This is a genomic window from Salegentibacter maritimus (genome assembly GCF_016236975.1).
In the GTDB taxonomy this organism is placed as follows: domain Bacteria; phylum Bacteroidota; class Bacteroidia; order Flavobacteriales; family Flavobacteriaceae; genus Salegentibacter; species Salegentibacter maritimus.
In genome coordinates this window covers 157,368-212,185 of the sequence record NZ_JAEHNY010000007.1, presented here as the reverse complement: position 1 = coordinate 212,185, position 54,818 = coordinate 157,368, and the positions used below count along the sequence as shown (strand labels likewise).

Annotated in this window: 47 protein-coding genes, 2 tRNA genes and 2 rRNA genes (1 of these 51 only partly in view); 31 read left to right on the top strand and 20 right to left on the bottom strand. The window is 36.8% G+C overall.

Annotated features, from left to right (window positions below; genetic code table 11):
- The first annotated feature begins 4 nt into the window (after positions 1–4).
- From I6U50_RS09670 to rrf, 4 genes are all read left to right on the top strand, one after another.
- Positions 5–78, top strand: a tRNA-Ile gene (locus I6U50_RS09670).
- Positions 79–261: 183 nt separating this feature from the next.
- Positions 262–335: transfer RNA gene (locus I6U50_RS09665), tRNA-Ala, on the top strand.
- A gap of 218 nt (positions 336–553) precedes the next feature.
- Positions 554–3,388, top strand: a 23S ribosomal RNA gene (locus I6U50_RS09660).
- A 167-nt stretch (positions 3,389–3,555) separates the two neighbouring features.
- A 5S ribosomal RNA gene (gene rrf, locus I6U50_RS09655) occupies positions 3,556–3,664 on the top strand.
- Between the two features lie 74 nt (positions 3,665–3,738).
- On the opposite strand, the gene I6U50_RS09650 is transcribed toward rrf, so the two are convergent.
- Positions 3,739–3,915, bottom strand: coding sequence for a hypothetical protein (locus tag I6U50_RS09650; RefSeq protein ID WP_198638689.1), 177 nt, complete (start codon positions 3,913–3,915; stop codon positions 3,739–3,741).
- A 359-nt stretch (positions 3,916–4,274) separates the two neighbouring features.
- Here I6U50_RS09650 and I6U50_RS09645 point away from each other — a divergent pair, with 359 nt between their 5' ends.
- Genes I6U50_RS09645 through I6U50_RS09630 form a run of 4 tightly spaced genes read left to right on the top strand, consistent with a single transcriptional unit; the run spans position 4,275 to position 10,678 of the window.
- Positions 4,275–4,958 (top strand): hypothetical protein, encoded by a 684-nt coding sequence (locus I6U50_RS09645; protein ID WP_198628071.1) that lies wholly within the window; start codon positions 4,275–4,277, stop codon positions 4,956–4,958.
- Positions 4,959–4,963: 5 nt separating this feature from the next.
- Positions 4,964–7,750 (top strand): TonB-dependent receptor, encoded by a 2,787-nt coding sequence (locus I6U50_RS09640; RefSeq protein ID WP_198638688.1) that lies wholly within the window; start codon positions 4,964–4,966, stop codon positions 7,748–7,750.
- A gap of 3 nt (positions 7,751–7,753) precedes the next feature.
- Entirely contained in the window at positions 7,754–8,935 is a 1,182-nt protein-coding gene (locus tag I6U50_RS09635) for a DUF4249 domain-containing protein (RefSeq protein WP_198638687.1), read from the top strand.
- A 3-nt stretch (positions 8,936–8,938) separates the two neighbouring features.
- Entirely contained in the window at positions 8,939–10,678 is a 1,740-nt protein-coding gene (locus tag I6U50_RS09630) for a hypothetical protein (protein WP_198638686.1), read from the top strand.
- Between the two features lie 185 nt (positions 10,679–10,863).
- Here the strand turns inward: I6U50_RS09630 and I6U50_RS09625 are convergent, their stop codons facing one another.
- From I6U50_RS09625 to I6U50_RS09580, 10 genes are all read right to left on the bottom strand, one after another.
- On the bottom strand, positions 10,864–11,085 hold the full coding sequence (locus I6U50_RS09625) for a DUF6095 family protein (RefSeq protein ID WP_193711888.1): 222 nt from the start codon (positions 11,083–11,085) through the stop codon (positions 10,864–10,866).
- Positions 11,085–11,999: a DUF4249 family protein gene (locus I6U50_RS09620; RefSeq protein WP_232805914.1), complete on the bottom strand. Its 915-nt coding sequence runs from the start codon at positions 11,997–11,999 to the stop codon at positions 11,085–11,087. The genes I6U50_RS09625 and I6U50_RS09620 overlap by 1 nt, the downstream gene beginning before the upstream one ends.
- Before the next feature lies 1 nt (position 12,000).
- A complete protein-coding gene (locus I6U50_RS09615) occupies positions 12,001–14,379 on the bottom strand; it encodes a TonB-dependent receptor (protein ID WP_198638685.1) in 2,379 nt (792 codons plus the stop codon).
- Between the two features lie 230 nt (positions 14,380–14,609).
- Positions 14,610–16,829 carry an NADP-dependent isocitrate dehydrogenase gene (locus I6U50_RS09610; RefSeq protein ID WP_198638684.1) on the bottom strand — a complete coding sequence of 740 codons (2,220 nt, stop codon included), beginning with the start codon at positions 16,827–16,829 and terminating at the stop codon, positions 14,610–14,612.
- A gap of 657 nt (positions 16,830–17,486) precedes the next feature.
- Positions 17,487–18,902, bottom strand: a complete 1,416-nt coding sequence (locus I6U50_RS09605; RefSeq protein ID WP_198638683.1) for a S8 family peptidase — start codon at positions 18,900–18,902, stop codon at positions 17,487–17,489.
- Positions 18,903–19,138: 236 nt separating this feature from the next.
- Positions 19,139–19,489, bottom strand: coding sequence for a 50S ribosomal protein L19 (gene rplS, locus I6U50_RS09600; protein WP_193711867.1), 351 nt, complete (start codon positions 19,487–19,489; stop codon positions 19,139–19,141).
- A gap of 115 nt (positions 19,490–19,604) precedes the next feature.
- Entirely contained in the window at positions 19,605–20,291 is a 687-nt protein-coding gene (gene trmD / locus I6U50_RS09595; protein WP_198638682.1) for a tRNA (guanosine(37)-N1)-methyltransferase TrmD, read from the bottom strand.
- Between the two features lie 51 nt (positions 20,292–20,342).
- Complete coding sequence (locus I6U50_RS09590; protein ID WP_227740399.1) at positions 20,343–20,927, bottom strand: hypothetical protein; 585 nt, start codon at positions 20,925–20,927, stop codon at positions 20,343–20,345.
- Positions 20,928–21,209: 282 nt separating this feature from the next.
- A complete protein-coding gene (locus tag I6U50_RS09585) occupies positions 21,210–22,658 on the bottom strand; it encodes a glyceraldehyde-3-phosphate dehydrogenase (RefSeq protein WP_198638681.1) in 1,449 nt (482 codons plus the stop codon).
- A 217-nt stretch (positions 22,659–22,875) separates the two neighbouring features.
- The gene (locus I6U50_RS09580; RefSeq protein WP_198638680.1) at positions 22,876–24,273 is read right to left on the bottom strand and encodes a S1C family serine protease; all 1,398 of its coding nucleotides are present in this window, start codon (positions 24,271–24,273) and stop codon (positions 22,876–22,878) included.
- A gap of 137 nt (positions 24,274–24,410) precedes the next feature.
- Between I6U50_RS09580 and dapF the strand changes: the two genes are divergently transcribed.
- From dapF to I6U50_RS09560, 4 genes are all read left to right on the top strand, one after another.
- Positions 24,411–25,199, top strand: a complete 789-nt coding sequence (dapF, locus tag I6U50_RS09575) for a diaminopimelate epimerase (protein ID WP_198638679.1) — start codon at positions 24,411–24,413, stop codon at positions 25,197–25,199.
- Positions 25,193–25,717 (top strand): GNAT family N-acetyltransferase, encoded by a 525-nt coding sequence (locus I6U50_RS09570; protein ID WP_198638678.1) that lies wholly within the window; start codon positions 25,193–25,195, stop codon positions 25,715–25,717. The genes dapF and I6U50_RS09570 overlap by 7 nt, the downstream gene beginning before the upstream one ends.
- Entirely contained in the window at positions 25,717–26,757 is a 1,041-nt protein-coding gene (mltG, locus tag I6U50_RS09565; RefSeq protein WP_198638677.1) for an endolytic transglycosylase MltG, read from the top strand. Before I6U50_RS09570 ends, mltG begins: the two co-directional genes overlap by 1 nt.
- A 212-nt stretch (positions 26,758–26,969) precedes the next feature.
- Positions 26,970–27,641 (top strand): peptidoglycan-binding protein LysM, encoded by a 672-nt coding sequence (locus tag I6U50_RS09560; RefSeq protein ID WP_198638676.1) that lies wholly within the window; start codon positions 26,970–26,972, stop codon positions 27,639–27,641.
- On the opposite strand, the gene I6U50_RS09555 is transcribed toward I6U50_RS09560, so the two are convergent.
- From I6U50_RS09555 to dnaA, 3 genes are read right to left on the bottom strand one after another with little or no spacing between them, the layout of a single operon-like run.
- Positions 27,638–28,363 carry an SAM-dependent methyltransferase gene (locus I6U50_RS09555; protein WP_193711859.1) on the bottom strand — a complete coding sequence of 242 codons (726 nt, stop codon included), beginning with the start codon at positions 28,361–28,363 and terminating at the stop codon, positions 27,638–27,640. The genes I6U50_RS09560 and I6U50_RS09555 overlap by 4 nt on opposite strands.
- The gene (locus tag I6U50_RS09550) at positions 28,363–28,833 is read right to left on the bottom strand and encodes a low molecular weight protein-tyrosine-phosphatase (RefSeq protein ID WP_198638675.1); all 471 of its coding nucleotides are present in this window, start codon (positions 28,831–28,833) and stop codon (positions 28,363–28,365) included. Before I6U50_RS09550 ends, I6U50_RS09555 begins: the two co-directional genes overlap by 1 nt.
- Before the next feature lie 9 nt (positions 28,834–28,842).
- Positions 28,843–30,270 carry a chromosomal replication initiator protein DnaA gene (gene dnaA, locus I6U50_RS09545; protein ID WP_193711857.1) on the bottom strand — a complete coding sequence of 476 codons (1,428 nt, stop codon included), beginning with the start codon at positions 30,268–30,270 and terminating at the stop codon, positions 28,843–28,845.
- Between the two features lie 206 nt (positions 30,271–30,476).
- Here dnaA and I6U50_RS09540 point away from each other — a divergent pair, with 206 nt between their 5' ends.
- A complete protein-coding gene (locus I6U50_RS09540; protein WP_193711856.1) occupies positions 30,477–30,872 on the top strand; it encodes an acyl-CoA thioesterase in 396 nt (131 codons plus the stop codon).
- 92 nt (positions 30,873–30,964) lie between these two features.
- Here the strand turns inward: I6U50_RS09540 and I6U50_RS09535 are convergent, their stop codons facing one another.
- The 4 genes from I6U50_RS09535 to ribD all read right to left on the bottom strand — a co-directional run bounded on the left by I6U50_RS09535 (position 30,965) and on the right by ribD (position 34,187).
- Complete coding sequence (locus I6U50_RS09535) at positions 30,965–31,573, bottom strand: IMPACT family protein (RefSeq protein WP_198638674.1); 609 nt, start codon at positions 31,571–31,573, stop codon at positions 30,965–30,967.
- A gap of 106 nt (positions 31,574–31,679) precedes the next feature.
- Positions 31,680–32,552 (bottom strand): EamA family transporter, encoded by an 873-nt coding sequence (locus I6U50_RS09530; RefSeq protein WP_198638673.1) that lies wholly within the window; start codon positions 32,550–32,552, stop codon positions 31,680–31,682.
- The gene (locus I6U50_RS09525) at positions 32,549–33,157 is read right to left on the bottom strand and encodes an HAD family hydrolase (protein WP_198638672.1); all 609 of its coding nucleotides are present in this window, start codon (positions 33,155–33,157) and stop codon (positions 32,549–32,551) included. The genes I6U50_RS09530 and I6U50_RS09525 overlap by 4 nt, the downstream gene beginning before the upstream one ends.
- A complete protein-coding gene (gene ribD, locus I6U50_RS09520) occupies positions 33,150–34,187 on the bottom strand; it encodes a bifunctional diaminohydroxyphosphoribosylaminopyrimidine deaminase/5-amino-6-(5-phosphoribosylamino)uracil reductase RibD (protein WP_198638671.1) in 1,038 nt (345 codons plus the stop codon). Before ribD ends, I6U50_RS09525 begins: the two co-directional genes overlap by 8 nt.
- Positions 34,188–34,215: 28 nt before the next feature.
- On the opposite strand from ribD, the gene I6U50_RS09515 reads away from it, so the two are divergent.
- The 6 genes from I6U50_RS09515 (at position 34,216) to ligA (ending at position 40,760) form a co-directional block, all read left to right on the top strand.
- Positions 34,216–34,701: a GNAT family N-acetyltransferase gene (locus I6U50_RS09515; protein ID WP_198638670.1), complete on the top strand. Its 486-nt coding sequence runs from the start codon at positions 34,216–34,218 to the stop codon at positions 34,699–34,701.
- A 91-nt stretch (positions 34,702–34,792) separates the two neighbouring features.
- On the top strand, positions 34,793–35,647 hold the full coding sequence (gene prmC / locus I6U50_RS09510) for a peptide chain release factor N(5)-glutamine methyltransferase (RefSeq protein ID WP_198638669.1): 855 nt from the start codon (positions 34,793–34,795) through the stop codon (positions 35,645–35,647).
- A 6-nt stretch (positions 35,648–35,653) separates the two neighbouring features.
- The gene (locus I6U50_RS09505; protein ID WP_198638668.1) at positions 35,654–36,025 is read left to right on the top strand and encodes a hypothetical protein; all 372 of its coding nucleotides are present in this window, start codon (positions 35,654–35,656) and stop codon (positions 36,023–36,025) included.
- Positions 36,026–36,132: 107 nt separating this feature from the next.
- Positions 36,133–36,741: an LOG family protein gene (locus I6U50_RS09500; RefSeq protein WP_193711885.1), complete on the top strand. Its 609-nt coding sequence runs from the start codon at positions 36,133–36,135 to the stop codon at positions 36,739–36,741.
- A 243-nt stretch (positions 36,742–36,984) separates the two neighbouring features.
- A complete protein-coding gene (locus I6U50_RS09495; protein ID WP_198638667.1) occupies positions 36,985–38,277 on the top strand; it encodes a gliding motility protein GldB-related protein in 1,293 nt (430 codons plus the stop codon).
- 488 nt (positions 38,278–38,765) lie between these two features.
- Positions 38,766–40,760 carry an NAD-dependent DNA ligase LigA gene (gene ligA, locus I6U50_RS09490; protein WP_198638666.1) on the top strand — a complete coding sequence of 665 codons (1,995 nt, stop codon included), beginning with the start codon at positions 38,766–38,768 and terminating at the stop codon, positions 40,758–40,760.
- Positions 40,761–40,916: 156 nt separating this feature from the next.
- On the opposite strand, the gene I6U50_RS09485 is transcribed toward ligA, so the two are convergent.
- Positions 40,917–41,825 carry a bifunctional metallophosphatase/5'-nucleotidase gene (locus I6U50_RS09485; protein ID WP_198638665.1) on the bottom strand — a complete coding sequence of 303 codons (909 nt, stop codon included), beginning with the start codon at positions 41,823–41,825 and terminating at the stop codon, positions 40,917–40,919.
- Positions 41,826–41,951: 126 nt separating this feature from the next.
- Positions 41,952–42,710, bottom strand: coding sequence for a 5'-nucleotidase C-terminal domain-containing protein (locus I6U50_RS09480; RefSeq protein ID WP_198638664.1), 759 nt, complete (start codon positions 42,708–42,710; stop codon positions 41,952–41,954).
- A 531-nt stretch (positions 42,711–43,241) separates the two neighbouring features.
- Between I6U50_RS09480 and I6U50_RS15935 the strand changes: the two genes are divergently transcribed.
- The 12 genes from I6U50_RS15935 to I6U50_RS09420 form a co-directional block, all read left to right on the top strand.
- Positions 43,242–43,613 (top strand): hypothetical protein, encoded by a 372-nt coding sequence (locus I6U50_RS15935; RefSeq protein WP_232805913.1) that lies wholly within the window; start codon positions 43,242–43,244, stop codon positions 43,611–43,613.
- A gap of 198 nt (positions 43,614–43,811) precedes the next feature.
- The gene (dapA, locus tag I6U50_RS09470; protein WP_198638662.1) at positions 43,812–44,690 is read left to right on the top strand and encodes a 4-hydroxy-tetrahydrodipicolinate synthase; all 879 of its coding nucleotides are present in this window, start codon (positions 43,812–43,814) and stop codon (positions 44,688–44,690) included.
- 342 nt (positions 44,691–45,032) lie between these two features.
- The gene (locus I6U50_RS09465; protein WP_232805912.1) at positions 45,033–45,860 is read left to right on the top strand and encodes an outer membrane protein assembly factor BamD; all 828 of its coding nucleotides are present in this window, start codon (positions 45,033–45,035) and stop codon (positions 45,858–45,860) included.
- 13 nt (positions 45,861–45,873) lie between these two features.
- Positions 45,874–46,206, top strand: coding sequence for a DNA-directed RNA polymerase subunit omega (locus I6U50_RS09460; protein ID WP_193711841.1), 333 nt, complete (start codon positions 45,874–45,876; stop codon positions 46,204–46,206).
- Between the two features lie 5 nt (positions 46,207–46,211).
- Entirely contained in the window at positions 46,212–47,417 is a 1,206-nt protein-coding gene (coaBC, locus tag I6U50_RS09455; protein ID WP_193711840.1) for a bifunctional phosphopantothenoylcysteine decarboxylase/phosphopantothenate--cysteine ligase CoaBC, read from the top strand.
- Positions 47,410–48,297 (top strand): type IX secretion system protein PorD, encoded by an 888-nt coding sequence (gene porD / locus I6U50_RS09450; RefSeq protein WP_198638660.1) that lies wholly within the window; start codon positions 47,410–47,412, stop codon positions 48,295–48,297. Before coaBC ends, porD begins: the two co-directional genes overlap by 8 nt.
- 158 nt (positions 48,298–48,455) lie before the next feature.
- Complete coding sequence (gene recN, locus I6U50_RS09445) at positions 48,456–50,108, top strand: DNA repair protein RecN (RefSeq protein ID WP_198638659.1); 1,653 nt, start codon at positions 48,456–48,458, stop codon at positions 50,106–50,108.
- A 156-nt stretch (positions 50,109–50,264) separates the two neighbouring features.
- Complete coding sequence (locus I6U50_RS09440; RefSeq protein WP_193711837.1) at positions 50,265–51,092, top strand: enoyl-ACP reductase FabI; 828 nt, start codon at positions 50,265–50,267, stop codon at positions 51,090–51,092.
- Between the two features lie 501 nt (positions 51,093–51,593).
- Entirely contained in the window at positions 51,594–52,601 is a 1,008-nt protein-coding gene (locus I6U50_RS09435) for a glycosyltransferase (protein ID WP_198638658.1), read from the top strand.
- Positions 52,594–53,550 (top strand): YbbR-like domain-containing protein, encoded by a 957-nt coding sequence (locus tag I6U50_RS09430; RefSeq protein WP_193711835.1) that lies wholly within the window; start codon positions 52,594–52,596, stop codon positions 53,548–53,550. Before I6U50_RS09435 ends, I6U50_RS09430 begins: the two co-directional genes overlap by 8 nt.
- Entirely contained in the window at positions 53,547–54,137 is a 591-nt protein-coding gene (gene coaE / locus I6U50_RS09425; RefSeq protein WP_193711834.1) for a dephospho-CoA kinase, read from the top strand. The genes I6U50_RS09430 and coaE overlap by 4 nt, the downstream gene beginning before the upstream one ends.
- Positions 54,138–54,204: 67 nt before the next feature.
- Positions 54,205–54,818: the beginning of a sensor histidine kinase gene (locus I6U50_RS09420; RefSeq protein WP_193711833.1), read on the top strand. Its footprint extends 958 nt past the window's final position; the window shows 614 of its 1,572 coding nt (coding positions 1–614); its start codon is at positions 54,205–54,207; its stop codon lies off the right edge, out of view.

Sequence of the window (54,818 nt, the reverse complement as noted above, 5' to 3'; positions counted from 1 at the left end):
GGACAGTCTCATAGCTCAGCTGGTTAGAGCGCTACACTGATAATGTAGAGGTCGGCAGTTCGAGTCTGCCTGAGACTACAGCGCGCTAAAGCGCAGTTAAAGGTTAAGAGTTCAAAGTAATTTGAATTTGGGACAACAACGTTCATTACAAATTGAAAGGAAATTTTAGAAGTTGGGCAACCAGTTTACAGTACGCAGTGAGCAGTACGCAGTACAGTTACGACTGAATACTGAATACTAATTAACTGCCAACTGAAAAATGGGGGATTAGCTCAGCTGGCTAGAGCGCCTGCCTTGCACGCAGGAGGTCATCGGTTCGACTCCGATATTCTCCACAAAAGGCTTTAAGCATTATGCTATAAGCCGTAAGCAAAAATGCCTAAGGCTTATAGCCTAAAGCATATAGCTTATAAAGTTCATTGACATATTGAGAAACAAAGAATACGAGAAAACTACAGTTATAGGATGTAAATTTTATAACGAGGTAAATTAATTATATTAATAGAATACATTGTGATTTAAGGTCACGAGAAATTCGAGCATAAGCAAGAAGCATACAAGCTAGATAAGGGCGTATGGGGAATGCCTAGGCTCTCAGAGGCGAAGAAGGACGTGATAAGCTGCGAAAAGCTGCGGGGATTGGCACATACAAGTTGATCCGCAGATATCCGAATGGGGCAACCCACTATACTGAAGGTATAGTATCCGCAAGGAGGCAAACCCGGAGAACTGAAACATCTAAGTACCCGGAGGAAGAGAAAACAATAGTGATTGCGCTAGTAGCGGCGAGCGAACGTGCATTAGCCCAAACCATAAGGTTTACGGACCTTATGGGGTTGTAGGACCACAATATTTGTTGCAAACAGAATTAGAACAAGTTGGAAAGCTTGGCCATAGACGGTGACAGCCCGGTATAGGTAATGGATGTAATGATAGTGGTATCCTGAGTAGTGCGGGGCACGTGAAACCCTGTATGAATCCGGCGGGACCATCCGCCAAGGCTAAATACTCCTGAGAGACCGATAGTGAACCAGTACCGTGAGGGAAAGGTGAAAAGAACCCTGAACAAGGGAGTGAAATAGATCCTGAAACCATACGCTTACAAGCGGTCGGAGCCTTTAGGGGTGACGGCGTGCCTTTTGCATAATGAGCCTACGAGTTACCGTTTCCAGCAAGGTTAAGCAGTTCAGCTGTGGAGCCGTAGCGAAAGCGAGTCTTAATAGGGCGATTTAAGTTGGTAATGGTAGACGCGAAACCGTGTGATCTACCCTTGGGCAGGTTGAAGCTGTGGTAACACATAGTGGAGGACCGAACCCGTTGACGTTGAAAAGTCTTGGGATGACCTGAGGGTAGGGGTGAAAGGCCAATCAAACTCGGAAATAGCTCGTACTCCCCGAAATGCATTTAGGTGCAGCGGTATAATAGTTTTATAGAGGTAGAGCTACTGATTGGATGCGGGGGCTTCACCGCCTACCAATTCCTGACAAACTCCGAATGCTATAAAATGTTTTATATCAGTGAGGGCATGGGTGCTAAGGTCCGTGTCCGAGAGGGAAAGAACCCAGACCATCAGCTAAGGTCCCCAAATGTATGTTAAGTTGAATAAACGCGGTTGGACTGCCCAGACAGCTAGGATGTTGGCTTGGAAGCAGCCATTCATTTAAAGAGTGCGTAACAGCTCACTAGTCGAGCGGTCCGGCATGGATAATAATCGGGCATAAACATACTACCGAAGCTATGGATTTCATATTTAGATATGGAGTGGTAGGGGAGCATTGTAACAGAGATGAAGGTGAGTCGTGAGGCTTTCTGGATTGGTTACAAAAGAAAATGTAGGCATAAGTAACGATAATGCAGGCGAGAAACCTGCACACCGAAAGACTAAGGTTTCCCCAGCTATGCTAATCAGCTGGGGGTTAGTCGGGACCTAAGGCGAACCCGAAGGGGGTAGTCGATGGACAACAGATTAATATTTCTGTACTTGCCCCACGTTAAAGCGGACGGAGGCGAAAAGTTGGTGCGTGCTGACGGAATAGCACGTTGAAGGGAGTGGTAACACCCCGATAGTACACAAAAGCTTCGGCCGGCGTGATAATCCAGCGGATCGACTTCCAAGAAAAGCGAGTGGATGCAACCCGTACCGTAAACCGACACAGGTAGTTGGGATGAGAATTCTAAGGTGCTCGAGAGATTCATGGCTAAGGAACTAGGCAAAATAGGCCCGTAACTTCGGGAGAAGGGTCGCCCCGCTTTTAGCGGGGCCGCAGTGAAGAGGTCCAGGCGACTGTTTATCAAAAACACAGGGCTCTGCTAAATCGAAAGATGATGTATAGGGCCTGACACCTGCCCGGTGCTGGAAGGTTAAGAGGAGATGTTAGCTTCGGCGAAGCATTGAATTGAAGCCCCAGTAAACGGCGGCCGTAACTATAACGGTCCTAAGGTAGCGAAATTCCTTGTCGGGTAAGTTCCGACCTGCACGAATGGTGCAACGATCTGGACACTGTCTCAGCCATGAGCTCGGTGAAATTGTAGTATCGGTGAAGATGCCGATTACCCGCTACGGGACGAAAAGACCCCGTGCACCTTTACTATAGCTTAGTATTGACTTTGGACAAGTGATGTGTAGGATAGGTGGGAGACTTTGAAGCGCCGTCGCCAGGCGGTGTGGAGTCATTGTTGAAATACCACCCTTTACTTGTTCGGAGCCTAACCTCATTATGTGAGGGACAGTGCTTGGTGGGTAGTTTGACTGGGGTGGTCGCCTCCAAAAGAGTAACGGAGGCTTCTAAAGGTTCCCTCAGCACGCTTGGTAACCGTGCGTAGAGTGCAATGGCAAAAGGGAGCTTGACTGAGAGACATACAGGTCGATCAGGTACGAAAGTAGAGCATAGTGATCCGGTGACACCGCGTGGAAGGGTCATCGCTCAAAGGATAAAAGGTACGCCGGGGATAACAGGCTGATCTCCCCCAAGAGCTCACATCGACGGGGGGGTTTGGCACCTCGATGTCGGCTCGTCACATCCTGGGGCTGGAGAAGGTCCCAAGGGTTGGGCTGTTCGCCCATTAAAGTGGCACGCGAGCTGGGTTCAGAACGTCGTGAGACAGTTCGGTCTCTATCTGTAGTGGGCGTTAGAAATTTGAGTGGACCTGACTCTAGTACGAGAGGACCGAGTTGGACCAACCTCTGGTGCACCAGTTGTTCCGCCAGGAGCACTGCTGGGTAGCTACGTTGGGAAGGGATAAGCGCTGAAAGCATATAAGCGCGAAACCCACCACAAGATGAGATTTCTTTAAAGGACCGTGGGAGACGACCACGTTGATAGGCCATAGGTGTAAAGGCAGCAATGTCATAGCCGAGTGGTACTAATAATCCGTAAAGCTTGATGCGATTCCTGTTATCCTGCAAGGGATAACAGGAGCTTGAATGCTTGCCGCAGTTTTATTTTATTTTTTGTTTCTTTTAATATGTCAACTTATTAGAGTAGGCAGTTGTAAGTAAAAGGGTAAGCAGGAAAACCTGCAAATTTATAGACTGTAAACTGCATACTAAAGACTTAAGGTGGTTATGGCAACGGGGCTCACCTCTTTCCATTCCGAACAGAGAAGTTAAGCCCGTTAGCGCAGATGGTACTGCTATTTGTGGGAGAGTATGTCACCGCCTTTTTTTTAAAAGACCTTTACAGCAATGTAAAGGTCTTTTTTTTTGATCTAGTTTTTTTGGAAAGGAGGAGTGGGCTACTATAAGTCTTTAAGTGGTTTTACAGGTGGGACTACATTTGCTACCGGTGGCAGGCTTTTAAAATAGAAGTACATGGCCTTTAAATCTTCTTCCTTTATATCTTTAAAGTTTTGCCAGGGCATGGGCGGCAATAACATGCGGGTATTTTCCTGGCTTTTGTATTTTCCTTCCACCATAGCCTTTTAAACTGTTGAAACGTCCAGGTGCCCATACCCGTGTCGTTTGGTGTTAAGTTTGCCGCATATGAAACTCCCTAGGGACCCACAAAAGCAGTTAAATCCTGGTTCATTAGTATCTCACTTTATCACCTGATTTTACAATCAATCTTTCATATTCTCTATTCGGTTATAAGCTACCTTAGTTTAGGATAAGTAGCTTTTAACTTTTTGATGTTTTTTAATATGGCGAGAATATCCAGTTTATGATATCAATAGAGCCAATTTTTTGTGTATATTCGAAGAAATGATGCTATTCATATGTATTTTTATTGAAAACGATTAAAAACATTATTTGTCTGCTAATTTTATTCAGTTTTGTGCTCTTAGAGGACTTAGCTGCTCAGGATATTACGAGAAAGGATATATATATTCAATTTGATAAGCTTATTGGGATCGAAAACTCTGATCTATATAATGGTATTGCATATAATGAATTACATCAAATAGATCCTGAGGAAAATAAGTTTCTTTTTCCCTATGAAATGCATCCGGGTGATATAGTATATGATGGTAAAACCTACTATAACATATTACTAAATTACAATATATATAATGACGTTGTATTGGTGAAATTAAAAAATGACCTAGCTACTCATGTCTTTCAACTAATAACCGATAAGATTGAAGCTTTTGAAGTAAACAACTCAAAATATAAGCGAATTTCAGGAAATCAATTAAAGAAGATTCCTTCAGGAATTTACAAAATCTTGTATACTGATGAGAATCGAGATATCGTATTGATGGAAAAACATAGGTTAAAGGAAAGGAAGAATCTGAATGATAAGGTTACTGTTTATATGTATAAGAAACAAAAAAGCCACTTTGTTTTAAGAAAATATGGCGAACTTTTCTTTTTACAGGATAAAATAGATTTTCAGAAGGTATTTCCAGGTTCTAAAAAAGAGATTGTTAACTTTTATAAGGAGTATAATTCTTTGCGGAAATCCAATCAAAGTGAGTTTATGACTAAATTGATCGAACTTTTAATTTTAAAAAAATAATCGGGTTGAAGCAACAACTATTATTTCTTTCTTTTATGATTATGCCTTTTGTTTCGTTCTCTCAGGAAGAAACATTTTCTATTAATGCGGAAGGTATTACACTAAAAGAAGTTCTTTTAGAGATTGAATCTCAAAGCAATTATACTTTTTTCTTTGTAGATAGCTGGTTGGATGCCGATCCTATTTCAGTAAACTTTCAGAATAAACCTCTAAATACAATTCTCACAGAAGTTTTTAAGGATACTTATTTGAATTATTATGTTTACAAAAATCAAATTATTCTAACTCCTAACAATTTGGTTTATGATGCGTTGCCCGAAGGATTTTTCGGGAGTGAAAATGATACTATGGGTAATAGTTTAACGTCTGGAGACAAAGCCGGGAAAAGGAATATGGAAAATATTAGCCCTATTTTTTATAAAGGAATACAAAATAGGAACTTAAATAAACCCATAAAAACCCTAAGTATCGGAAAAGAAACTACCGCGAAAAGTAACAAGAAATATTCTCTAAGTGGAGTGGTTACAGATAAGGTAAGTGGGAAGCCCATTTCTAATTTAGCCATTTTGGTTAAATCTAAGAATATTGGTGCTATAACCGATAGTCTTGGGTACTATGAAATTAAATTGCCTCAAGGTGCAAATCTTCTCGAAACCCAGTCATTAGGTTCTGAAAACCTCAGAACTAGGGTGGTAATGTATAATAATGGAAAGCTTGATATTAGTTTAAATGAAACCTATGAAGAGTTAGGCGAAGTTTTTTTAGAAACAACTAATAATAACAATGTTTCTGATGCTATTGTAGGGTCTGAAACAATTAATGTAGAACAAATAAAGAATATTCCATTGGTATTAGGAGAACGTGATATTTTGAAAGTGGCCACTACTTTACCGGGAATTACAAAGGCAGGAGAGGGTGCGGCAGGTTATAATGTTAGAGGAGGGAGGGCAGATCAAAACCTTATTTTACTTGACGACGCGGTGCTTTATAATCCTTCACATTTTTTCGGGATATTTTCTGCTATCAATCCTTTCACTTCAGGAGATGTAAATATTTATAAGGGAAGTATTCCGGCTAAGTATGGAGGCCGGCTATCATCGGTTTTTGACATACATACCAAAAATGCCAATACACAGAAATTTAGTGGAGAAGCAGCAATTGGACCGGTTACTAGTAATTTATCTTTAGAAGTTCCGGTAGTAAATAATAAATCTGGGCTTATAATTGGTGGGCGTGCAACCTATTCAAACTGGATATTGAAAAATCTTGATGAAGAATCCCTTAATAATAGTGAGGCTTCTTTCTATGATATTATTGGCAAATACCACCATAGTTTTGATGATAAAAATAAAATTCAGGCTACAGGATATTTTAGTAAAGATAAGTTTAGTCTTACTTCTGATTCTTTATTCAGTTATCAAAACAGGTTAATGTCCATAAATTATGAACACAAATTCACCGAAGCCCATAAGGCAAATATCATTTTCTCTAACAGTGATTATAAATTCGATATAAATTACGAAAACGACATTAGAGATAATTTTCAATCAGGATATAATATTAACGAGAGTGAATTAAAAATGATACTTGATTATGAGTTAAGTGAAAATCATAACTTTATTTATGGATTATCCAGTAAACTCTATGTGGTAGACCCCGGGGAAATAAAACCTATAGGAGGGGAATCAGAAATAACTAAATTAAAAATACCCCGGGAAAGGGGACTGGAATCTTCAGTGTTTATTTCAGACGAGTTTAAAATAAGTGAGAAATTGCTCTTAAATGCTGGGGTGCGATATTCTATATATGCTGCATTGGGAGAAAGAAGTCAGAGAATTTATGAAACCGGGCTCCCAAAAAGCACAGCTACAGTGCTAGATACTTTAAATTATAAGAATAATGAGGTGATTGAAACCTATGGAGGGGCAGAGGCCCGCCTATCGGCTCGTTACTTTCTAAAGCCAAATTTATCAGTAAAAGCTTCCTATAATAATACTTATCAATACATTCACACATTAACAAACAATACTACCATCTCTCCTACAGATATTTATAAATTATCAGATTTAAATATAGCCCCTCAAAAAGCAAATCAATACTCTTTAGGTCTTTATAAAAATATAGATAATAATTTGTATGAATTAAGCGCGGAAGCTTACTATAAAAGGTCTAAGAATTTATTGGATTTTAAAACCGGCGCAAAATTATTTTTGAATGAAAATGTAGAAACCGAAGCACTTCAGGGAGTTGGTAAATCTTACGGTATCGAGTTTCTTGTTAAGAAAACAAGAGGTAAATTAAATGGATGGCTGGGGTATACTTACTCCAGGTCCCTAATTAAATTAGATAGTGAATTTAACGAGCAGATTGTAAATGCAGGAAGATATTTCCCTTCAAATTTCGACAAGCCACACGATGTAAGTTTGGTAGCCAATTACAAGATCACTAAAAGGTTTAGTTTTTCGGCTAATTTTGCTTATCAAACCGGTCGCCCGGTCACTTACCCTATTGGTCAATATGATTTTAATGGCGCAGAATACGTTTTTTATAGTGACCGAAATAAATATAGAATCCCAGATTATTATAGACTGGACTTAAGCTTTAATATAGAGGGGAATCATAAAATTGATAAGCTGGCACATAGCTTTTGGAATATCTCTATTTACAATGTATTAGGAAGAAATAACCCATATTCTGTATTTTTTGTAACTAAAGATGGAAAAGTCGAAGCTTTACAAAGTTCTATTTTTTCTGTGCCTATTCCCACAATCACTTATAATTTTAAATTTTAAGTAATGAGAAGTTATGCTATAAAATACATAGTGGTTTTTAGTCTTCTCATAAGCGTTTTTGGCTGTGTAGAGCCGTTTGATATAGAAACTGAAAACCTGGAAAGTGCCCTGGTAATTGAGGCAACCATTACTAATGAATATAAGAAACAGGAAATTAAACTTTCCCGAACTTATGCGCTTGGTGATGAAGGTCCAAATCCTGAATCTGGGGCTCAGGTGAAAGTTGTAAACCTATCTGGAGATTTGTATCAATTTCAGGAAGAAGAACCTGGAGTTTATAGATCATCTCAAGAATTTTCTGCTGAGAATAATAGTTCATCTTATCAATTAGAAGTTATTACCAGTGACGGAAAAACCTATGCCTCAGAACCTGTAAAACTCGATGCCTCTAGTGAAATTATGGAAATGGATATTGTGAAATCAATACAACCTATTAACGGTGTGGAAAAAGAAGGTTTGGCACTAACCGTAAACTCTGGAGAAAACGATTCGAAATTTTATCGTTATACTTATCAGGAAACCTATGAGTTTCGTTCACTTTATAGAATACCATTTAAGTTTATTCTTGAGAACGGGGTTATAGATACAGCTCCCAAAACAGAAGAAGAATATCTTTGTTATGTTACAAGAGATTCAGAAAGTATCATAATTTCCAGTTCCTCAAATATAGTTAATGAAGCTGTAAGTGATTTTCCTGTACGATTTCTAAGTAAGGAAAATCCGGCTATTTCCTACAGATATAGTTTACTTGTTAAACAATATAGTCTATCCAGGGAAGCTTATACTTTTTACGAAGTTCTAAATGAATTATCTGGTTCTGAAAGTCTTTTTTCACAAAATCAGCCGGGTTTTGTGAATGGAAATGTCTTTTCGGTAGATAATCCTAACGAAAAGGTGCTTGGTTATTTTAGTGTTTCTGCCGTAGATTCACATAGAGTTTTCTTCAATTTTACAGACTTTTATGATAGGACAGAAAGACCTCCGTACCCTTATAATTGTACGATTACCAGGCCAGAATATCCTGTTCTTTTAAATGCTGTTGAAAATGATGCAGTAAGCCTTATAAGCCAGGCTAATGGCGGTGCCGATAGTGAAGGAATGGGGCCCTATAGAGTGGTGCCGAAGCCTTGTGTGGATTGTAGGGTTTTTGGAGTTAATGTTAAACCCGATTTTTGGGAAGATTAAACTATGGGATTGAAAACAATTTATTTCTCACTTTTATTTTTATTCTTTGCCTCTTCTGCTTTTGGTCAGAAACCTGAGGCTAAGTTTAAAGAACAGCAGTTTAAACCAGAAGAGAAAGTTTTTGTGGACTACAATTCTTCTCTTGTTTTTCCTGGTGAATATCTTTATTACAAAGTTTACGTGCTTAACGATAAAACCAATAGACTAAGTTCTTTAAGTCAAATAGCTTATGTGAAAATGGTGAGCGAAAATGGAGAAACAATTTTTACTCATAAAATAAATACAGCTTCAGGCACAGGCAATGGTGATTTTTTTGTGCCCACAAATATTGCCTCTGGGACTTATAAATTAATTGCATTTACAGAATGGATGTATAACAAAAGTGACACCAACTTCTTTAGTGGGACTGTATTTGTTATTAATCCTTATACCACCAAAGGCGAAAAAAGTTTAAAACGTGTTGCTTCGGCTCAAGTAGATGATATAAATACAATTTCAGAAAAAGAAAATTCAGCAACAGGAATTATTAAGTTATCAAATAAAGCAATATTCAATAAAAGAGAAGAAGTAAAGCTTCTTTTAGATTCATTAAAACTTAAAGAGGGGAACTATTCCCTGTCTGTTTATAAAAAGAATAAATTAAAACTTCCCGATAAACTGAATATTTCTAATCTTCAGAAGATATATACAAAGGAAGATAACAATTCAAATTCTACTTCAAGTCAACCTTATCTTCCAGAACTTCGGGGGGACTTATTTAGGGGAACGATATCAACAACTAATAAAAATCTTTCTGTTTCAAACCAAAGTTTGGCGGTCTCAGTGCCCGGAGATAATTTTCAGCTTAAAATAAGTAATACTAATGAAGAAGGGGTGTTTTATTTTAACCTGGATGCCAGCCAGAGTGTAGATAATTTAGTAGTTCAGATGATGGGAGAAAATGCGCACGACTTTGAAATTGAATTAGATTCGCTTCCAAAATTTAACTATTCTTCACTTTATTTTCCACCATTGGAGATAAGTCCTGATATGGAATCGGAAATTGTAAAGCGTAGTGTATTTAATCAAATAGAGAATAGCTATTATAGTATTAAGCCCGATACATTAAAGACTCAGGGAAAAAAGGAACCATTTTTTGGCTCTAAAAACATAGCAGTTTATCCTTTAGATGACTATACCAGGTTTCCTACTGTTAAAGAGACTTTTATAGAAGTAATTAGTGCTGCTAAGATTAGAGAAAATAAAAAGGGCGAGAGTGTATTTGGAGTATACTCCAGAAATAGTGATTTAGAATTTATTAGTAGTGCACTTCTTCTTGTAGACGGGCTTTATATAGAGAATACTGAAGCTTTAATGAATTATAGCGCAAATAAAATAGATGTAATTAAAGTGGTGAGGAATGAATATTATTATGGTTCTAAAATTTTTGGTGGAATAATCTCTATCGAAACCAAAGAGAATGATTTTGTAGGTAGCTACCAATCAGGTTCCTTGAAAAAATTTGATATAATACCAGTAAGAGCTGCCAAAAATTATTATGTGGTTAATTATAAGAAACAGGAGCTTGATAGGATTCCCGATTTTAGAAGGCAATTATTATGGAAACCTAGGCTTACTAATAATTTTCAAAATATAAGTTTCTTTACCTCAGATGTTGAGGGTGATTATATTATCACGCTTCAGGGTATTAGTAACGATGGACGTATAATTTTTGATCAAATATGCTTTGAGGTGGTAGATTAAAACTGTATTTATTGGCACCGCCAAAGGCTGTAATACCCTGAGGTAGTTTACTAGTAAGTTAAAATCTTAATTAGGAGTATGTTAGAAATTGTATTTATAAATTATAAAGCTAATATTTTAGCGCTTAAGGCAATCTTTTGTTTGCTTATCTTATTACTTAATTAACTGAACAAAATATATTTCTTCTAGTCAAAAACAGCCTTTACTATTGTCATTATTCCTTTAAATAATAAAAGCATAGCCGCGATTAAGGCTATGATTCCCAGAATTAAAACCGGGATATAATAGGGGTGATCCTGGTTGTTAAAGGCCGTGAAAAGCACAGAAGGGCCTATTAATATTAATGGAAGTGCAAAAGCCAGGTATTTAATTCCTTTACCAAGTATTTTCTTATCGGTGTGTTTCATCATTGCACAATATAAGTAGTAGAATCTGCTTCTGAAAGTCTAAAATAACCAAAAGGATAATTTTCTGGATTGGATTGGTTAATAATATTTCCTTTTACCGTTGCGGGTTGAGACTGGAAAGGCCCCCCGCCGTTATCTCCACCTTGAGAGCGTAATATAAATAAATAGTTATAAAATGCTTTAGATATCCCTTCCATAGTGATAAATACTTCATCACCAGGCACCAAATCTTCGTCGGAATAGGAAGCTGAAAACTGATTACCGTCTGTAAATTTATCTTCGTAAATTTCCAGGGAAAGTTTAGAAATTGAGAAATCTTTAAAAGTAAAAAGATAAAAATTTTCTTCACCTTTTGGATCAGTAAAAAAAGGTTCAATCTCTAGATCTTCGCGGGTAAAGCCACCTTCGTTATTCTGTTCAATAAAGTCTATTCCAGAAACAGGTACAAAATTGGAACTGGCGGTATATATTTCTTCTTTATACTTTATTTCTAAAGTATACTCTTCTTCAAATTTAGGCTTGAAACTAGTATGGGTGTAAATGCCCTGTTCCTGATGTTTAAAAATAAATTCTTCTCCATTTTTGGATCTAATATTAATTTCGGCATCACTCACGGTTGCTATTTCGTCTTCATAGTAACCAGTAGTTTCTGTTAATATAATTTTCTGTTCATTGCCAGGGGTATCCATATACCAAAGCAAGGATGCATCTACTACAAGCCTGGGAGAGCTTTCTTCTAAATTCAACTCTATAACTTCCTCGCAAGAAATTAAAACTGAAGTAAGGAATAAGAGGCTTAAATACTTTATTGGCAGCACCAAAGCATATAACACCCCAAGGCCTGCCTCTAAATTAAAAATTTGTTTCAAACGAATGCCTCTTAGGCTTGCCCCTAGGTAGTTTACTTTTTTCATCTTAAAATTTAAAATTATAGGTCACAGATGGTATGATTCCGAATAGGCTTAATTTTGCTGCTTCATTACGTCCGGTTTCGTCATTCTCTCTAAAACTTATAGAATTGGCGTTTTTTCTATTGTATACGTTGTAAATTCCAAAATTCCAGGACGATTGCAAGCCATCTTTTTTATTTGGTTTGGGTACGTAGGTTGCAGAAAGGTCTAACCTATGGTAGGCAGGTAATCTATTGCTGTTTCTATCACCGTAAACCGGTACATTTATTCCGTTAAAGTTATATTGCCCGGTAGGATAGGTAACCGGTAAACCTGTTTGAAACGCAAAATTTAGGCTAAAATCCCATTTAGAATTGTAATCGTAGGTGGCGGTTAGGTTTATATCGTGGGTTTTATCATAACTGGTAGCATACCATTTTCCATTATTTATGCCGCTTTCAATGGGGGTTCTACCGGGAGTTTGTTGTTCAGATTTAGATAAAGTATAGGCTAACCAACCGGTTAGGCGGCCTTTGTTCTTTTTAGCTAAGACTTCTAAACCATAGGCCCTGGAGCGTCCGTTTAAAATAATAGTTTCAATATTATTGTTCGCAATAAGATTTGCGCCATTTACATAATCTATTCTATTTTGAATGTCTTTATAAAAAACTTCAGATTCCAGGGTATAAGTTCCCTGTTGAAATTTACGAAAATAGCCTAGTGCATATTGATCTAAAATTTGAGGTTGAATAAAAGGACCACTTGGAGCCCATACATCAAGGGGAGTAGGGGAACTGGTGTTGGAGATTAAATGCAGGTATTGAGCCATTCTATTATAACTGGCTTTTATCGATTGCGTATCGTTGAAATTATAGGCTAAGGCAAGTCGGGGTTCTAAATTAGAATAAGTTTTTATTACTTCAGATCGGGAATATGTTTTTTCATTTATAGGTTCTGCTTCCTCATATATATCTAAACTTTCATTATAAATTATAGGGTTGTCGTCCCGGTATTCGTTGAAGCTGTCCTGCCCCAATCTAAAGAAGTTGCTAAACCTTAAACCATATTCTGCCGAAAAACTATTAGATATTTTGTGCTCTACAGAAAAGTAAGTGGCATTTTCAAAAGCATATTTATTGGTGAGTTTAAAATAATTAATTCCTGATTTTTCATCTATAGGTTCAATCTCACCGGGATTAAATTCGTGGTAAGTATTATGAATGCCATATTCCAGTTGGAAAGTATCGTTTAAATAGTGATTGAAATCATATTTGATATTGAGATTTTTAATGCCACTATCCCAATTGAATCCTACAAAATCAAGGGTAAGTCCGTAGTAGTAGTCACTATAAATTAACGACAAATTGGTAAAGATATCATCTGAAACCAAGTGATTCCATCTAAGGTTAAAAACCGAATTTCCGTAGGTATTTATAAAATTCTGATTTATATCAAACACATCACGACCAAAATAACCTGAAAATAATAATTTATTATCGTCATTTATGGAGTAAGTAAGTTTTGCATTTAAATCGTAGAAGTAAGCTATGTTTGGATTGTCGGCTAATTTTAGAAATAAATGGGCATACGAACTACGGCCACCAACCAGGAAAGAGCCTTTATCTTTTACAATGGGTCCTTCGGCCAGTAATCTGCTTGAAATAACGCCAATTCCCCCCTGGGCCTCAAAAGTTCGGCTATTGCCATCGCGTTGATATATGTCTAGTACAGAGGAAACCCGGCCGCCATATTTTGCGGGAATTCCTCCTTTATATAATTTAAGGTCTTTAATGGCATCAGGATTAAACACCGAAAAGAAACCAAAAAGATGAGAGGAATTAAAAATAGTGGCTTCATCAAGCAAAATAAGGTTTTGATCTACCGCCCCACCGCGAACATTAAAGCCTGAAGCTCCTTCTCCTGCATTAGAGACACCCGGTAGTAATAAAAGCGATTTTATAACATCTACTTCCCCAAAAACTACCGGTAACTTTTGAATACTGTTTATAGAAAGCTTGTTAACACTCATCTCCGGATTTTTTAGATTAAAGCCTTCGTTGGTAGAAGTTATTACTACTTCATTTAAATTTTCTGAACTCGCAGTAAGTGCGGTGTTAAATGTGGTATCGCCCTCTATACTAATCGTCTTTTGAATACTTTGAAAACCCAAATATGAAATCTCTATAGTATAGGTTCCTTTAGGTAATTTTATGGAATAGAAACCATATTCGTTGGTAATTACGCCTTTTTTCTCTTCAGGGATAAGAATGTTAACCCCAATTAAAGTCTCATTGTTGGATGCATTGCTAATTGTTCCTTTTAGAGTGTACTTTTCCTGAGCATTTAAACCCAGGCTGATAAAAAAGAAAACTAATATTAAAGAGGAGAGAAGTGAGAGTTTCAATTTTTTAAGTAAATATAGTGTAGAAGCTTATTATTTAAAAGCTTAATTACATTATTAAGAATTGTTGAAGGATTGCGGTTATAAAAATAAAGCCGGAAAACACTTTCCGGCTTTAAATTCAATTTGTTCAATGTTAAAGAGGTTGAAATTTCAAGGCCTGAAGCCGAAATTCCCTTTTCCTTTTTTAATAGCTCGTGGATATACCGCGAGCATATAAAATTAGAAAAGAACTACCCTAAAATATCGTTCAAAAGCTTACTTGGTCTCATAGCTTTAGAAGTAAGTTCTTCTTCGGGTTTGTAATAACCTCCAATATTTACCGGAGATCCCTGTGCATCTATAAGCTCTTTATTAATTTGCTCTTCATTTTCTTCTAACTTCGAAGCAATAGTTTTGAAATGTTCTTTTAGGTCGGTGTCTTTATCCTGAGCGGCTAAAGCTTGTGCCCAATATAAAGCCAGGTAAAAATGACTTCCGCGGTTATCAAGTTCATTTACTTTTCTGGATGGAGATTTACTATTCTCCAAAAATTTGTTAGTTGCTTCATCTAAAGCCTCAGAAAGAACAAGGGCTTTTTTGTTTTTATACTTTTCACCTAAATGCTCTAAAGAAGCCGCCAGGGCAAGAAATTCACCTAGCGAATCCCAACGTAAGTGGCCTTCTTCTAAAAACTGTTGTACGTGTTTAGGGGCAGATCCACCAGCACCGGTTTCAAACAAACCTCCGCCATTCATTAATGGAACTATAGAAAGCATTTTGGCACTGGTTCCTACCTCTAGAATCGGGAAAAGATCGGTTAAATAATCTCTTAAAACGTTTCCAGTAACCGATATGGTATCTTTTCCGGCTTTTACACGTTCTAAAGTATATTTAGTAGCTTCAGCAACCGACATTATTTTAATCTCCAAACCTTCGGTATCGTGGTTTGGTAAGTACTGATTTACTTTTTTGATAAGTTCTGCATCGTGAGCACGGTTTTCGTCTAACCAGAAAATAGCCGGCCATCCGGTTGCTTTTGCTCTGTTAACTGCTAATTTAATCCAATCCTGTACGGGTGCATCCTTAACCTGGCACATTCTCCAAATATCACCTTCTTCAACCTCATGTTCTGTTAGTACTTTTCCACTTTCATCTACTACACGAACAGTTCCGGCAGCCGGAATCTCAAAGGTTTTGTCGTGAGAACCATACTCTTCAGCTTTTTGAGCCATTAGCCCTACGTTTGGAACAGTTCCCATAGTGGTAGGATCAAAAGCACCATGTTTTTGGCAAAATTCAATGGTTTCCTGGTAAAGAGGAGCATAACTACTATCTGGAATTACTGCTTTGGTATCCTGGGTCTCGTTATTTTTATTCCACATTTGGCCAGAGGTTCTAATCATTGCCGGCATAGAGGCATCAATAATAACATCACTTGGTACGTGAAGATTGGTAATTCCTTTGTCAGAATTTACCATCGCTATATCAGGCCCTTGTTCCAGGTTAGATTCAATTTTAGACTCTATAGCGGCTTTTTTATCGGCAGGAAGTTTTTCAATAGCGTTTAAAATATCTCCCAATCCGCTGTTTGGATCACCACCTGCATTTTTAATTTCTTCGCCATATTCATTAAAAACGTCTTCAAAAAATACTTTTACCGCATGGCCAAAAATAATGGGGTCAGAAACTTTCATCATAGTAGCCTTCATATGCAATGAAAAAAGGATTCCTTTTTCTTTGGCGTCTTTTACCTGTTCCCTAAGAAACTTTAAAAGAGCGTTTTTACTCATTAGGCTGGCATCAATAACTTCACCCTTAAGTAGCTGCAGGTTATCTTTAAGCACTTTTTTATCACCACTTTCTGAGGTGAATTCAATTTTTACACTAGTATCTTCGCTAAGGGTTAAAGATTTTTCGTTGGCCTTAAAGTCTCCACCATTCATAGTAGCAACATGAGATTTAGAGCTTGAGCTCCATTTACCCATAGAATGAGGGTGGTTTTTAGCGAAATTCTTTACTGCTTTAGGAGCTCTTCTATCAGAGTTCCCTTCACGAAGTACCGGGTTTACGGCACTACCCTTAACCTTGTCATAGGTAGCCTTTATTTTCTTTTCCTCATCATTAGATGCTTCGTCTGGATAATTAGGTAGTTTATATCCCTTCTCTTGAAGCTCCTTAATAGCCGCCTTAAGCTGCGGGATAGAAGCACTAATATTAGGTAGTTTAATAATGTTGGCCTCTGGCTTCTTGGCGAGCTCTCCCAGCTCGGTTAAATCATCGCTTACTTTTTGTTCTTCTGACAGGTATTCAGGGAATTGTGATAAAATTCTACCGGCCAGGGAAATATCTTTGGTTTCCATACTAACGTTGGCCGCTTTGGTATACGACTTTACGATTGGGTAGAAAGAGTAAGTGGCTAAAGCAGGGGCTTCATCTGTTTTTGTATAAATTATCTTGCCAATTTGTGTCATTATGTAATTTTTATAGCTAATTAATTATGAAATGTCTAAATTCACTGAACGCCCAATTTTTACTGGGCGTTCGAGTACTGCGCAATATAATATTTTTCAAGCTTTTATCATAGCTGAAGCAACATGAAAGCTTGTTAATTATTAGTAAAGAAACATAAAAAAGCCATTTCATCTTAATAGCTAAAATGAAATGGCTTCAACTGAAATAATACATGCTCACTGAATTTTCGAAATTCTTTAAGGAAAAAATCCCGGTGTGTACTATTTCAATGATTCAAAAATAAAAACTCAAAACAGTTATATTCCTGAATCTAAAGGTTCTTATCCTTCAAACTTCTTTTGACCTGGCAAAAATGAGCGTTATATAGAAGATAAAAACCATAGGTAAAGGTTTTTAAGCTTTACCGGGAATTCGTTGATTAGAAATCCTTTTGTCATTCTTTTTTCAACCAATTCCTAGATTAAATATACAACCAAATATAAGTTTTTGCAAGAAATTTAACATTTTAATACACAGTTGTTTACGTGGTTTTTTGCTTTGATTTTAATTTGTTAAAAAGAAGCTGTCTGAAAAGGTTTTAAACCCTTAGCTTGAAACAAGCTAAGCTTGAGGAAAGTACACTTTTTTGGGCAGCCCCTTTAATTTTTAATAACTACCTACTCTGTTACTGCACGATAGGCGTTTATTCTTCCTTTTCCAAAGTATAAGCTCTTGCCATTTCCATCAATCTTGTCGGCTGTCTTTTCAATTTGTTTCTGAACTTCTTTAGGGCTCATTTTTCCGTTTTTAGCAATAATTAATGCAGCGATCCCTGAAACATGTGGTGCAGCCATGCTTGTTCCTGCACTCCAGTATGCGCTGTTGTTATTACCGGTACTTAGAATCATATCTTCAAGAGCAACGTCAAAATCACCTCCTGGAGCAGCAACATCTACTAAAGATTTTCCATGGGTGGTATAACTGGCTGGAATATCAAAGTTGGTATAATCTGCTGTTGCATCATAACCATTAGGTGCGGTTGCCGATACCGTAAGCACATTATTAAGTCCTCCCGGTATTTTTATATAGGCTGAATTGCCATCATAATTAATGCCATCATTTCCTGCAGTGGCTATTATGACACTACCTTGTTTTGCAGCCAAATTCAGGGCTCTTTGTTGGGCATTTACAATTTCCATAACGTATTTACCCGGTATTTTGAAAGGTACACCATTGGCGTCAATCAGTTTTCCATTTTTATTTAAGGTTGCACCCAGGCTCATGTTAATTACGTCTGCTTTATTGGCGCCGGCATAAACAATACCTGCGTTAATAGAACTAAAAGCACCTCTACCAGTAAACTCAGAAAGCACTTTTACTGCAACAAGTTCAGCGTTTGGTGCAACCCCTATTAGTCCTAAACCATTTTGGGCGGCAGCAATAGTTCCTGCTACGTGGGTACCGTGATTGTTAAATGGGGTGCTTTCTAAAATATTCCAGTCTTCTCCAGGTACAAATGAAGCCGAAAGTGTTGTGTTTAAATTGGGAGCCAGTTCTACATGTTCAGCATCTATCCCCGAGTCAAGCACAAATACGTTGGCCCCGCTTCCAGTAAATCCGGCATTCCAGGCTTGTGGTGCATCAATCGCCTCCAGGCCCCATAGATAATCGTAGTAATAATAGGGCTCTGTGCTTCCAATGCTTGGCGTGGCATCAGGTAGGTTAGCTTCTATATTTTCAGAAGTAGGTATCCAGGCTATTTCATAATCTGGAACAACAGAAGTAACGTTTCTTTTCTTCATGGTATTCTGAAGGAAATTCGCATCTTTTGAGCTAACAATAGAAATTCCAATTTCAGGAATTGAACTTACAATCTTTCCACCGCTTTTTGTAAGATCTTCCTCCACACTTTTTGTTGAATTGCTTGAATTTGAAATAACCATGTAATTTGTAAATGGAGGCTCTTTCAGCACTGTAAAAGCATTTTCCTCCTTATTAGGTAAGTTCTCTTCTTTTTCACAAGCGCTAAATAAAGCTCCAAGAAAGAAAACACATACCAGTGTTCTCCTTACCTGAATTGTTGTTTTTTTCATAATATATGTTTTAGTTTTTTTAATGCGCTTTAAATTACATGATTACATGTGTTTAACGAAATATTAGCAAAATATTTTTAGTTAAAATATCTTAGGGGTTAAGTTTTTATTGTTTTGTGGTATAATTATTAGTAAAAACAAAATACCAAGGCATTGTGTGAAAATAGGTGTGAGAAAATATAAATAAAAAAAGCCCCGAATTCTCGGGGCTTTCTATAAATTTAATAAGATGCGATTTATCTTTTAGCTTCCTTAATACGGGCTTTTTTCCCGGTAAGTTCTCTAAAGTAATAAATACGAGCTCTTCTTACTTTTCCTCGCTTGTTCACTTCAATTTTTTGAATTGCAGGAAGGTTTAGAGGGAAAATTCTTTCAACACCTACAGTACCACTCATTTTTCTAATGGTGAATGTTTGTGAAGAACCGCTTCCTCTTTTCTGAATTACAACCCCTTTAAAAAACTGGGTACGGGTTTTTTGACCCTCTTTAATTTCGTAATACACAGTAATGGTATCACCTGCAGAAAATTGAGGTAAATCTTTTCTTTCAACGAATTCGTCTTGTACGTACTTAATTAACGATTCCATAATTGTCTTTATTAATATAAAATCTAAAACAACATACACGGACCTCGCCAGAGGTTATTTTAGAACGAGTGCAAAAGTATTAATTTTAATTTATAATGCAATTGTGAAATTGCAATTATTTTTCTGTTTCATCCAAAAGATCAGGTCTTAAGCGTTTGGTTCTTTCCCAGGCTTTTTCCTCCCGCCAGGCTTCTATCTTTGGAAAATTGCCAGAGGTTAATACTTCCGGAACTTTCCAGCCTTTATATTCGGCCGGCCTTGTGTAAACCGGTGGCGCTAACAGGTTATCCTGAAAAGAATCGGTTAAGGCCGAAGTCTCATTGCCTAGTACCCCGGGAATTAACCTGATAATGGCATCACAAACTACGGCAGCACCCAGTTCTCCACCAGAAAGCACATAATCACCAATAGATATTTCTTTGGTAATAAAGTGATCACGTACTCTTTGGTCTACACCTTTGTAATGCCCACACAATATAATAAGGTTTTCTTTAAGGGAAAGTGAATTAGCTGTTTTTTGGTTAAAACGTTCTCCATCAGGACTCATATAAATCACCTCCTCGTAATCCCTTTGGCTCTTAAGGTTGGAAATACATTTGTCTATAGGCTCTATCATCATTACCATTCCGGCACCACCCCCAAATTGATAGTCATCTATTTGTTTGTAATTATCGGTTACATAATTTCTTAAATTATGCAAGTGGATTTCTACATGGCCGCTATCTATGGCTCTTTTTACAATAGAAGCATCAAAAGGGCTTTTAAGTAAATCTGGAACAACGGTAATTATATCTATGCGCATATTTTAGTATAAAATGCAAAGATGCTAATTATAAATTAAGCTGAAGGAAAATTATTCTTTAGCTTTATTTTTCTCATCTTGTAGCATACGGCCTAAACGTTGTTCTTTTTCCAGGGCTTTCGCACGATAGGCGTCAAATTCTTTTTCGGTTTCGTTTAGCCTATGTCTAGCTTCTTTGGTAGTGGCATTAGAGTTTTTAAACTTATAAATAAAGAAAAGAAGTGCAAGGATTAAAAAACCTACTATTCCCCACATCATGGCCATATAGCTACCTTTGCTAAAAGGCATTCCCAGAAATTTTATCGCGTCCTTTTCTTCGTTTACGCGCTTTAGGTCTTCCTGGGTAGCAGCTAATTGATTTTTAAGGTTTTCAATTTCTTCACTTTGGCTCTCTATTGTGCTTTGCTCTTGCTGTAACTCGTTTTTTAAATCTTGTACGTGACGTTTTGTGTTGTTGCGCAGCTCGATTAAAGCGTCATAATCTACCACTTTATAGCCCTGGTAGTTATTTGATGATTCGATAAGATTATCGAATTCATCTTCAATAAAATTAGATGTAGCTAAAGAATCTTGAGCGGTTAAAGCACCAACTGAAAATATTAAAAGTAAACTTGAAAAAATAATGTTACGCATCATTTGGGTTTTTCTGGTTGAGAATTTATATGCTTGAACGCCTGCATTTTCTACTTATTGTAATGGCCTTCAATATTTTAAAATTTATTTGCTAAATTCCTTTAAATTAATAATTTGAGCGCGCAAATGTAACGTATTTCAACTTAAAAACCCACCGTCTAAGGGTGGGTTTTTTTGTAAAGTTTTGGTCAATAAAGCGAAGCTGCACCAAGTAGAAAGATTTTTGAATATTTTGGAAGCCTTAGCTTTATTGAGATTGCAAATACCTTATAAAGTTTATAAGCTCTAGTAATAGGTAAACCTCCTTACTTTTGCAATATACTTTGCCAGTCTTATTAATTGATGGCTGTAACCGTATTCATTATCATACCATATATAAAGAATAACATTTTTACCATCTGCAGAAACTATAGTTGCTTTACTGTCATAAATTGCCGGAGCATTAGAACCAACTATATCTGAAGAAACCAATTCATTATCTAACGAATATTTAATCTGCTCTACAAGTTCACCTTCCAGCGCATATTTTCTTAAAACCTGGTTTATATTTTCAACACTTGTTTGGGCTTCTACTTCAAGGTTTAAAATAGCCAAAGAACCATTAGGTACGGGGACTCTAATTGCATTAGAAGTTAATTTACCTTCAAAAACAGGTAATGCTTTGGCTACGGCTTTACCGGCACCGGTTTCGGTAATAACCATATTTAGTGCAGCCGCGCGGCCCCGACGATATTTGCTATGCATATTGTCTACCAAGTTCTGGTCGTTGGTATAGGCATGAATAGTTTCTAAATGCCCGTGTATAACTCCAAGTGTATCCTGAACAGCTTTTAAAACTGGAGTGATTGCGTTGGTAGTGCAGGAGGCTGCTGAGAATATCGAAATTTTATCGGGGTTATATTCTTTATGGTTTACACCGTGAACAATATTAGGAACGCCCTTCCCTGGAGCAGAAAGTAAAACTTTTGCCGCTCCTTTTGCTTTTAAATGCCTACTTAATGCCTCTTTATCCCTAAAAGCACCGGTGTTGTCTATAATTAAAGCTTTGTCGATCCCGTATTTGGTGTAATCTATATCTTCAGGTTTATCTGCCGATATTACATTTACCGTGGTGCCATTTATAATAAGGGCCTTGTGCTCTTCATCTACGTTAACTGTTCCGGAAAAAACTCCGTGAACCGAATCATTCTTTAGTAAGGAAGCACGTTTCTCCAGTACAGTTCTATTTACCGCTCCGCGCGTAACAATGGCTCGTAACCTTAGTTGGTTGCCTTTGCCGGTTCTGGCCATAAGTTCTCTGGCTACCAAACGACCAATGCGTCCAAAACCATAAAGTACTACATCTTTAGGTACTATCTTCCCATATTTTTTTGCGTCTTTTAATTTGTCGGAAACAAAAGCCATGGCGTTAAGGTGTCCCTGGTCTTCTAAATGATATTCGTAGGTTAGTTTTCCTATATCCAGTTTTGCAGGTGGTAGATCCATATCCTGGATTGCTTTTGCAATTTCTACCGAATCAAAAATTGAAATAGGCTTCCCTACAAATTCTCCTGCATATTCATGAAGATCAAGAATATCACTAATGTTTCTATCCAGCAATTGATTCCTGAAAAGAACAAGTTCAATAGACTTGTTGTACCAAAGATCGCTAACGATGTTAATGAATTCTACGGTCGTTTTACGCCGATTTGCCTGAAATGAAAGTTCTTTTTCGTAAACTTTGTTAAAGTTCATGTGTGGTTTGTGTTGTTTTAATCCCTCCTAGAGGGCTTAATTCATCGAGACTTATCTCGAATATTTAAAATTATTTTCTATTCACACCCCGGTTGTTTGGATCGAGGTTTTTTAATTAATGGCGCAAAAGTATATATTTCAAACGTTTTCGTAAAGAAAAATTTGCATAAAAAACTCCCTTTGGTATGAGGGAGTTTTTTTGGATTTTAAGTTTAATCTATCGCCAAACCATATGTTGTTTTTGGCCGCTTTTATCAACTATACTTATAATGATTTCTTCTGAAGGATTTTTTCTTCTAAAAATTCGTTCTACATCACCAACATTAGAAACTTTCTTATTATCTATAGCAGTTATAATGGTTCCTACTAGCTCTGAAGCTGGTAGCCTTGGAGATAAAGTTTTGTGAATTTTAACACCATGGTCAATGTTTAAAGCTTGTAGATCTTCCTTGGTGGCATTTGTAACTTCAATTTTTATAGGTTCAATTACATAAGTTTCAAACTTACTGAGTTTTACCCTTACCTGCTTTTCGTCTCCGGCTCTTAAAAAGGTAACTTCAACTTCATCATCCGGGCGTTTTGTGTAAATATAACCGGTAAGATCTGAGAATTTATTAATTTTTATGTTATCTATTTTCTTGATTACATCACCTTCCTTTAAACCGGCTTTTTCGGCACCGCTACCACTGGTAACTTCTGCTACCAGAACTCCCTGGGAAGTTTTTAAGTCTAATTCTTCAATAGCAGTTTGGGTAACACTTCCACCTCGAATGCCTAAAATTCCTTTTTGAACATCACCATACTCCATGATATCCTCTACTATTTTTCGGGTATTGTTGGAAGGTACGGCAAAGGCATAACCTACATAACTACCTGTTTGGGAGGTGATAGCAGTATTAATTCCTACAAGTTCCCCATTTATATTAACTAAAGCACCTCCACTATTTCCCGGGTTTATAGCCGCATCAGTTTGAATAAAAGATTGTGGAGTGTTATCAAAGGTGTTTAAGTCTCTTGCTGTAGCACTAATAATACCGGCAGTAACCGTACTTTTTAAGTTAAAAGGGTTTCCAACAGCTAAAACCCATTCTCCAAGCTTTACATTGTTGGAATCTCCAAATGGAATATAGTCTAAATTTTCAGCATCAATTTTTAATAATGCGATATCTGAAGTTTCATCGGTACCAATAATCTCTGCTTTATAGGTTTTGTTGTTGTTTAAGGTAACTTCAACTTCGTTTGCCTCTTTAATCACATGGTTGTTGGTTACAATATAACCGTCTGGAGAAATAATAACCCCAGAACCTGCTCCCTGTAAGGCTTTTCCGCCACTGTGGTTGCCATAAATTAGATCTCTCATAGTTCTCGGGCCTCTGTAAATAGCAACATTTTTAACGTGAACCACCCCATTTACCGTATTTTCAGCCGCTTTGGTGAAATCGGCATTGGTGCCGTAAAGATTTTTAGCATAATTCGCTGAAATTACTTCAGCACCTGTATTGGAAACCGGTGGTAAAGTAGGAGGCACTTCCTCTTCAAAAAATATCTTATAACTCCCTAAAGTTAGGGCGCCTCCAAGTATAGAAACGAGAAGTAGTTTTGATAAATTTTTCATTTTGTAAAACGTGTTTTTGTATAATTCAACTTTAAAATTATAATATTAATATTTTCAGTTTTTAACTTTAACGGCCATTTAACAACCTAAAAAATCGTCTATTTTATAGTATCTTTGTAGCCCTTAAAATTTACGTAATGAAAATTCCATTTTACAAATATCAAGGTACGGGAAACGATTTTGTGATGATTGATAACCGTCAAAATCTAATATCCAAAAACAATACCAAATTAATAAACAGGCTTTGTGACCGAAAATTTGGCATTGGGGGGGACGGGTTAATACTTTTAGAAAACCCTGAAGTGGCCGGAGACGATTTTAAAATGGTGTATTTTAATGCAGATGGTAATGAAAGTAGTATGTGTGGTAATGGAGGTAGGTGCCTTGTTGCTTTTGCTAAATTCCTTGGAATTATTGAAGATAAAGCAACTTTTACTGCTGTAGACGGGCCGCACAAAGCAACAATTACCGGCGATGAGGTAAGTTTGCAAATGCAGGATCTTACCGAAATAAAACAATCGGGAAATATGGCATTTCTGGATACCGGGTCACCGCATCATGTTGTTTTTACAAAAAATGTAGCTCAACTAGATGTAAAAAAAGAAGGTGCAGAAATTAGATATTCTGATGCTTATATAGGTAACGGTGGCACCAATGTAAATTTTGTAGATATGCAGGAGAATAACACCTTTCTTGTGAGAACCTACGAAAGGGGGGTAGAAGATGAGACGCTTTCCTGTGGAACCGGTGTAACTGCCGTTGCTCTTGCGGCACATGCCTCGGGAAAGGCAAATAGCAACACCGTAAAACTTATTGTTCCGGGTGGGGAACTGTCGGTTTCTTTTAAAAAGGAAGACGATACCTATAGGGATGTTTGGCTTACCGGCCCGGCAGAACAGGTTTTTAAAGGGGAAATAATATGCTGAGTTTAAAAGGAAATAAGGTTTATTTGCGAGCACTTGAGCCTGAAGATCTCGACTTTGTTCACAGGATTGAAAATACTGAAGAGTTTTGGGAAGTAAGTGCGACACAAACTCCTTATTCCAGGTATATGATTAAGCAATATCTTGAAAATTCACATCGGGATATTTATGATGTGAAGCAATTGCGGTTGGTAATATGTGATCTTCAGAAAAAAGAGGTGGGTTTAATAGATATTTTTGATTTTGAGCCAAAAGATCGCCGTGCGGCCATAGGTATATTAATAGCCGATGCAGCAGACCGCGAAAAAGGCTATGGCGCTGAAACGCTTAAGCTTATTTGTAGTTATTGTTTTAAACATCTGGCCCTGCACCAGGTATACGCGAATATTACCCAGGGAAACGAAACCAGTATAAAGCTTTTTGAAAAGCAGGGGTTTCAAAAAGTTGGGGTGAAGAAAGATTGGACCTATTCTCAGGGGCAATTTAAAGACGAAATTCTATATCAATTGATCAATAAATAATGTACATAAAAAAAATTCTCCTTGCCATAGCTATTCTTGGGCTGGTGGCTCTTTCTATTTTTAGTTATTATATCTATAACAGTATCTTTTCTGCCAATACTTCTTTTTCAGAAGACAAATTGGTTTATGTGCCTACCGGTGCAAATTATCAAACTGTAATAGATAGCCTGCAACCTTTTGTTGAAGATATGAATTCTTTTGATATGGTAGCCAGAAAAAAAGGCTATGCATCAAATATTAAAGCAGGTAGGTTTGCGATTAAACCCGGTATGAACAACAATGAGTTGGTAAACGCTTTACGACGTGGCAATGTGCCGGTTAAACTAACCTTCAACAATCAGGAGCGTCTTGAAGACCTGGCAGGAAGAATCGCTCAGCAAATTGAAGCCGATAGCATTGCTTTAATTAAAGCATTTAAAGATGAAGATTTTTTAACTGAAAACAATTTTACTGAGGCTGATGCCCTGGCTATGTATATTCCAAACCAGTATGAGGTGTATTGGAATACCTCTGCTGAAGAATTTAGAAGTAGAATGAAGCGCGAATATGAACGTTTTTGGACAGAAGAGAAAAGAAAGAAAGCCAAAAAAATTGGGTTGAACCCTAAAGAGGTGTCTACTTTAGCTTCAATAGTACATAAAGAGACGGTTAAAGTTGACGAGAGACCAAAAGTAGCAGGAGTTTATATGAATAGGTATAAAAATGGCTGGAAGTTGGATGCTGATCCTACCGTAATCTATGCCCTTAAGAACAAAACCCAGAAATGGGATACTGTTATAAAAAGAGTGCTGTATAAAGATTTAGAACTCGATTCGCCTTACAATACATACAAATTTAAAGACTTGCCTCCCGGCCCGATTTTTATGGCAGATATTTCTGCAATAAATGCGGTACTTAATTATGAAGATCATGATTACTTCTATTTTGTAGCCGATGTAGAAAATTTTGGCTATCATAAATTTGCTAAAAATCTGGCGCAACATAACAGGAATAAGCGTGAATATGTGCGTTGGATTAATAAGCAGGGTATAAAAAGATAGATTAAATTTTTAGGTCCTGGGCTTAAGGTTTCTCTAACACTTTGAATAGCTGTTTCTTATAGCGATGTTAAGTAGGGGTGAAACTTTATAAATTGCTTAACAGCCTGGTCTTTAGATTTTTAAAATTTGTTGTACATTTGCACGGCGAAATTGAAAGGGGTGTTAGTTATATTATTTAGCTAAAACCGTTAACCTTTCAGAAACAAAATCTAATGAGAAAGAAAATTGCAAAATTTTCAATCTTGCCTGTTTTTGCAGGCTGCATGTTTTTCAGTTTTTCGACCAGAGAAGCAGCGAATTTGGAAATTGAAGGTTATTCAACTTCCAATCTTGAACTAAATTATACTGTGGCTCTTTTAGAGGAGGGCGAATTAGTAGAAGATTTGAGCCTAAAAAGGCCTTTGCCTAAGCTAGGTAAGTCTTATGACGGATTCAAAGAAGCGCTGGGATTTAAAGAGTCTCGCGGAAATTACCAAAGTGTGAACGAGTTTGGCTATATGGGAAAATACCAGTTTGGTATTGGAACATTAGAATTGTTGGGAATATACAATGCTGCCGAATTCCTTAACTCTCCTGCTTTGCAAGAAGCGGCCTTTTACACAAATTCATCAAGAAATAAGTGGATCTTAATTCGTGATATTGCTCGCTTTGAGGGTAAGGTGATCAATGGAGTAAAAGTAACTGAATCTGGTATTCTTGCGGCTGCCCATCTTGCTGGTCCCGGAAGTGTGAAAAAATATCTGAGAAGTTGGGGTGCGCAATCTTTTAGCGATGCTTTTGGAACTTCAATTAGAAATTATATGAAAAAGTTTGGCGGTTATGATACTTCGTTTATAAAACCGGAGCAAAACCCCAGGGTAAATATAAAAGCCTATAGAGCTTAAATTTCTTTCTGAAATACAAAAATAGCAGGCCTCTTGTGGAGGTCTGTTTTTGTTTTCTTCCATTCCGAAGCCGGTTTGGTTACTATATATTCTGTAGGTAGAGTAAGGTCACAGGCTACACATAGCCTTGTTGTGGGGTGTAAAAACTGAAGCAAATCTTCAAGTAATTTGTTGTTACGGTATGGGGTTTCAATAAAAATTTGAGCTTCGTTCTTTTCAAAGGAAAGCCGCTCTAAATCTTTTATTTCCTTTTTGCGTTCTTTTTTGTCTATGGGTAAATATCCATTAAAGGTAAAACGCTGCCCATTCATGCCGCTGCCCATCATTGCCAGTAAGATTGAAGAAGGTCCAACTAATGGGATTATCTGTATACCTTCATTATGGGCGATTTTCACAATTTCGGCACCCGGGTCTGCAACACCGGGGCATCCGGCTTCACTTAATAAGCCAATATTTTTTCCTTCTTTACAATCGTTTAAGAAAGAAGGAATTTCACTAGCTTCGGTAAACTTGTTTAGGCTGTAAAACTTTAAAATAGACTGCTGCTTTTCTGGAAGTAGTTGTTTGATATGCCTGCGGGCTGTTTTTTCATTTTCAACAATATAAATATCCAGCTCCTGCATAATTTCTTTCACCTGAATGGGTAAAACCTGCATTGGGTTTGCCGCTCCCATGGTAGTAGGGATAAGATAAAGTTTTCCGGAGTATTTAAAGCCTGGCATTATGCTTTCTGTTCTTCCTTTAATTGTTTCGCTATTTTATCGCAGGCCTCATCAAGCATTTGGTATACGTTTTCAAAGCCGTGGTCGCCGCCGTAATATGGGTCGGGGACGTCCACATTTTCAGCGGGGAAAATTTCATCCAGAATTAATTGCACCTTTGCGCGATCGTCGTCGTTTCTTGCCAGGGAAATTACATCTCTAAAGTTGGAATTGTCCATAACATAAATAAGATTGAACTTATCGAAATCTTCTACTTTAAATTGTCTTCCGCGTTGATAAGTGATATCCAGCTTATTCTTTTTTGCTATGGCAATAGACCGCGGATCGGGAGTATCGTTAATATGATAACCTGCGGTTCCGGCCGAATCTACAAAAACCTGAGATTCGTCTACTTTAGACTTTAAAATTCCCTCAGCAAGCGGTGATCTGCATATATTGCCAAGGCACACCATTAATACCTTAGTTTTCATAGATACTTTTTATATAGTAAGTTTTTTGTTGAGGTCTTCAACAAATTTTTTGAATTGTTTGTCGGTGGTAGATAAGTTATCTACGGTTTTGCATGCATGTAAAACAGTGGCGTGGTCACGTTTGCCAATTTGAGATCCAATACTGGCTAAAGAGGCTTTGGTGAATTTTTTAGCAAAAAACATAGCTAGCTGTCTTGCCTGTACAATATGTCTTTTACGAGTCTTAGATTGTAAGGTTTGTATATCCATTTGGAAATAATCGCTTACTACCTTCTGAATATAATCTATAGAAACTTCTCTTTTGGTATTTTTTACGTAGTTGTCTACAATTTTTTTAGCGAGTTCTAAGGTGATATCCTTTTTGTTGAAAGAAGAGTGGGCTATAAGCGAAATAATCGCCCCCTCCAATTCGCGAATATTCGTTTTAATATTATTGGCTAAAAACTCAACAATCTCCTCAGGCATCTCTACACCGTCTCTGTAAAGTTTGTTTTTAATAATAGAAATCCTGGTTTCAAAATCTGGATGTTGCAGTTCGGCAGAAAGCCCCCATTTAAACCTGGAAAGCAGGCGTTGCTCAATATCCTGCATATCTACCGGTGCCTTATCACTGGTTAAGATAACTTGTTTACCGTTTTGATGTAAATGGTTGAAAATATGGAAAAATACATCCTGGGTTCCCGCTTTACCTGATAACAATTGAATATCATCAACAATTAAAACATCAATAATTTGATAAAAATGAATAAAATCATTTCTATTATTTTTCTTGACTGATTCTATGTACTGCTGGGTAAACTTTTCAGCCGAAATATATAGAACGGTCTTTTCGGGATATTTATCTTTAATTTCAACCCCAATGGCATGTGCTAAATGGGTTTTTCCTAATCCTACCCCGCCAAAAATAAGCAGTGGGTTAAAAGAAGTTCCTCCCGGTTTATTGGCCACAGCCAGTCCGGCCGATCTTGCTAAACGGTTAGAATCTCCTTCCAGAAAATTTTCGAAATTGTAGCTCGGGTTTAATTGTGATTCAATTTTTACATTTCTAATTCCCGGGATTATAAATGGGTTTTTTAATTCTGGGTTTTTATTCTTTATAGGTACATCTACTTCCTGGGAAGTCATATTACTGCGCTGTGTACTCGGAATCTTTTCGGTAAACGGCATTTTGTTTCCGTAAGTATTTTCCATCTTAATCACATACACCAATTTTGCTTTTTCTCCAAGCTCTTTGGTAAGTGAAACTTTTAAAAGCTTTACGTAGTGCTCTTCCAGCCACTCATAAAAAAACTTTGAAGGCACTTGAATACTTAGGGCGCAGTCTGTAAGTTTTACTGCTTGTATGGGTTCAAACCACGTTTTATATGCCTGTGGAGTAATATTATCTTTGATAAAAGCCAGACAGCTATTCCAAACTGATTGCGCAGTTTTTGACATGCTTTGTGTTGTATTATTTTAGGTTAGTAGTGGTTTATTTGTAGTTAAAAAGATATAGGGGTCTCTTAACTTAAGTGGAACAAATATGTGAACAAATTATCTAATAAAAAAACCAGTTTGGGCTTGACTTTTAAGAAAAATTTACGCATACTTAATTCCGCCAATGAAAATACAAAACCTCATTCACATTACCTGTTAAATTCAGTATGAAAAGTCATGTTTCTTATGTTAAAGTCCGTTATGCAGAAACCGATCAAATGGGGGTGGTGCACCACGGAAATTATGCTCAATACTTCGAAATAGCACGTCTTGAGTGGCTTATGGCCTTCGGGATTTCGTATAAAAATATGGAAGAAACCGGGGTGATGTTACCTGTTTATGAACTTCAAACAAAATTTTTAAAACCGGCTGTTTTTGAAGATGAACTTAAAATTGAAGTAAAATTGAAAGAACTTCCGTCTGTGAAGATAACTTTTGAATATGTAATTTATAATCAAAATAAAGAACTACTCACAACCGGGGCTACTACACTTGTTTTTATGGATGCTATTTCTAAAAAACCTATTCGATGCCCAAAATATATTTTAGATAAGTTGAAATAATAATTAAACAAATTCTTATACTTTTAGACCTGTAGGGTTTGCGCGATTAAACGTCATTTAAAATGATTTTAGGAATGTATGCTGTTTAAATTTTAATGCTCCATTCTTTTTATTCCTACCTTGTAGGTTGAATTGAATTTTTCAAAAATTGCATCTGCTTCTTTTTTTCTAACAGAAATATAAATTTTGCAATCCAAGGCCAGTTTTTGCTCTATAACTGAAAGTTTATTTTCCTTTATTAAGCGCATTACAATATTCATTTCGGGATAATCAAAACTAATCTCAAATACTTCGTCTATAGTGTATGTAATTATATCGGCTTCTTCCAGGGCCATTTGTGCGGCGGTTTTATACGCATTTATAAGTCCGCCAACACCAAGTTTTACACCACCAAAATACCTTACCACAACAATTAAAATGTTGGTAACTTCAAACGACTGGATTTGGCCGTAAATGGGCATTCCGGCAGAATTTGAAGGTTCTCCATCGTCGTTGGCCCGATATTGAAAATCAGATTTTCCTAATTGCCAGGCATAACACCAATGCCGGGCTTTGTGGTGTTTCGATTTTAATTCTTCTAAATGAAGATTAGCTTCGTCTTCAGTTTTGACCGGAAAAGCATAACCGAAGAATTTTGAGTTTCGGTCTTTAAATAAAACTTCGGGAGAAGCTTTGGTTATGGTTTTATAGGTGTCTTTCATTTTAAATTGTTTTAGGCCTAAAGTATTTGAAACCCACGAAGCCTTCTTCTTGATAGATTTATTGGCAGCGCCAAAGGGTGTACCCCGAGGCTTGCCCCGACTTAGTTTACTGACTACTTGCTACCAGGATAATACTTAGCACAGCCAGTGCAATACCAATCCAGTTTTTCTTCAGTAAAACTTCTTTAAATAATACAATTCCCAAAATAGTAGAAGCCAAAACAATTCCTACATGGTTTAATGTAAAAATCACCGAATTTTCATATCCCGGAGAACGGAGGGCCATTACTAAAAAATAGATCGAAAAATAATTGGGAATTCCTAATGCGATTCCGCCGGCAATGTTTCTCCAGGTAATTTTTAATTTTCCTAAAAATGCCTGGCCAATTAAAATAAGTGTCCCAATTATTCCTGCAATACCAAAAATACTGGACGAAAAAAGTCCTACATCATTTTCTGAAACATAAAAGTTTTCCAGGTAATTTATAGTGGTATCAATAACTCCACTTCCAATAAAAACCAGTAAGGGAAATATGAGGTTTTCTCTTTTTATACTTATGCCTTTTTTTGTTTTTATTGAGCTTAAGTATACCGCCACCAAAGCAAGGATAACCCCCGTAATTTTTAAGAATCCCAGACTTTCATTATAAATAAATATTCCGCAGAAAACCGGGATGGCAACCGACATTTTGGTAGCTACAGAAACCACCGATAGCCCGCTGCGCTGTGTGGTGATAGCTGCAAGATTAAATACAGTAATAAACAGGGCGCCTAAAATAATAATACCCATAAACCATGATTCAGAGGGAATCCTTATCAGGTCTTCCGTACTTTCAATATACCCAAAAAAGCCTACGGTACATGCTATAAAATAATTAATAATTATAGCCTGTAGTGTGTTTACACCATATTTTTTATAAAGTCTAAAGACTACAAAAATTATGGTAGAAGAAAGAATGCTTAGCAGTAGGTAAATCAAAACAATTCCTTTCTGGCAGTAAATAAATCTATAATGTCTTCCTTCTCCGGATCAATATTCCAGGTGTGTAGCCCTAAGCTTTTGGCGGCTTCGGTGTTTTCTTTGGTGTCGTCTATAAAAAGGCATTCCCCGGCTTCTAAATTATGCTCTTGTAGTACAAACTCATAAATCTCGGTATCGGGTTTTCTAAAATTTATTTCGTGCGAAAGATAAAATGCATCAAAACAAGCTTTAAAATCTTCAAAAAACGCTACATTTTCTTTTATCCAATCTATATGAATTTCATTGGTGTTGCTTAGAAGAATTAACCGGTAATTTTTTTCTTCAGAAAGTTTCTTTAGAAATCGGTAGCGGTATTCGGGGAAGTCTATTAAAATGGCATTCCAGGAATTTTTAAACTGGTGTTCCTGAAGCTTAGGATATTCGGTTTGGTAAGATTTTATAAAAGCTTCTGATGAAATAAGCCCCTTTTCATATTGCTGATTTACTTGCAGTAAATTTTCTGAAAGTGCTGGGATTTGATGTTTACTCATTTCACGCATAGTTGCCGGTTTGTCCAGGTTTACAAATACGTCTCCAAAATCGAATATTAGGTTTTTAATCATTTTTGTAAATTTTTAAAGTATCTCGTTCCAGGTTGGTTTTTAAAATTGTCTTGCCTGAAAATCCCGGTGCTTTTACACCTTCATGAAACTCTGAAATTCCCGAAAAAACCCTGGCTTCGTCCCAAAGATTAAAATTTATAAATTCCTGAAGCGTTTTTGCTCCTCCTTCAATAATAAGCGACTGTAAGTTGTGCCTGTGTAGCACCTCGCAAATTTGTGCCGGGAGCTGTTCCTTAAAATTTAAGGTTTCAAATACTAAATTAGGGGTAGATGTTTCGGTTTTTTTGGTGAAAACAATAGTTTTTATACTACTATCAAATAAAGCTGAATTTTCTGGAATTTTTAATTCCCTGTCTATCACTACCCGCACAGGATTTTCACCTTTCCAAAGTCTTGTGTTTAATTTAGGGTTATCTGCAATGGCAGTGTTTGTACCTACTAAAATAGCTTGTTCTTCACTACGCCATTTGTGTACCAATTGCTTAGAATATTGATTGGTAATCCAAACCGGCTCCCTTGTTTCCTGAATTTTTGGAGCGATAAAACCATCGGCGGTTTGGGCCCATTTCAAAACAATATAGGGGCGCTTTTTTTTATGAAAGGAGAAAAAGCGCTTGTTGAGATCCCGGCATTCTTTCTCTAAAACACCAATTTGGACATCACAACCTGCTTCCATCAATTTCTTAATACCACGCCCGGCTACCTTAGCAAAAGGGTCTATGGTGCCAATTACCACTTTTTTAATGCCTTTTGCAATAATTAAATCACTACACGGAGGAGTTTTTCCATAGTGGCTGCAAGGCTCCAGGCTAACATATATTGTGGCGTGCTTTAAAAGCGATGTGTCTTTAACAGAATTTACCGCGTTTACTTCAGCATGGGCTTCCCCTGCTTTTTGATGCCAGCCTTCACCAATAATTTTATTTTTATGAACAATTACGCTGCCTACCAATGGATTAGGGTAGGTGGTTCCCAGGCCATTTTTGGCCAGTTCGATACAACGTTTTATGTATTTTTCGTGTATATTCACACCGCTAAAATAGGATTATTTACCAAGAATGAGCATACTAAAAATACGCGAGATTCAAAAGGAAGACAACCAGCAAGTTGCCAAAGTGGTGAGAAAGGTTTTATTAGAAATGGGCGTTCCCAAAGTTGGTACTGCCTATGAAGATGAAGCCCTGGACAATATGTTTGCTACATATCAAAAGCCACGAATGGCCTACTTTGTGGTAGAAGAGAAAGGAAAAATTCTTGGTGGTGCGGGTATTGCCCCACTAATTGGACTGGAAGAAAACATCTGTGAATTACAAAAAATGTATTTCCTGCCCGAGGCCCGTGGCAAAGGTTTAGGTGCAAAAATGATGGATGCCTGCCTGAAATTTGGTAAATCCCAGGGTTTTAAACAATGCTATATTGAAACTTTGCCTTATATGCAAGACGCAAGAAAACTTTACGCCCGTAGCGGATTTAGATCTTTAGAAAAACCGCTGGGAGAAACAGGTCATTATAATTGTACAATGTGGATGATTAAGGATATTTAAAAGTGAAGAGGAGGTGTTAAATACTTTTCCTAACCCACAAACAGAAATAACTGAAAACTTACACAGGAGAACTGATAACTCATAAATTTAAATGCAATTAAAAGCACAAAAAGAACTTTTTCTAGAAACGCTGGAAAAAGATTATCCGGTCGAAGAAGTGCTTTCATTTTTCTTTTTGCTCACTGAAGCATTTTTGGGAGTAAGGCGCTTAGACCTGGCTTTAGATCCGGATCTTGAAATAGAACCTGCTAATATAGGTAGGTTTGAAAATGCTTTAGCAAGGTTAAAAAATCATGAGCCTATTCAGTATATTATTGGGGAAACCGAGTTTTTTGGATTAACTTTTAGCGTAGATAATAATGTGCTGGTGCCAAGACCGGAAACAGAAGAACTAGTGCAATGGGTTTTAGAGGATTTTGCTCTGGAAGAAAAATCATTGAAAATTTTGGATATAGGGACCGGGAGTGGCTGTATTGCGATTTCCCTGGCAAGACATCTTCCTAAAGCTAAAGTTTCGGCCCTGGATATTTCTGAAAAAGCCCTGGAAATTGCTAAAGCCAATGCAAAAAATAATGAGGTGGAAATTAGTTTTATTCAGCAGGATATTTTAAAAACCGAAACATTATCGGGCCATTGGGATATTATAGTATCTAACCCACCTTATGTGCGCGAGCTGGAAAAAAAGGAAATGCAACGAAATGTTTTGGACCATGAGCCTGAAACAGCTTTATATGTTAAAGATCAAGATCCTTTACTTTTTTATAATAAAATCACGAAATTAGCTAAGAAGGCCCTTAATCCTAAAGCAAAACTTTACTTTGAGATTAATCAATATCTCGCCGAAGAAACCAAAACAATGATGCAGAAGCAGGGTTTTATCTGTGAAAAGCGAAAAGATCTCTTTGGGAATTTTAGGATGTTAAAGGGAGTTGCATCAACTAATTAAAGTACTATGAGAAAATTTATTGGTTTGCTCATTTGCGCCTTTATCATGAACTCGTGTAACTTGTTTGAAGGAACCGGTGTTGATTTTGAAATAAAAAATAATACTAATGCTGTGTTACATAACGTACAGCTTAAAACAAACAAAGGTTCTAAAACTAAAATTTTTAATAGACTCGAGCCCGGTAAATCGGTTTCGGGTTTTTTGAAAATGAAAAAGGGCAAAGGTAATGGGGGTTATGTTCTGCAATATGAAAGGGAGGAGGAGAAAGCTGAGAAAATCATCAACGAAAAATTTTCTGATGGAAACGCCATGAGCCATAAATTGATTTTTGAGATCGAAGCAGATACTGTATATCTTGATATAGAGCATTATTATTAGTAATACTCTTGAGGCTTATTTCTATTAAATTGGGATGAGTTTACGCAAGGCTTTTGGTTGGGAAGGTTAGAAGTTTATCCCGGTAATTTTTAAACAAGAAAACATTTATTTTGGAAAAAAGCACTAAAAATAATCTTAAGAGTATTGCCGTTTTTTGCGCAAGTAGCGACGGAAATGATGAGAAAATATATGCCGAATCTTACCGCTTGGGCAAAACTTTAGCTCAAAAAAACATTCAATTGGTTTATGGAGGAAGTAAACTTGGTTTAATGGGGCAGGTAGCTACCGGCGCATTACAAAATAACGGAAAAGTGATTGGGGTGATTCCAGATTTTCTGAAAACCAAAGAATTGGTGCACACCGGTTTAAGCCGGTTAATTACCACGCGCGATATGCACGAGCGCAAGCTTAAAATCCATGAACTAAGCGACGGCTTTATAGCTCTTCCTGGTGGTTTTGGTACTTTTGAAGAACTTTTTGAAATTGTTACCTGGGCGCAGTTAGGACTGCATCAAAACCCTATTGGCTTATTAAATATCGACGGATTTTATGATGATTTAATAGCTATGCTTAAAACTATGGTTAGAAAAGGTTTGCTTAAAAAAGAGAATTTTGACCTTCTGATAATTGCTGAAAATACTGAAGAATTGTTGGAAAAAATGTACCACTTTAAGCCTATGCCTGTGCCTAAATGGATGCGTAAAGACCAGACTTAAAAAGGATTCTTAGAAATGAAAATCCAGAAGCTTCAAATATATTTATAATGTAGCTGGACAATTGCTGTTTTATAGGGAGCTGTCAAATTTGAAACTTGCCGAATATAGATGATGGATTTAAAAGGAGATGCTTGGCATGTTTTAAGCTTTCCTGTCTATAGCTAAAAATCGATTAATTTCTGTGGTGGCGCCACTTTAGTGTAACAATCACTTTTCTTAATCGTCTTTAAAAAAACATAATTTATGAGGAAAATATTATTTTTCGTGCTTTTTATCATTTCTGTAGCCCAAATTAACGGACAGGAAAAACCTAGTATCTCGGAAATCATTAACGAGGCTAATACGCTCTATAAAGAGAAAAACTACAAGACCGCCAAAGACAAATATTTAAAAATAGTAGAACTAGCAGATTTTGAGTGGCAAAAAATGAATGCTACTTACAATGCTGCCCGTTGTTTAGCTTTGCAAAAAAAAGTAGATAGCGCTTTTGTTTTACTAGATGATGTTGTGAAGTATGGGTTTAAATATAAATCTTACCTTATGAAAGATTCCGATTTAGCTATTTTGCATAAAAATAAAAAGTGGGAAAAATTAGTAGATAAAATCCCTGAACCTAATTTGCCTAATAACGACCCAAATCGTGCTCAAATTGTTACGAGTGATATTCATAATTTTTGGCAAGCCTATAATTTAGTGCGAGAAGACTCTTTAAATGCAAAGAATATTTACAAAAAATACTATTTCGAGAAGGCTAGTGATGGTATGCAAGATTATATGGGTGCAAAAGTAAGTTCCATCGATTATTTTGTAAAACACGTTGAATCACATCCAAGATTATATAAAACGATAAAAGAGAACACTTTGATGGTCGATGAATATAAAAAAGGCATTCAAAGCAGTTTTAAGAATCTTAAAGAAATATACCCCAAAGCAATATTTCCAGACGTATATTTTATAATTGGTGCGTTTACAAGTGGTGGAACAGTTACACCTACAGGTTTGCTAATTGGTGTAAATCAAATGAGTGATGGAGAGGGAGTAGATACAGGAGAACTTGATTTTGGCGATAAATTATTGATGAATAAATCTAAATACCTCCCTAATGTGGTTGCTCATGAATTAATTCATTTTCAACAGGACGGAATGAAAAAAGATACAACCACTCTTGGATATGTAATACAAGAAGGGATGGCCGATTTTATTGGTGAATTGATTAGCGGGGAGACGCCCAATCGCAAAATTTTTGAATGGGCAAAAGGGAAGGAAAATAAAATATGGAGCGAATTTAAAAAGGATATGTATTATGATAGATACAATAATTGGATAGCTAACTATAAAACAGCTTCTGAAGATAGTTATCCAGATTTGGGTTATTGGGTTGGTTATGAGATTTGTAAATCTTACTATGAAAAATCAAAAGACAAAAGGCAGGCAATAAACGAAATGCTGAATATTCAAGATTATAAAGAATTTTTGAAGGACAGCAAATGGGAACACAAACTGAAAATAATAAATCAACGCGAAGAGCGTATATAAGAAATAGTGGTTTAAGGGCTTAAAATAAGGAGGTTTTGGTGAATTTATTGCCAGTGCCAGGGCTGAAATTCACGCCAGGAATCTGCTGCTTTTTATTTACAATTAGGAATAAGGATAAAATATAATTGAATTTACCTCTTGCTAGGACTTCCGTAAACCTAAATCGGCCATTTTCTCGAATAAAAATATTTTTAGTATTAGTGAAGTTTGACTTGCACCTAAAAATATTCAGAGGAAATTCAATTTTCTAAATATTAATTGTAAACTTGATATATGTGATGGCAGTTTTAAGCTGTTTTGTGTAGTTGGTGAAGATGAAAGCTTGTCTGTAGGTATTTTTCAAAACCTTAAAAACTGGTTTCCCGCCAAAAGTCCCAATGGTAAATTTCAATTTGAAATAAAATTTACACAGCATGGAAAAAAACATTGCCTTATTTTTGAAAACGATAAACTAAAAACTCAGCAATAATTTAGCAGTTCTCCTTTTTATGACTATCCAGGAAAAGATTAAACAATTACGAGAAGAATTACATAGGCACAATTACCTATATTATATTGAAGATAAACCTGAAATAAGCGATTATGACTTTGATATGAAGCTAAAAGAGCTTCAGCAACTGGAAGAGCAGCATCCCGAATTTGAGGATAGCAACTCGCCAACAAGACGTGTAGGGGGCGCGATAACTAAAAATTTCAATACTGTTGTTCACGACCATAGAATGTATTCGCTTTCCAACTCCTATTCGAAGGAAGAGTTGGAAGATTGGGAAAAACGTATTGAAAAAGCTATTGGCGGGAAAGTGCAGTATGTTTGCGAGTTAAAATATGATGGTGCTTCCATTAGTCTTACCTATGAAAATGGAATGTTAAAGCGTGCTGTTACACGGGGTGACGGTTTTCAGGGAGACGATGTTACCAATAATATAAAAACAATAAAATCTGTACCCTTAAAATTAAAGGGCGATTTCCCTAAGAAATTTGATATTAGGGGAGAGATTGTTTTGCCGTATGAAGGTTTTGCGAAGATGAATGCAGAAAGAATAGAAGCAGGCGAAGAACCTTATGCTAACCCCAGGAACACCGCCTCGGGAAGCCTGAAACTTCAGGATAGTGCCGAGGTTGCCAAAAGACCTTTGGATTGCTTGTTGTATAGCCTGGTAGCCGATAGCTTACCGGTAAAATCTCAATTTGAAGGCCTTGAAAAAGCAAGGGAGTGGGGTTTTAAAGTTCCGGCTGAAGCAGAATTAAAAAACAGTATTGCCGAGGTACTGGAGTATGTGAATTACTGGGATCAGTACCGCCACGATCTTCCTTATGAAACCGATGGCGTGGTGGTAAAAGTAAATAGTTTTGATCAACAAGACGAGCTGGGGTATACAGCTAAATCACCTCGTTGGGCCATGGCCTATAAGTTTAAGGCAGAGCAAGAAAGTACAAAACTGAATAAAATTACCTACCAGGTAGGCAGGACAGGTGCAATAACCCCCGTGGCTAATCTCGATCCGGTGCAATTGGCGGGAACTACGGTAAAGCGGGCTTCTTTGCACAATGCCGACCAGATTGAAAAATTGGACGTAAGGGAAGGGGATATCGTTTTTGTAGAAAAAGGAGGTGAAATTATTCCAAAAATTGTAGGTGTAGATTTTACACAAAGAGATCCGGCAACCCCCGAAACCCAGTATGCTGAAACCTGCCCTGAATGCGATAGCGAGTTAGTTAGAAAAGAAGGGGAAGCACAACATTACTGCCCTAATTATCATGGTTGCCCCCCGCAAATTATTGGGAGGATTCAACATTTTATTTCACGAAAAGCAATGGATATTGAAGGCCTAGGCGGGGAAACAGTTGCTTTATTAGTGAATGCTAATTTAATTGCCAATTACGCCGATTTATATACGCTAAAAAAAGAGGATGTTCTTCCCCTGGAACGAATGGCAGAGAAATCGGCTGATAACCTAATTAATGGTATTGAAAAGTCTAAAGAAATTCCCTTTGAACGTGTTTTGTTTGCTCTTGGTATTAGGTATGTAGGGGAAACAGTAGCTAAAAAACTGGCGAAATATTATAAAAGTATAGATGCATTAGCTTCAGCGAATATCGAAGACCTTACCGCAGTTGATGAAATAGGGGAACGCATTGCACAAAGTGTCACCGACTTCTTTGCTTCAGAAGAGAATAAAGTAATTATTGAGCGTCTTAAAGATTACGGGCTTCAATTAGAAATAGCTGTTCAGGAACTGGAAAACCAGAGTGATAAACTGGGAGGAAATACTTTTGTGATTTCGGGGGTTTTTGAAAAAGTTTCCAGAAATGAACTCAAGAAAATGATAGAAGATAACGGAGGGAAGGTCTCCGGATCTATTTCGGGAAAAACAAATTATTTAGTAGCCGGGGACAATATGGGGCCTAGTAAACTCACAAAAGCAGAAAAATTGGGGACTACAATTATAAGTGAAGATGAGTTTTTGGAGATGCTTAATTAATTTTTTTTGAGTTCGTTTTTCCATCAATAGAAAAAATGAGCTTTAGTATTAATAGGTACGAAGTTTTTATAAAACCCATAGAAAAGCCTTTGTTTATTGGCACCGCCAAAGGGTGTAATACCCCGAGGTAGTTTGCTGAGGTTTAAGCTTTAAAGCTTAAACCTCAATTTTTAATCCATTAGCTTCAATATTATTTTTATCGTCTAAATAAAAATCAATTCTTCCCAGGTAAAGGCCATAACAGCCTACCTGATTTACGAGGACTTTTTTACCTGCTTTATTTGTTTCAACAGTAGGTTTTTCTAAAAAAGTATGGGTGTGACCGCCAATAATAAGATCAATGTTTTCTGTGGCTTTTGCTAGTTTAAGGTCAGAGACTTTGTCGCTATTGTATTTGTAGCCTAAGTGCGAAAGGCAAATTACCAGGTCGCATTTTTTTTCTTCTTTTAAAATTCGGCTTTGGTCTTGTGCAATTTCTATAGGATCCAGGTATTTAGTTTCTTTGTAAAGACTATCGTTTACCAGCCCTTGTAATTCAACCCCCAAACCAAAAACGCCAATTTTAACTCCGTCTTTTGTAAAAACTTTATGTTGGTGGGTATGGCCATCCAGTACAGTATTGCTGAAGTCGTAATTAGAGGAAATAAAACTGAATTCGGCATGTGGGAGTTGCGCAAGTAAGCCATCTATACCATTATCGAAATCGTGGTTTCCTATGGTAGCAGCATCGTATTGCATTTTACTCATTAGTTTAAATTCCAATTCCCCCCCATAGAAATTAAAGTATGGTGTGCCCTGAAAAATATCTCCCGCGTCTAACAATAGCGTATTTGGGTTTTCATTTTTAATCTGCTCAATTAAAGTTGCCCGCCTGGCAACACCACCCATATTTGGATTCCTGGAATTATCGGGGCCAAAAGGCTCAATATGGCTGTGAACATCGTTGGTATGCAAAATGGTAATATGCTTTTTATAATTTGGCTTAAAAGAAAATGTGCTTAAACCACCAATTCCTATAAACGCGGTTGCTGCCGAGGTTTGCTGAATAAAATTTCTTCTTTTCATTATTTTCTTCTCAATAATCGAAATTTAGATAGCTGTATGTGAATTTCGAAATTAAAAACTTAATTAATAGACTTTTATAAAGCCTCTTTGTTGGCACCGCCAAAGGATGTAATACCCCGAGGTAGTTTACTGTCTAATAAACCTATTGTCTTTAGTCACTTTTAAGGTATCTACTTTTTTAAAATAATCTATAATAGCATTACGTAACTTATAATCTATTTTAGTTAGGCCTACCGGATTCTTAAAAAACAGCATATTATCGCCCCCTTGCTGCAAATAGTCTGAGGTGGCTACAAAATAAGTCTTGTCTTTTTCTATTTTTTTTCCTTTTATTTCTGCGCTTTTAACTTTATAATTTTTATTCATTATAATTTGAATGCCACTTACAGGATGGGCAGTTTTTGTACGCTCAAGATAAGTAAGCATTTCTTTGATTTTTGCTCCAGAAATTTCAGCAATCACAATTTCATTCTCAAAAGGCATTAGTGCGTAGGCGCTTCTGGTAGATATTTTTCCTTTATTTAAGCCAGCTCTAATTCCGCCGTGATTAAGCAGAACCATATCTATCTCGTTTCCTGTTCTGCTTTTAAAAACAGGACCGGCTTGTTCCATAACCACATCGGCCATTAAATTACCAATGGCAGTATTTAAATCGCCGTCGCTTTTTACCATAGCCTGCGGATTATAAGTTAATGTGCTATCTAAAGTTTTATTTAAATGCTCTTTAAAAGGGGTTATAAACTCTTTTATTTCAGTATTGGATTCAATCTTGTTATCTATAGCGATACGCTGCCCTTTAACTTTAGCCGTTTCAATAGAATCGTCTTTACAGCTCAGTATAATTAGGGCAAAGAATGCGCAATTAATCAATTTGAATAATTTCATCTTTATTTTATTAAAAATGCAAAGATAAATAGATTATCTGTGTAGTTAAGGTTTTGTCTTTTAAAACTATAGCGGTAATTCAGCGAGGAAAATAGATGTTTTGTCGAAAAATGGGAGACAAGCTTAAAAATGAGCCTTGCTATCCCTCTAAAAAAGAAATTTAACAATATTATTTTTTTATTTTCGGCAGGCAAATGAATGAAAATGAGTTTTTTTCAATATTTATTACTTCTTTTCCTTCCGGTATTGAGCGTAAATATATATGCTGCAATAGGGGATTTGAATTGGTTGATGCGGCTAACTCAGCTTCTATTTATTGTAGGTGTTTTTGTTATATACGTAAGGCGCAATAAAAAAATAGGCTTTAATGCATTGTGTTTTTTTGTTTTTTTCTTTCTGGCTCAGCTTGTAGGGCTCTTTTTTCATTCAGATACCTTTTCATTTCTTTTACTTCTCTTCTATATAGCTGGTTATTTTTGCTTGTGTAGAGAGGCTTTTCAAAACACTCAAAGACAGGCTGCCACTAAAAGTATGCTTATATACTTTCTACTTTTAATAAGTGTAAACACCTATCTTTTGTTTATCCATGTAATAGAACTCAAAGATTATATGAATAATGATTTAGAATTTGCGGTATATATACTTTATTATCTTAATTTATTGATTCTGGGGGTAGTTGGACTTATCTATTACCTGAATTCCTACTCAAGAAAATCGGTATACTTTATTACCCTGATGCTTTCATTTATTTTTTCTGATGTTTTAAGGGATGGAGCACATTTTTATTTAAACGACTCTGCAATTTTAATCACCGGTAATTTATTATGGTTTACGGGTTTAATATTTTGCTTGCTTTTCTTCCTTACCCCAGAGCGTAAACTTAGGCTAATGAACCTGGTTTAAATGATATAAGAAACATTGTATTCTGTTCATTTTTTAACAGAAAAAATAAAGCTGTTAAATATGTGCTTCATTTAAAAACCGAAGCTAAGTTTTGCTTTTAAACATATACAAAATCAATACATTTGTCTCCCAAAAATCTTGCGGTTTTAATTTAAAAATGGCAAACCTTTTGGATTATCATCAAAATAAAAAAATATAATGAAATCATTTATTGGTACCGGTGTAGCTTTAATAACTCCTTTTAAGGAAGACTTATCGGTAGATGTACAAGCACTGGAGAACCTGGTAGAGAGCCAGATTGAGAACGGAGTAGATTACCTGGTGGTTTTAGGAACAACCGCCGAAAGTGCCAGTCTTGATAAAGAAGAAAAGCAACTAGTAAAAAATACCGTAGTTAAGCAGAATAATAACCGACTTCCTCTGGTTTTAGGCCTTGGTGGAAATAATACCCGTTTGGTATGTGAAGAGTTGAAAGCTGAAGATTTTACAGGTTTTGACGCCATACTTTCTGTTTCTCCTTTTTATAATAAACCAACCCAGGAAGGAATCTATCAGCACTTTAAAGCGGTGTCTACTGCTTCTCCTTTGCCCATAATTCTTTATAATGTACCGGGGAGAACTGCATCTAATATGCTGCCGGAAACTATAAATCGTATAGCAAGGGATTTTGAAAATGTAATCGGGGTTAAAGAAGCTGCCGGAGATATGGTGCAGGCAATGAAATTAATAAGTTTGGTACCGGAAGATTTTCTCGTGATTTCAGGAGACGATATGCTAACCCTGCCTATGACCTTGGCCGGGGGTAAAGGAGTGATTTCTGTGATTGCACAGGGCTTACCTGCCGAGTTCTCTAAAATGGTGTCGCTGGGCCTAGATGGTAAATCGGCCGAAGCTTATAAACTTCATTATAAAATACAACACTCTATAGATTTAATTTTTGCCGAAGGAAATCCGGCCGGAATTAAAGCCTTGTTGGCTCAAAAAGGGAGCATTGAGAATTATGTGAGATTGCCTTTAGTAAAGGCTACACCTGAACTTCAACAGCAAATTCAGGATTTTCTTAGCAATTTTAAATAATGTAGTTAGATCTCGATTCTCGAGTATCTTTTAAAAACTAATAACAGAGACTGTCTGAAAAGTCTAGTTTCGTCAGGCTGAATCTGCCAATCCATTTAGGCGGACTTTTTTTAGCCTCTAACATGTTTTGAATACCAACATCTTAGATTCTGAAATAACCCCGATAGCTTTCGGGATAGAATGACGATTTAAAAGCTTTTCAGATAGTCTTACTTTTTTCAGTAATAACTTATTTTTTTCTTCATAATATAATAAAAAGGGAGTTAGAAGGTTGTTTAAGGCTATAGCACAAAGTTTTTTTTATACTGAAGAAAAATGTACTTTTGCCAGATGTTTTTACAAATGATGAAGAAAGCAATTTTATTAGCAGCAGTTTTAATGCTCACTGTATCCTGCGGGGAATATCAGGACTTACTTAAAAGCGATGATAGCGGAAAGAAATATTCTTATGCCGAACAGCTTTATAACGAAGCCCAGGAAAATGGAGATAAGCGTAAGTATCGCAAGGCCTTAAGGTTGTTTGAACAAATTGTTCCGCAATACCGTGGAAAACCACAAGGGGAGAAGCTTAGTTTCTTATTTGCCAATACTTATTACGAATTAGGTGATTATTACCTTTCTTCTTATGAATTTGAGCGTTTTCAGCAATCTTATCCTAATAGTGAAAAAGTAGAAGAAGCTGCTTATAAAAAGGCTAGAAGCTTTTATGAACTTTCACCAAGGTATGATTTAGATCAAACCGATACTAATAAAGCTGTTACAGAGTTACAGGCTTATTTAAATACATTTCCGGAAGGGGAGTACGTAGATAGGGCCAATGAGATGGCGACCGAGTTGCGTATAAAACTAGAGAAAAAAGAATTCGAAATAGCTAAGCAATATCATTTAACAGGCGAGGCCAGAGCCGGAAACTACAGGGCTGCTATTACTTCATTTACAAACTTTTTGGCCAATAATCCCGGTTCTCCTTTTAGGGAATCTGCCCAATATTATAGATTCGATTCTGCCTATAGATTAGCAATTAATAGCTTTAGGAGTTTAATGGAAGAACGCCTTAATGAAGCACTCGAGTTTTACGAAACCTATAAAAAATATTATCCGGAAGGCGAATATATGGCGCCAATGGAAGCTTCGGCAGAAGATATAAAATCACGCTTACAAAATTTTTAATAGTAGAAGAAAGATGGATATTAAAAAGACAGACGCACCAATTAACACAATTACCTTCGATAAAAACAAGGTAGACGAGCCAACAGGTAATATATACGAGGCTATTTCGGTGGTTGCTAAAAGAGCTAATCAAATTAATTCTGAGATCAAAAAGGAATTATTGGAAAAGCTTGATGAGTTTGCTACGTACAACGATAGTCTTGACGAGATTTTTGAAAACAAAGAGCAAATAGAGGTTTCTAAGTTTTATGAAAAACTTCCAAAACCACATGCGCTTGCTATGCAAGAATGGTTAGATGGTAAAATCTATTACCGAAACACAAAAGATTCTGAAGCAGAAGCTTAAGCAAGATGTCTGTACTAAAAGGCAAAAAAGTACTTCTTGGTATTAGTGGCGGTATTGCTGCTTATAAATCTGCTTTTTTAGTACGTTTATTTATTAAGGCCGGTGCGCAGGTAAAAGTTATCATGACGCCGGCTGCCAAAGAATTTGTAACCCCGCTCACCTTATCTACTTTATCAAAAAATGAGGTGTTTTCTTCTTTTACCGAAGATGATGAAGATGAGCAATGGAACAATCATGTAGAACTCGGCCTTTGGGCCGATTTTATGCTTCTAGCCCCTGCAACAGCCAATACCTTGTCTAAAATGGCTTCGGGCAATAGTGATAATTTTCTGCTGGCAACCTATCTCTCGGCCAAATGCCCGGTGTTTTTTGCACCTGCAATGGATTTAGATATGTTTAAGCATCCTTCCACAACCAATAGTTTTGAAACCTTAAAGTCTTACGGAAATATTATGATTCCGGCAGGAACAGGTGAACTTGCCAGTGGTTTAACAGGTGAGGGGAGAATGGCAGAGCCTGAAGTGATTATAGATTTTTTAGAAAATTATTTTTCTGAAAACCTACCCTTAAAGGGGAAGAAGCTGTTAATAACCGCCGGGCCAACTTACGAGGCTATAGATCCGGTACGCTTTATAGGAAATCATTCCAGTGGTAAAATGGGCTTTGAATTGGCTAAAAAAGCCGCCGATTTTGGTGCTGAGGTAATTCTAATTTCTGGTCCTACTCACCTAGAAATTAATGATTCAAGGATTAATTTAATACGTGTGGTGAGTACAGGCGAAATGTATACCGCCGTGCATAATTATTTTGAAGATGTTGATGTGGCTATTGCAGCTGCTGCGGTTTCAGATTATACCCCAAAAAATGTAGCTACACAAAAAATTAAAAAGGCCGATGAGAATTTAAGCCTGGAGCTTACCAAAACCCCGGATATTCTCTTATCTATGGGTAAAAAGAAAACCCATCAAAAACTTATTGGCTTTGCCCTGGAAACCAATAACGAACTTGTGCATGCAAGAGAAAAGCTGCTTAAGAAAAATCTAGACTTTATTGTGCTTAATTCTATGAATGATGCCGGTGCCGGCTTTAAAAAAGACACGAATAAAGTTACTTTGGTCTATAAAGATTCAGAAAAAGCCTTTGATCTTAAATCCAAGGCAGAAGTGGCTACTGATATTATAAATGAAATTGTACATTTGTTAGATGCGTAACTTTCTGTTTTTTATTTTTTTACTTGCCGGGATGACTTCTACCCGTGCCCAGGAGCTCAATTGCGAAATAGTAATAAATACCGAACAAACAGGCCAAAGCAATCTTTCTGTTTTTAGAACTTTAGAGAACTCACTACGGGAATTTGTAAATCAAACTTCCTGGACCAGTAAAGAATTTGAACCGGGAGAACGTATTAATTGTAGTATGTTTATTACTATAAACGAGTTTGAAGGCGAATCGTTTAGTGGTACCATCCAGGTGCAATCTTCAAGGCCGGTATATGGTACTAATATGGTTAGCCCTGTTTTTAATTTTAACGATAATCAATTCAGTTTTAATTACAGGGAATATGAGCCGTTAAATTATAGTCAGAACTCTTTTTCCAATAATCTGGTTTCTGTGGTTTCTTTTTATGTGTATACTATTTTAGGTTTGGATGCCGATACTTTTGCTAAAGAGGGCGGAACCGATTATTACCAGGAAGCTAATCAAATTGTAAATACAGCGCAACAAAGCGGAAGGACAGGCTGGAACGGTGCCGATGGCCAAAACTCGCGTTTTAGGTTGAATTCCGATTTGCTTTCTAATATGTTTACCGAATATCGTACTGCTTTATACCAATATCATCGCCAGGGATTAGATGTAATGCATAAAGATCCTGAATCCGGGAAAATAGCTATTGCCGATGCGATAGAAAGCTTAAACACTATGAATTCCCGACGGGCAAATTCTTTGCTACTAAGGAGCCTTTTTGATGCCAAAGTCGATGAAATTAGTCAGATTTTTAGTGATGGGCCAGATATTAACCGCCCTGGCTTTAAAGAAACTTTAAGTGGTCTTGCTCCGCGTTATTCCAGAAATTGGAGAAACCTGCAATAGGCTTTTTAAGTTTATAATCTTAATTTAGGTAGATTTTTATCTTTAAAACCTGTTTAATTCAAATTCTTAGAGTTACCAAAACTTATGGAATCAATCCAAAAGTTTATTGTTGATTGGGAATAATTTCTCCCTTATATTTAGCCAAAATTTAGTTTACATTGCTTACAGCTCTATCTATAAAAAATTACGCCTTAATTGAAGATATAAATATTAGGCTTCAGGAAGGTTTTACGATAATTACAGGCGAAACAGGTGCCGGTAAATCTATTATGTTGGGTGCACTTGGCCTCCTTTTAGGAAACCGCGCCGACTATGGTAGTATTAGGGACACAGATAAAAAGTGTGTAATAGAAGGCTCTTTTAATATTGCTAATTACAGATTAAAAGATTTCTTCGAGTCGGCAGACCTGGATTATGAGGAAAATACAATTATTAGGCGCGAAATTTTGTCTTCGGGAAAATCCCGGGCCTTTGTAAACGATACGCCGGTAAAGTTAACTTCGTTGCAAAAACTTGGGCAGTATTTAATAGATATTCACAGTCAGCACGAAACTTTAAGTTTGGGTAATAACGATTATCAATTTCAGGTAATTGATACCATTGCCCATAGTGATGCTTTATTATTGGAGTATAAAACCGAACGTAAATCATACAAAGACCTTCAAAAAAAGCTTGAGGATTTAAAAGAGCAGCAGGCGCAGGCCACCAAAGAATATGATTATAACCTGTTTTTGTTAAACGAGCTTGAAGAAGCGCGTTTAGAGGAAGGAATACAGGAAGAACTGGAAGCCCGCTATGAAGAATTAAGCAATGTGGAAGAGCTAACCGAAAACCTAAGTTCGGCCTTAAATTTATTAGAACAGGAGGAAATTGGAAGTTTAGATAGTTTAAAACAGACGCGAGCTTCCCTGTCTAAAATAGCCGGTTTATCTTCAAATTATGAAAATTTTCATCACCGAATTGAAAGTGTAATTATTGAATTAGATGATCTTTCAGGCGAACTAAGCCAGGCTTTAGAAAATATAGAGGCTAATCCTGAAGAGCTTGAAGCAACCAACCAAAAACTTCAGGTGATCTATAATTTACAGAAAAAACATTCCGCAGAAAATATCGCCGAATTATTACAGATAAAAGAGGAATTGCAGGAAAAAGTAGCTGTAAGTGAAAATGCCGAAAATGCGCTTTCTGAAATAGAAAAGGCTATTGTTAAGCAGGAAAGTAAATTGGGCGCTATTGCCGATAAGCTTCATGAAAAACGAAAAGCCATCGTTCCTACTTTTATTAAAGAAGTAGAATTTTTATTAACCGACCTGGGAATGCCAAACGCACGCCTAAAAATAGAACTTAAAAAAGCAGCCGGTTTTCTAGCGAATGGCAGGGACGAATTATTCTGGTACCTGGCAGCTAATAAAGGTGGTGATTTTAAAGAAATTAAAAAAGCAGCTTCCGGAGGGGAACTTTCCAGGATTATGTTGGCGGTAAAAAGTATTTTGGCGGCCCAAAGTAAACTTCCTACTATTATTTTTGATGAAATAGATACAGGGGTTTCCGGTGACATAGCGCAAAAAATGGCCGGTATTTTACAGCGTATGGGGAATTCTATGCAGGTAATTGCTATTACTCACCTGCCGCAAATTGCCGGTAAGGGAAATAGTCATTTTAAAATTTTTAAAGAAGATTCAGTCAATGCTACAACCACTAAAATTAAGGAATTAGAAGCTGAGCAAAGAATTGAAGAACTAGCGCTAATGCTTGGTGGAGCAACAATTGGAAAGTCGGCGATGGCACATGCAAGAGCACTTCTGGATTAAAACTATGGGCTGATTGTAATTTTGCTATCTTTACCGCAAAATTGGGAGATAAAGCACTTTGAGGCTTGCTTCGAAATTTAATATTTATCATTACAAATACCTTTTTGAGTTTTCTCTGAGGTAATTAAGCTAACAACCACGAAAAAATATATCACTATGTCATACAACCTGTTAAAAGGAAAAAAAGGAATTATTTTTGGCGCTTTAGATGAAAATTCCATTGCCTGGAAAACCGCCGAAAGAGTGAAAGAAGAAGGTGGGGAATTTGTGCTTACCAATGCTCCTATTGCGTTAAGAATGGGTACTATTGATAAACTGGCCGAAAAGACCGGTTCGCAAGTTATTCCTGCTGATGCTACTAACCTGGAAGATCTGGAAAACCTGGTTGAAAAATCTATGGAAATCCTGGGTGGGAAAATAGACTTTGTACTTCACGCTATTGGGATGTCGGTAAACGTAAGAAAAGGAAATCATTATACAGAGCAGAATTATGATTTCACCCAAAAGGGGTGGGATATTTCTGCGGTGTCTTTTCATAAAACCATGCAGGTGCTTTACAAAAAAGAAGCGATGAACGAGTGGGGAAGTATCGTAGCACTTAGCTATATGGCCGCACAACGTGTATTTCCCGATTATAATGATATGGCCGATAATAAAGCCTTTCTAGAGTCTATTGCCCGCAGTTTTGGTTATTTCTTTGGGAAAGATCACAAAGTAAGAGTGAACACTATTTCACAGTCACCAACCCCAACCACTGCAGGACAGGGTGTAAAAGGATTTGACGGATTTATCGCCTATGCCGATAAAATGTCGCCACTTGGTAATGCAACCGCGTTAGAGTGTGCCGATTATACCGTGAGCCTTTTCTCTGATCTTACTAAAAAAGTTACTCTTCAAAATCTTTTCCACGATGGTGGTTTTGCCAATATGGGCGTAAGCCAGGAAGTTATGGAGTCTTTTATTAAAGGACAGGAGGAAAAATAAAATTTATTCACGCTGAACTTGTTTTATGTATGGGTTTTTAACTAAGCCTATACCCTGAAACAAGTTCAGGGTGACTTTTTTTCATGTCATGCTGAACCTACCCGATGGGTTAGGTGGGCTTGTTTTAGGGTCTAATATGATGGGAACTCCACTCAACCTGGATTCTGAAACAAGTTCAGAATGACGAAAAAAACAACGTCATGCTGAACTCATTTCAGCACCTATTGTGATATGCGCTTTTGCTCAACTTAGACCTCCGATAGAAATCGGAGCAAGCACTGAAACCAGTTCAGGCTAAGTAGAAAAGTAGTTTCAGTGTAATATTGATTTAGAATAAAGAGTTCACAATTAAGGTCACGCTGAATTTATTTCAGCGTCTAGTTTGAATAAAAGTTCTCACAACTTATACCTCCGATAGAAATCGGAGCAGGTTCTGAAAAAAGTTAATGGTGACGTTAAGAAGAAATATTTAATTAAAAATCTTCAAATTCTATTTAAAGCATGGCCCCGGATTATTCTTTTGTAATTCCCGTGTATAATCGCCCCGATGAGGTGAGGGAGTTGTTGGAAAGCATGCTTAAGCTTCAATTTTCACGAGATTTTGAGATTGTTATTGTGGAAGACGGCTCTAATATTTCTTCCCAAAGAATCGTAGAAGATTTTCAGGATAAGCTGTCTATTAGTTATTATTTTAAACCGAATTCCGGTCCCGGCGATTCCCGAAATTTTGGAATGAAAAAAGCCAAAGGGAATTACTTTCTTATTTTAGATTCTGATGTTTTATTACCACAAAATTATCTGCAGGAAATAGATAGTTTCCTTAAGAAAAATTATTGTGATTGCTTTGGTGGGCCAGACGCTTCACACCCTTCATTTAGCAAAACCCAAAAAGCCATAGATTATGCCATGACCTCCTTTTTTACTACCGGGGGGATTAGGGGTAAAAAATCTTCGGTGAACAATTTTCAGCCCAGGAGTTTTAATATGGGAATTTCCCAAAAAGCCTTTAAAGCATCAGGCGGATTTGGACAAATTCATCCGGGCGAGGATCCCGATCTTTCACTTCGGCTAAAAAAAATGGGCTTTAAACTCTGTCTTATTCCCAAAGCTGTGGTTTTTCATAAACGCCGTATAGACTGGTCTAAATTTTATACCCAGGTGAAAAAATTTGGCTTGGTAAGACCAATCCTTAACCAATGGCATAAGGGTTCTGCCAGGATTACCTATTGGTTCCCGGCGGTTTTTGCATTTGGGCTTTTGTTTGCTATTTTGATTTTAAAATTCGGATTTTGGTGGTTATTTCTATTATATGTTTTATATTTTGTACTTATAGCCACCCACGCTGCTATTAAAAATAGAAGTTTAGAAATTGGCTTTTTGGCTGTTTATGCTACATTGGTACAATTTCTTGGTTATGGGTACGGTTTTATAACGTCGGTTTGGTATATTCAAATTTTAAAAAAAGACCCTCAATTAAAATTTCCGAATTTATTCTTTAAAAATGTTTAAAAACATAGAATTTAAACGAATTTCTGTAAAAAAATCCAGCCTAAAGACCTTTGGGTTCTTTTTGCTGTTCTCTTCTTTTATATGGTTTTCAGTGCAAATTTCTAAAGAGTATACGCAAATAATAGACATTCCGGTTTCTTATGTAAACATTCCTTTAGACAAGAGTATAACTAAAGAAAGACCCGGCTTTTTAAAATTAAGGATTCAGGATAAGGGTTTTGCTATTTGGTATTATAAACTTTTTAAGCCCAGGGTAGAACTGGATCTTGGAAAAGCCTTAGAGCAGAATGGGGCCCTGGTTTATAACTTTGAAGCTAACCGGGAGACACTGGAAGACCAGGTTAATATTAATTTCGAAAAAGCCCGGTTTTTACAGGAAAGTATCGCCATAGCATATCAAGCTAAAAAAGTAAAAAAGATAAAGATAAAGCCCAGGATAGACTTAAGTTATGCAGTAGGTTATTCGGCTAGCAGAGAGATAAAACTAACTCCTGATTCTATAAAAGTAAGCGGCCCCGAAAACATTATTGATACTTTACAGAGCCTGCAAACGGTGAAATTACAGGTGAGCAATATTAAAACTGATGTTTCGGGTAGTGTGAGAGTAGATACTTCTAAGCTTGGGATGCTTAGCTTTTATACCACAAAAGTGAACTATAGCCAGGAGGTAGAGAAATTTACGGAAGGCAGCGTTAAAGTTCCGGTAACAGTCTTAAACTTACCTGAGAATACCAATATCTCTATATTTCCCAAACAGGTTCTGGTATATTTTCAGGTAAATTTAAAGCAATATGAAATGGTAAAACCCGAAGATTTTAGCGTGGTTTGCGATTTTAATGATATAAGTGAGGGAGATGACTTTATAATTGCCAGTATTGCGAAGTCCCCCTCTTTTGTTAGAAACCTTAGACTTAACGAACGTAAAATTCAATTTGTAATAAAAAGATGATGGTAGTGGGGCTAACAGGCGGTATTGGTAGTGGGAAAACTACAGTGGCGGGTTTCTTTAAAGAGAAAAACGTGCCGATTTATATTGCAGATGATGCCGGGAAACGCCTGCTGGAAACTTCAGCAGAAATAAGGGAACATGTAATAAAATTAATAGGAGAAAAAGCTTACACCGATACTGCTCCCAATCGCAAGTACATTGCTTCTGTAGTATTTAAGGATTCAGAAAAATTAGAAGCTTTAAATAAAATAATCCATCCGGCGGTAGCAAAAGATTTTGAAAACTGGCAACGTAAACAAAAGGCCGCTTATGTAATTTACGAAGCCGCGATTCTGTTTGAAGCAGGTGGATATAAAAAATGCGATATAAATATTTTGGTTACCGCAACCAAAGAAGAAAAGCTTAAAAGATTGCAGGAACGTGACCAAAGTACTATTTCTGAAATTGAAGCACGAATGGAGAAACAATGGAGCGATGAGCAGAAGAGAAAACTGGCTGATTTTGAAATTGAAAACCACGATTTAACCCTTACCAGAAGCCGGGTTGACGAATTACATGAGATTATCTTAAAACGAGGTAAAAATTAGCAGAAGTTTTGTTAACATTTGGTTAAACGATTGACGCCCTAAATGTTAAAATATTACTTTTGGGCACATGAATAAGAAGCTTTTTTTACTGCTTGTAATCTTAATGAGCCTGTCCCTAATAGGTATTATTTTCGTACAGGGATACTGGATTAAGAGTACTGTAGATGATAAAGAAGCACAATTTACCTACGACGTTAAACAGGTGCTTTTGCGCGTGGCAAACCAAATTCAAAATCAGGAAATTGAAGATTACTGGATTAAATTTAAGGATGCCGATAGCACCAATAGTCGGTTAGAATCTTCTACCGTTACCGAATATTCTTACGTAAATCAGAATAAATTAAGAAACCAAACCCTTTTTCATTCAGATGCTATTTTAGAGGAAGATTATAAGGTTTCTTCCAGCTTTATAGAATCGGCAAGGGATAGTATTCCGTTCACCAAGCTTATCAATAAAAAAGTGACCAAAATTGTAAACAGTCGCAATAAAATAGATGGGCGGGAACTAAGTTCACAGCAGCAAATAGAGCGTATTATTCGAATGGACGAATATGAGAAAAATTTGTTGAAAGAATATATAGCCGATCATACCAGTAAGTTGCCTTTGCACCAAAGGGTAAGTGAACAAACTATAGAAAGGCTACTTGCCCAGGAGCTTAGCAATCGTGAGATAGCATCAGA

Coding starts and splice junctions, on each gene's coding strand:
- prmC (WP_198638669.1), top strand. CDS start 34,793: ATGCAATTAAAAGCACAAAAAGAACTTTTTCTAGAAACGCTGGAAAAA.
- I6U50_RS09525 (WP_198638672.1), bottom strand. CDS start 33,157: ATGATTAAAAACCTAATATTCGATTTTGGAGACGTATTTGTAAACCTG.
- I6U50_RS09635 (WP_198638687.1), top strand. CDS start 7,754: ATGAGAAGTTATGCTATAAAATACATAGTGGTTTTTAGTCTTCTCATA.
- I6U50_RS09570 (WP_198638678.1), top strand. CDS start 25,193: ATGCTGAGTTTAAAAGGAAATAAGGTTTATTTGCGAGCACTTGAGCCT.
- dapF (WP_198638679.1), top strand. CDS start 24,411: ATGAAAATTCCATTTTACAAATATCAAGGTACGGGAAACGATTTTGTG.
- I6U50_RS09585 (WP_198638681.1), bottom strand. CDS start 22,658: ATGAACTTTAACAAAGTTTACGAAAAAGAACTTTCATTTCAGGCAAAT.
- I6U50_RS09480 (WP_198638664.1), bottom strand. CDS start 42,710: ATGAAATTATTCAAATTGATTAATTGCGCATTCTTTGCCCTAATTATA.
- I6U50_RS09610 (WP_198638684.1), bottom strand. CDS start 16,829: ATGACACAAATTGGCAAGATAATTTATACAAAAACAGATGAAGCCCCT.
- I6U50_RS09515 (WP_198638670.1), top strand. CDS start 34,216: ATGAGCATACTAAAAATACGCGAGATTCAAAAGGAAGACAACCAGCAA.
- I6U50_RS09620 (WP_232805914.1), bottom strand. CDS start 11,999: ATGAAAAAAGTAAACTACCTAGGGGCAAGCCTAAGAGGCATTCGTTTG.
- I6U50_RS09540 (WP_193711856.1), top strand. CDS start 30,477: ATGAAAAGTCATGTTTCTTATGTTAAAGTCCGTTATGCAGAAACCGAT.
- I6U50_RS09580 (WP_198638680.1), bottom strand. CDS start 24,273: ATGAAAAATTTATCAAAACTACTTCTCGTTTCTATACTTGGAGGCGCC.
- I6U50_RS09535 (WP_198638674.1), bottom strand. CDS start 31,573: ATGAAAGACACCTATAAAACCATAACCAAAGCTTCTCCCGAAGTTTTA.
- I6U50_RS09550 (WP_198638675.1), bottom strand. CDS start 28,833: ATGAAAACTAAGGTATTAATGGTGTGCCTTGGCAATATATGCAGATCA.
- I6U50_RS09440 (WP_193711837.1), top strand. CDS start 50,265: ATGTCATACAACCTGTTAAAAGGAAAAAAAGGAATTATTTTTGGCGCT.
- I6U50_RS09460 (WP_193711841.1), top strand. CDS start 45,874: ATGGATATTAAAAAGACAGACGCACCAATTAACACAATTACCTTCGAT.
- mltG (WP_198638677.1), top strand. CDS start 25,717: ATGTACATAAAAAAAATTCTCCTTGCCATAGCTATTCTTGGGCTGGTG.
- I6U50_RS09560 (WP_198638676.1), top strand. CDS start 26,970: ATGAGAAAGAAAATTGCAAAATTTTCAATCTTGCCTGTTTTTGCAGGC.
- I6U50_RS09555 (WP_193711859.1), bottom strand. CDS start 28,363: ATGCCAGGCTTTAAATACTCCGGAAAACTTTATCTTATCCCTACTACC.
- I6U50_RS09650 (WP_198638689.1), bottom strand. CDS start 3,915: ATGGTGGAAGGAAAATACAAAAGCCAGGAAAATACCCGCATGTTATTG.
- coaBC (WP_193711840.1), top strand. CDS start 46,212: ATGTCTGTACTAAAAGGCAAAAAAGTACTTCTTGGTATTAGTGGCGGT.
- ligA (WP_198638666.1), top strand. CDS start 38,766: ATGACTATCCAGGAAAAGATTAAACAATTACGAGAAGAATTACATAGG.
- I6U50_RS09435 (WP_198638658.1), top strand. CDS start 51,594: ATGGCCCCGGATTATTCTTTTGTAATTCCCGTGTATAATCGCCCCGAT.
- dapA (WP_198638662.1), top strand. CDS start 43,812: ATGAAATCATTTATTGGTACCGGTGTAGCTTTAATAACTCCTTTTAAG.
- I6U50_RS09465 (WP_232805912.1), top strand. CDS start 45,033: ATGATGAAGAAAGCAATTTTATTAGCAGCAGTTTTAATGCTCACTGTA.
- I6U50_RS15935 (WP_232805913.1), top strand. CDS start 43,242: ATGCTTATATACTTTCTACTTTTAATAAGTGTAAACACCTATCTTTTG.
- porD (WP_198638660.1), top strand. CDS start 47,410: ATGCGTAACTTTCTGTTTTTTATTTTTTTACTTGCCGGGATGACTTCT.
- dnaA (WP_193711857.1), bottom strand. CDS start 30,270: ATGTCAAAAACTGCGCAATCAGTTTGGAATAGCTGTCTGGCTTTTATC.
- I6U50_RS09605 (WP_198638683.1), bottom strand. CDS start 18,902: ATGAAAAAAACAACAATTCAGGTAAGGAGAACACTGGTATGTGTTTTC.
- I6U50_RS09495 (WP_198638667.1), top strand. CDS start 36,985: ATGAGGAAAATATTATTTTTCGTGCTTTTTATCATTTCTGTAGCCCAA.
- I6U50_RS09485 (WP_198638665.1), bottom strand. CDS start 41,825: ATGAAAAGAAGAAATTTTATTCAGCAAACCTCGGCAGCAACCGCGTTT.
- coaE (WP_193711834.1), top strand. CDS start 53,547: ATGATGGTAGTGGGGCTAACAGGCGGTATTGGTAGTGGGAAAACTACA.
- I6U50_RS09505 (WP_198638668.1), top strand. CDS start 35,654: ATGAGAAAATTTATTGGTTTGCTCATTTGCGCCTTTATCATGAACTCG.
- I6U50_RS09630 (WP_198638686.1), top strand. CDS start 8,939: ATGGGATTGAAAACAATTTATTTCTCACTTTTATTTTTATTCTTTGCC.
- trmD (WP_198638682.1), bottom strand. CDS start 20,291: ATGCGCATAGATATAATTACCGTTGTTCCAGATTTACTTAAAAGCCCT.
- I6U50_RS09590 (WP_227740399.1), bottom strand. CDS start 20,927: ATGATGCGTAACATTATTTTTTCAAGTTTACTTTTAATATTTTCAGTT.
- I6U50_RS09430 (WP_193711835.1), top strand. CDS start 52,594: ATGTTTAAAAACATAGAATTTAAACGAATTTCTGTAAAAAAATCCAGC.
- I6U50_RS09625 (WP_193711888.1), bottom strand. CDS start 11,085: ATGAAACACACCGATAAGAAAATACTTGGTAAAGGAATTAAATACCTG.
- rplS (WP_193711867.1), bottom strand. CDS start 19,489: ATGGAATCGTTAATTAAGTACGTACAAGACGAATTCGTTGAAAGAAAA.